The organism is Plantactinospora sp. A48 (assembly GCF_055793945.1).
On sequence record NZ_JBTIXF010000038.1, the window covers coordinates 1 to 56,323 of the forward strand.

At 70.7% G+C, this 56,323-nt stretch carries 57 protein-coding genes, 1 tRNA gene and 1 pseudogene (1 of these 59 cut by a window edge); 19 read left to right on the forward strand and 40 right to left on the reverse strand.

Going from position 1 to position 56,323, the window contains the following annotated elements:
- Positions 1 to 156 precede the first annotated feature (156 nt).
- The 9 genes from ACXN5W_RS19370 to ACXN5W_RS19410 form a co-directional block, all read right to left on the reverse strand.
- Positions 157 to 801, reverse strand: coding sequence for a hypothetical protein (locus ACXN5W_RS19370; protein ID WP_473159791.1), 645 nt, complete (start codon positions 799 to 801; stop codon positions 157 to 159).
- 210 nt (positions 802 to 1,011) lie between these two features.
- Positions 1,012 to 1,404, reverse strand: coding sequence for a hypothetical protein (locus ACXN5W_RS19375; RefSeq protein ID WP_473159738.1), 393 nt, complete (start codon positions 1,402 to 1,404; stop codon positions 1,012 to 1,014).
- Positions 1,401 to 2,066: a hypothetical protein gene (locus ACXN5W_RS19380; protein ID WP_473159739.1), complete on the reverse strand. Its 666-nt coding sequence runs from the start codon at positions 2,064 to 2,066 to the stop codon at positions 1,401 to 1,403. Before ACXN5W_RS19380 ends, ACXN5W_RS19375 begins: the two co-directional genes overlap by 4 nt.
- Positions 2,066 to 2,482 (reverse strand): hypothetical protein, encoded by a 417-nt coding sequence (locus ACXN5W_RS19385; RefSeq protein WP_473159740.1) that lies wholly within the window; start codon positions 2,480 to 2,482, stop codon positions 2,066 to 2,068. Before ACXN5W_RS19385 ends, ACXN5W_RS19380 begins: the two co-directional genes overlap by 1 nt.
- Positions 2,483 to 2,510: 28 nt before the next feature.
- Complete coding sequence (locus ACXN5W_RS19390) at positions 2,511 to 2,837, reverse strand: hypothetical protein (RefSeq protein WP_473159741.1); 327 nt, start codon at positions 2,835 to 2,837, stop codon at positions 2,511 to 2,513.
- Positions 2,834 to 3,301: a hypothetical protein gene (locus ACXN5W_RS19395; RefSeq protein WP_473159742.1), complete on the reverse strand. Its 468-nt coding sequence runs from the start codon at positions 3,299 to 3,301 to the stop codon at positions 2,834 to 2,836. Before ACXN5W_RS19395 ends, ACXN5W_RS19390 begins: the two co-directional genes overlap by 4 nt.
- 245 nt (positions 3,302 to 3,546) lie before the next feature.
- On the reverse strand, positions 3,547 to 4,023 hold the full coding sequence (locus ACXN5W_RS19400; protein ID WP_473159743.1) for a hypothetical protein: 477 nt from the start codon (positions 4,021 to 4,023) through the stop codon (positions 3,547 to 3,549).
- A 142-nt stretch (positions 4,024 to 4,165) separates the two neighbouring features.
- Positions 4,166 to 5,152, reverse strand: a complete 987-nt coding sequence (locus ACXN5W_RS19405; protein WP_473159744.1) for a DUF932 domain-containing protein — start codon at positions 5,150 to 5,152, stop codon at positions 4,166 to 4,168.
- Positions 5,153 to 5,325: 173 nt separating this feature from the next.
- Positions 5,326 to 5,628: a hypothetical protein gene (locus ACXN5W_RS19410; protein ID WP_473159745.1), complete on the reverse strand. Its 303-nt coding sequence runs from the start codon at positions 5,626 to 5,628 to the stop codon at positions 5,326 to 5,328.
- A 90-nt stretch (positions 5,629 to 5,718) separates the two neighbouring features.
- Between ACXN5W_RS19410 and ACXN5W_RS19415 the strand changes: the two genes are divergently transcribed.
- Genes ACXN5W_RS19415 through ACXN5W_RS19425 form a run of 3 tightly spaced genes read left to right on the forward strand, consistent with a single transcriptional unit; the run spans position 5,719 to position 7,406 of the window.
- On the forward strand, positions 5,719 to 6,300 hold the full coding sequence (locus ACXN5W_RS19415) for a hypothetical protein (RefSeq protein WP_473159746.1): 582 nt from the start codon (positions 5,719 to 5,721) through the stop codon (positions 6,298 to 6,300).
- 6 nt (positions 6,301 to 6,306) lie between these two features.
- The gene (locus tag ACXN5W_RS19420) at positions 6,307 to 6,810 is read left to right on the forward strand and encodes a hypothetical protein (RefSeq protein ID WP_473159747.1); all 504 of its coding nucleotides are present in this window, start codon (positions 6,307 to 6,309) and stop codon (positions 6,808 to 6,810) included.
- Complete coding sequence (locus ACXN5W_RS19425; protein ID WP_473159748.1) at positions 6,807 to 7,406, forward strand: DUF3885 domain-containing protein; 600 nt, start codon at positions 6,807 to 6,809, stop codon at positions 7,404 to 7,406. The genes ACXN5W_RS19420 and ACXN5W_RS19425 overlap by 4 nt, the downstream gene beginning before the upstream one ends.
- 43 nt (positions 7,407 to 7,449) lie before the next feature.
- On the opposite strand, the gene ACXN5W_RS19430 is transcribed toward ACXN5W_RS19425, so the two are convergent.
- The 12 genes from ACXN5W_RS19430 to ACXN5W_RS19485 form a co-directional block, all read right to left on the reverse strand.
- Positions 7,450 to 7,980 carry a hypothetical protein gene (locus ACXN5W_RS19430; protein WP_473159749.1) on the reverse strand — a complete coding sequence of 177 codons (531 nt, stop codon included), beginning with the start codon at positions 7,978 to 7,980 and terminating at the stop codon, positions 7,450 to 7,452.
- Positions 7,981 to 8,230: 250 nt separating this feature from the next.
- Entirely contained in the window at positions 8,231 to 8,695 is a 465-nt protein-coding gene (locus ACXN5W_RS19435) for a hypothetical protein (RefSeq protein ID WP_473159750.1), read from the reverse strand.
- 277 nt (positions 8,696 to 8,972) lie between these two features.
- Complete coding sequence (locus tag ACXN5W_RS19440) at positions 8,973 to 10,160, reverse strand: MarR family transcriptional regulator (protein WP_473159751.1); 1,188 nt, start codon at positions 10,158 to 10,160, stop codon at positions 8,973 to 8,975.
- A 431-nt stretch (positions 10,161 to 10,591) separates the two neighbouring features.
- Positions 10,592 to 11,644, reverse strand: coding sequence for a M23 family metallopeptidase (locus ACXN5W_RS19445; protein WP_473159752.1), 1,053 nt, complete (start codon positions 11,642 to 11,644; stop codon positions 10,592 to 10,594).
- On the reverse strand, positions 11,632 to 12,462 hold the full coding sequence (locus ACXN5W_RS19450) for a replication-relaxation family protein (protein ID WP_473159792.1): 831 nt from the start codon (positions 12,460 to 12,462) through the stop codon (positions 11,632 to 11,634). Before ACXN5W_RS19450 ends, ACXN5W_RS19445 begins: the two co-directional genes overlap by 13 nt.
- 53 nt (positions 12,463 to 12,515) lie before the next feature.
- Positions 12,516 to 14,060 carry a type IV secretory system conjugative DNA transfer family protein gene (locus ACXN5W_RS19455; protein ID WP_473159753.1) on the reverse strand — a complete coding sequence of 515 codons (1,545 nt, stop codon included), beginning with the start codon at positions 14,058 to 14,060 and terminating at the stop codon, positions 12,516 to 12,518.
- A gap of 62 nt (positions 14,061 to 14,122) precedes the next feature.
- On the reverse strand, positions 14,123 to 15,403 hold the full coding sequence (locus ACXN5W_RS19460) for a hypothetical protein (protein WP_473159754.1): 1,281 nt from the start codon (positions 15,401 to 15,403) through the stop codon (positions 14,123 to 14,125).
- A 117-nt stretch (positions 15,404 to 15,520) separates the two neighbouring features.
- Positions 15,521 to 17,317 carry a VirB4 family type IV secretion system protein gene (locus ACXN5W_RS19465; RefSeq protein ID WP_473159755.1) on the reverse strand — a complete coding sequence of 599 codons (1,797 nt, stop codon included), beginning with the start codon at positions 17,315 to 17,317 and terminating at the stop codon, positions 15,521 to 15,523.
- A complete protein-coding gene (locus ACXN5W_RS19470; protein WP_473159756.1) occupies positions 17,314 to 18,240 on the reverse strand; it encodes a PrgI family protein in 927 nt (308 codons plus the stop codon). Before ACXN5W_RS19470 ends, ACXN5W_RS19465 begins: the two co-directional genes overlap by 4 nt.
- On the reverse strand, positions 18,237 to 20,216 hold the full coding sequence (locus ACXN5W_RS19475) for a TrbL/VirB6 family protein (protein WP_473159757.1): 1,980 nt from the start codon (positions 20,214 to 20,216) through the stop codon (positions 18,237 to 18,239). Before ACXN5W_RS19475 ends, ACXN5W_RS19470 begins: the two co-directional genes overlap by 4 nt.
- Positions 20,216 to 20,656, reverse strand: a complete 441-nt coding sequence (locus ACXN5W_RS19480) for a pilin (protein ID WP_473159758.1) — start codon at positions 20,654 to 20,656, stop codon at positions 20,216 to 20,218. The genes ACXN5W_RS19475 and ACXN5W_RS19480 overlap by 1 nt, the downstream gene beginning before the upstream one ends.
- A gap of 284 nt (positions 20,657 to 20,940) precedes the next feature.
- Entirely contained in the window at positions 20,941 to 21,762 is an 822-nt protein-coding gene (locus tag ACXN5W_RS19485; RefSeq protein WP_473159759.1) for a hypothetical protein, read from the reverse strand.
- A gap of 472 nt (positions 21,763 to 22,234) precedes the next feature.
- On the opposite strand from ACXN5W_RS19485, the gene ACXN5W_RS19490 reads away from it, so the two are divergent.
- From ACXN5W_RS19490 to ACXN5W_RS19510, 5 genes are all read left to right on the forward strand, one after another.
- Positions 22,235 to 22,564, forward strand: a complete 330-nt coding sequence (locus ACXN5W_RS19490; RefSeq protein ID WP_473159760.1) for a hypothetical protein — start codon at positions 22,235 to 22,237, stop codon at positions 22,562 to 22,564.
- Positions 22,565 to 22,963: 399 nt separating this feature from the next.
- A complete protein-coding gene (locus ACXN5W_RS19495) occupies positions 22,964 to 23,692 on the forward strand; it encodes a hypothetical protein (protein WP_473159761.1) in 729 nt (242 codons plus the stop codon).
- A gap of 67 nt (positions 23,693 to 23,759) precedes the next feature.
- Complete coding sequence (locus ACXN5W_RS19500; protein WP_473159793.1) at positions 23,760 to 24,926, forward strand: TRM11 family SAM-dependent methyltransferase; 1,167 nt, start codon at positions 23,760 to 23,762, stop codon at positions 24,924 to 24,926.
- On the forward strand, positions 24,923 to 25,132 hold the full coding sequence (locus ACXN5W_RS19505; RefSeq protein ID WP_473159762.1) for a helix-turn-helix transcriptional regulator: 210 nt from the start codon (positions 24,923 to 24,925) through the stop codon (positions 25,130 to 25,132). The genes ACXN5W_RS19500 and ACXN5W_RS19505 overlap by 4 nt, the downstream gene beginning before the upstream one ends.
- Positions 25,133 to 25,135: 3 nt before the next feature.
- On the forward strand, positions 25,136 to 26,353 hold the full coding sequence (locus ACXN5W_RS19510) for a tyrosine-type recombinase/integrase (protein WP_473159763.1): 1,218 nt from the start codon (positions 25,136 to 25,138) through the stop codon (positions 26,351 to 26,353).
- Between the two features lie 141 nt (positions 26,354 to 26,494).
- Here the strand turns inward: ACXN5W_RS19510 and ACXN5W_RS19515 are convergent, their stop codons facing one another.
- From ACXN5W_RS19515 to ACXN5W_RS19530, 4 genes are all read right to left on the reverse strand, one after another.
- Positions 26,495 to 27,607, reverse strand: coding sequence for a pentapeptide repeat-containing protein (locus tag ACXN5W_RS19515; RefSeq protein ID WP_473159764.1), 1,113 nt, complete (start codon positions 27,605 to 27,607; stop codon positions 26,495 to 26,497).
- A 736-nt stretch (positions 27,608 to 28,343) separates the two neighbouring features.
- Positions 28,344 to 28,419 (reverse strand) — tRNA-Arg (locus tag ACXN5W_RS19520).
- Positions 28,420 to 28,667: 248 nt separating this feature from the next.
- Positions 28,668 to 31,322, reverse strand: a complete 2,655-nt coding sequence (locus ACXN5W_RS19525; RefSeq protein WP_473159765.1) for a S8 family serine peptidase — start codon at positions 31,320 to 31,322, stop codon at positions 28,668 to 28,670.
- A gap of 137 nt (positions 31,323 to 31,459) precedes the next feature.
- A complete protein-coding gene (locus ACXN5W_RS19530; RefSeq protein ID WP_473159766.1) occupies positions 31,460 to 32,428 on the reverse strand; it encodes a helix-turn-helix domain-containing protein in 969 nt (322 codons plus the stop codon).
- A gap of 385 nt (positions 32,429 to 32,813) precedes the next feature.
- Here ACXN5W_RS19530 and ACXN5W_RS19535 point away from each other — a divergent pair, with 385 nt between their 5' ends.
- Positions 32,814 to 33,380 carry a hypothetical protein gene (locus ACXN5W_RS19535; protein WP_473159767.1) on the forward strand — a complete coding sequence of 189 codons (567 nt, stop codon included), beginning with the start codon at positions 32,814 to 32,816 and terminating at the stop codon, positions 33,378 to 33,380.
- 11 nt (positions 33,381 to 33,391) lie between these two features.
- Positions 33,392 to 33,721, forward strand: a pseudogene (locus tag ACXN5W_RS19540) (nucleotidyl transferase AbiEii/AbiGii toxin family protein); the annotation flags it as partial.
- A gap of 840 nt (positions 33,722 to 34,561) precedes the next feature.
- On the opposite strand, the gene cspE reads toward ACXN5W_RS19540, so the two are convergent.
- Positions 34,562 to 34,765 carry a transcription antiterminator/RNA stability regulator CspE gene (cspE, locus tag ACXN5W_RS19545; protein ID WP_013283833.1) on the reverse strand — a complete coding sequence of 68 codons (204 nt, stop codon included), beginning with the start codon at positions 34,763 to 34,765 and terminating at the stop codon, positions 34,562 to 34,564.
- 431 nt (positions 34,766 to 35,196) lie between these two features.
- Here cspE and ACXN5W_RS19550 point away from each other — a divergent pair, with 431 nt between their 5' ends.
- The 4 genes from ACXN5W_RS19550 (at position 35,197) to ACXN5W_RS19565 (ending at position 38,833) form a co-directional block, all read left to right on the forward strand.
- On the forward strand, positions 35,197 to 35,922 hold the full coding sequence (locus ACXN5W_RS19550; RefSeq protein WP_473159768.1) for an ABC transporter ATP-binding protein: 726 nt from the start codon (positions 35,197 to 35,199) through the stop codon (positions 35,920 to 35,922).
- The gene (locus ACXN5W_RS19555; RefSeq protein ID WP_473159769.1) at positions 35,919 to 36,689 is read left to right on the forward strand and encodes an ABC-2 transporter permease; all 771 of its coding nucleotides are present in this window, start codon (positions 35,919 to 35,921) and stop codon (positions 36,687 to 36,689) included. Before ACXN5W_RS19550 ends, ACXN5W_RS19555 begins: the two co-directional genes overlap by 4 nt.
- 159 nt (positions 36,690 to 36,848) lie before the next feature.
- Complete coding sequence (locus ACXN5W_RS19560; protein WP_473159770.1) at positions 36,849 to 38,174, forward strand: sensor histidine kinase; 1,326 nt, start codon at positions 36,849 to 36,851, stop codon at positions 38,172 to 38,174.
- Positions 38,175 to 38,188: 14 nt separating this feature from the next.
- Positions 38,189 to 38,833, forward strand: coding sequence for a LuxR C-terminal-related transcriptional regulator (locus ACXN5W_RS19565; protein WP_473159794.1), 645 nt, complete (start codon positions 38,189 to 38,191; stop codon positions 38,831 to 38,833).
- 83 nt (positions 38,834 to 38,916) lie between these two features.
- Here ACXN5W_RS19565 and ACXN5W_RS19570 read toward each other — a convergent pair whose 3' ends face one another.
- The 3 genes from ACXN5W_RS19570 to ACXN5W_RS19580 form a co-directional block, all read right to left on the reverse strand.
- Positions 38,917 to 40,170 carry an alpha/beta hydrolase family protein gene (locus tag ACXN5W_RS19570; protein WP_473159795.1) on the reverse strand — a complete coding sequence of 418 codons (1,254 nt, stop codon included), beginning with the start codon at positions 40,168 to 40,170 and terminating at the stop codon, positions 38,917 to 38,919.
- Between the two features lie 220 nt (positions 40,171 to 40,390).
- Complete coding sequence (locus tag ACXN5W_RS19575) at positions 40,391 to 40,843, reverse strand: hypothetical protein (RefSeq protein ID WP_473159771.1); 453 nt, start codon at positions 40,841 to 40,843, stop codon at positions 40,391 to 40,393.
- Positions 40,844 to 40,875: 32 nt separating this feature from the next.
- Positions 40,876 to 41,601 (reverse strand): GAF and ANTAR domain-containing protein, encoded by a 726-nt coding sequence (locus ACXN5W_RS19580; protein WP_473159772.1) that lies wholly within the window; start codon positions 41,599 to 41,601, stop codon positions 40,876 to 40,878.
- 297 nt (positions 41,602 to 41,898) lie between these two features.
- Between ACXN5W_RS19580 and ACXN5W_RS19585 the strand changes: the two genes are divergently transcribed.
- From ACXN5W_RS19585 to ACXN5W_RS19595, 3 genes are read left to right on the forward strand one after another with little or no spacing between them, the layout of a single operon-like run.
- Complete coding sequence (locus tag ACXN5W_RS19585) at positions 41,899 to 42,615, forward strand: GAF and ANTAR domain-containing protein (protein WP_473159773.1); 717 nt, start codon at positions 41,899 to 41,901, stop codon at positions 42,613 to 42,615.
- Positions 42,608 to 45,043, forward strand: coding sequence for a molybdopterin oxidoreductase family protein (locus ACXN5W_RS19590; protein WP_473159774.1), 2,436 nt, complete (start codon positions 42,608 to 42,610; stop codon positions 45,041 to 45,043). Before ACXN5W_RS19585 ends, ACXN5W_RS19590 begins: the two co-directional genes overlap by 8 nt.
- A gap of 3 nt (positions 45,044 to 45,046) precedes the next feature.
- Entirely contained in the window at positions 45,047 to 45,505 is a 459-nt protein-coding gene (locus ACXN5W_RS19595; protein WP_473159775.1) for a hypothetical protein, read from the forward strand.
- Positions 45,506 to 45,577: 72 nt separating this feature from the next.
- On the opposite strand, the gene ACXN5W_RS19600 is transcribed toward ACXN5W_RS19595, so the two are convergent.
- The 10 genes from ACXN5W_RS19600 to ACXN5W_RS19645 all read right to left on the reverse strand — a co-directional run bounded on the left by ACXN5W_RS19600 (position 45,578) and on the right by ACXN5W_RS19645 (position 54,438).
- Positions 45,578 to 46,252 (reverse strand): DUF6766 family protein, encoded by a 675-nt coding sequence (locus ACXN5W_RS19600; protein WP_473159776.1) that lies wholly within the window; start codon positions 46,250 to 46,252, stop codon positions 45,578 to 45,580.
- Positions 46,253 to 46,335: 83 nt separating this feature from the next.
- The gene (locus ACXN5W_RS19605) at positions 46,336 to 46,674 is read right to left on the reverse strand and encodes a hypothetical protein (protein WP_473159777.1); all 339 of its coding nucleotides are present in this window, start codon (positions 46,672 to 46,674) and stop codon (positions 46,336 to 46,338) included.
- A gap of 237 nt (positions 46,675 to 46,911) precedes the next feature.
- Positions 46,912 to 48,399: a glycoside hydrolase family 130 protein gene (locus ACXN5W_RS19610; protein WP_473159778.1), complete on the reverse strand. Its 1,488-nt coding sequence runs from the start codon at positions 48,397 to 48,399 to the stop codon at positions 46,912 to 46,914.
- Complete coding sequence (locus ACXN5W_RS19615; protein WP_473159779.1) at positions 48,396 to 49,484, reverse strand: glycosyltransferase; 1,089 nt, start codon at positions 49,482 to 49,484, stop codon at positions 48,396 to 48,398. The genes ACXN5W_RS19610 and ACXN5W_RS19615 overlap by 4 nt, the downstream gene beginning before the upstream one ends.
- 40 nt (positions 49,485 to 49,524) lie before the next feature.
- Positions 49,525 to 50,661, reverse strand: a complete 1,137-nt coding sequence (locus ACXN5W_RS19620) for a glycosyltransferase (protein ID WP_473159780.1) — start codon at positions 50,659 to 50,661, stop codon at positions 49,525 to 49,527.
- 103 nt (positions 50,662 to 50,764) lie between these two features.
- Complete coding sequence (locus ACXN5W_RS19625) at positions 50,765 to 51,778, reverse strand: glycosyltransferase family 4 protein (protein WP_473159781.1); 1,014 nt, start codon at positions 51,776 to 51,778, stop codon at positions 50,765 to 50,767.
- The gene (locus ACXN5W_RS19630; RefSeq protein WP_473159782.1) at positions 51,775 to 51,948 is read right to left on the reverse strand and encodes a hypothetical protein; all 174 of its coding nucleotides are present in this window, start codon (positions 51,946 to 51,948) and stop codon (positions 51,775 to 51,777) included. Before ACXN5W_RS19630 ends, ACXN5W_RS19625 begins: the two co-directional genes overlap by 4 nt.
- Before the next feature lie 159 nt (positions 51,949 to 52,107).
- The gene (locus ACXN5W_RS19635) at positions 52,108 to 52,863 is read right to left on the reverse strand and encodes a SigB/SigF/SigG family RNA polymerase sigma factor (RefSeq protein ID WP_473159783.1); all 756 of its coding nucleotides are present in this window, start codon (positions 52,861 to 52,863) and stop codon (positions 52,108 to 52,110) included.
- A 190-nt stretch (positions 52,864 to 53,053) separates the two neighbouring features.
- Positions 53,054 to 53,785: a GAF and ANTAR domain-containing protein gene (locus tag ACXN5W_RS19640; RefSeq protein WP_473159784.1), complete on the reverse strand. Its 732-nt coding sequence runs from the start codon at positions 53,783 to 53,785 to the stop codon at positions 53,054 to 53,056.
- Positions 53,786 to 53,868: 83 nt separating this feature from the next.
- Entirely contained in the window at positions 53,869 to 54,438 is a 570-nt protein-coding gene (locus ACXN5W_RS19645) for a GAF and ANTAR domain-containing protein (RefSeq protein WP_473159785.1), read from the reverse strand.
- Positions 54,439 to 55,054: 616 nt separating this feature from the next.
- Between ACXN5W_RS19645 and ACXN5W_RS19650 the strand changes: the two genes are divergently transcribed.
- Complete coding sequence (locus ACXN5W_RS19650) at positions 55,055 to 55,489, forward strand: LapA family protein (RefSeq protein WP_473159786.1); 435 nt, start codon at positions 55,055 to 55,057, stop codon at positions 55,487 to 55,489.
- A gap of 3 nt (positions 55,490 to 55,492) precedes the next feature.
- Positions 55,493 to 56,011, forward strand: a complete 519-nt coding sequence (locus ACXN5W_RS19655; RefSeq protein WP_473159787.1) for a DUF5994 family protein — start codon at positions 55,493 to 55,495, stop codon at positions 56,009 to 56,011.
- 32 nt (positions 56,012 to 56,043) lie between these two features.
- On the opposite strand, the gene ACXN5W_RS19660 is transcribed toward ACXN5W_RS19655, so the two are convergent.
- Positions 56,044 to 56,323, reverse strand: partial view of a GlxA family transcriptional regulator gene (locus tag ACXN5W_RS19660; protein WP_473159788.1) — the 3' portion only. The gene runs 698 nt beyond the window's last position; only the last 280 of its 978 coding nucleotides appear in the window; its start codon lies off the right edge, out of view — the gene reads right to left on this strand; the stop codon is at positions 56,044 to 56,046.

Below are 56,323 nucleotides of genomic sequence, written 5' to 3' on the forward strand. Positions count from 1 at the left end.
CCCCCCCCCCCCCCCCCCCCCCCCCCCCCCCCCCCCCCCCCCCCCCCCCCCCACCCCCCCCCCCCCCCCCCCCCCCCCGCCCCCCCACCCCCCCCCCCCCCCCCCCCCCCCCCCCCCCCCCCCCCCCCCCCCCCCCCCCCCCCCCACCTGTCGTACTCAGGCCGTTTGCCAGGAAGAGGTATCGCTCGCCGCGTACGCGGCGGCAAGCAGTCGTTGCGCGGTGCGTTGCGTGATGCCCAGCTGCTGAGCGAGCGCGACACCGAGACCACGCCGGTCACGCCCGGTGCGGTCAGCCTCGGCCAGGAGCGCGATGGCGGCGGGAAGCCGAGGGTCGTCGGCGTACGGGTGCGGCTTGCGGGCACCGGTCGTGCCGGGGGTACGGCCGGTGGACTGCCGGCCGGTGCGGGCGTCGGCCACGGCCCACACGGTGCGCCGAAACCACAGACGGCGCACCCGCCCGTCCGGCAGCACCTCAACGCGGTCAGGGTGGTCGTACAGGGTGTCGGGGAGGTTGCGGTAGGAGGCGTAGCCGAGGACCCTGGCCGCTGCGCCGGAGCCGATGAGGTCTTCGGGGTCGCCGCGGCGGTCGACCTTCGTCAGCTCGGCGCGTTTCGCGGCTTGGTGCGCGGCGTGGAATGTCTCGATGTCGTCGAGCCAGAACCACTCGCGGCCGTCGTGCGGGAAGCCTGGAGGGAAGCCGAATCGGGCGCGGTGGCGGTGCCAGTGGTTGACCGTGGAGTAGGCCGCACCGGTGAACGCGGCGACTCCGGCCCGGTCGAGGGCGGTCCGTCCGCCGATCATGAGTCGTCCCACGCCCCCATCCTCCCTCCGGTGGTGGCTCGCTGCCGGCGCCGTGCCGTCGAGGCGGGTACGGCTCGCCGTAGGATCGGCGGCACGCCCCGGCTCGGGTAGAAGCGGCCGTGTGTCCGCAGGCGGCCCGGAGTGGGCGAGGTGGCCGGTCGGGATCGCAACGCGCCCTCGGGCGTGCTCGCCGGCCACCGACCCGCCCGGCTACACCTTCGGGCGCAGCAGTCGCCACGCTACGTCCGCCATCCGGTGCAGTGGCAGAGCAGCGAGCTTCGCCCGGGTAGCGGGTTTCAGCGCGTCGTACACGGTCAGGATCGCGGCGGCGGTCGTCGCGTCCACCACCACCCCGTCGATCTTGCGGAACGCGCCCTTCTTCACCTCGCGCAGCAACTCGATCACGCGGGGGTCACCTGCTGTCGCGTCGTCCGGAAGCGCGTCGATCTCGGCCAGTCCTTCGCAGTCCGGACAGGTCACGAGGTGCGGGTCCTCGGTAATACGGGTCAGCGGCCCGTCGTCGGCTCCGCACACCGGTCCGAGGCGGCGGCGAGCCTTGGCGTGGGTGAAGGCGGGCCGCTCGTGTCGCGACGTGGCGGTCATGGTGCCCCTCCCTCGGTGTCGGGCCAGATGCCGAGCGGGTGGCCGGGGGTGATCTGGCCTCGGCCGGGTGCGAGGGTGTCGAACACCGCGGAGAACCTGTCGTGCAGCTCACCCCGGGTCCGCATCAGGTGTTTGCCTCGGCTGAGCTTCGCGGGCAGGGCGTCGACCACGCGGCGGATCAGCCCGTACAGGTCGCGGGCCTCGATGAGGTCGGCGCACCCCTGACAGGCCGTCCAGCGCTCGCCCCACGCCTGGGTGAGGGCGTGCTCGGTGTCAGTACGGCGCACCCTGGCCGCGTGGTGTCGGGATCGGTAGTCGTTGACGGACACCACTTGCCCGGTGATCCGGCGCGCGTCGGTGACCTGGTTGGCGCATTGGTAGATCCAGGCGGCCTCGGGCGTGGAGCAGAAGTCGCACTCGATGATCGGATCGGGGACGTCGGTGATGGGTGCGGGCTCGGGGCGGTGGTCGCTGTGCTGGCCGCGTTGTTCGGCCGCGTGGAGGTACCCGACGATGAGGCCGAGGTCGTTGTATCGGATGTTGAGTCCTCGACGGCAGCGGCGGCAGTAGAGCGGCTCCTGCCCCGGCGCCATGCTCGTATCGAGCGCTGCCGCCTCGGGCGGACGGGCGAATTCCTCGGGGTGCGGGAAGTGCGGTGGCATTACTGGTCGCCTCCGTCCTGAGTAGTGGTGTGCGGCCGGGCGGGATCGGCGGGGTCGAGGGTCAGCCCGAGGCGCAGGCGGGCGAGGTCGACGAGCCGCCGCAGCAGGCTCGCTGTTCCGCTGCTGAGGTCGGCGTCGAAGTCGTGGGCGATGCGGCAGGCGTCCCGCAGGCCCACGCACGCGGTGGTGAACGCGGCCTCCAGAGCGGCCCGGTCGTCGGCACGGGTGCACCACACGACGTGATCGGCCGGGTAGGTGCGCTCGGTCCCGTCCGGGAATCGCAGGGTGTAGCGGAGGGCGTAGGTGGTGTGCGGGGTGGAGTAAGCAACGTCGGTGACGGTGCCGAGGCGGTACTCGGTGGCGTTGGACGGCGTGATCACTCGGGCGGTGTCGCCGACCTCCATGGATCGGTACATCGGTACTCCGTTCATCAGAGTTGAGGGGCTAGCGGGTGGGGTGGTCGGTCTCGCCGCCGCCATTGATCTCGAACGCGATGAGGCGGTCGTCGGTCTCGGTGGTGTCGGCGTGCAGGTAGAGGTCGGCGGTGCGGCGTTTGACGCCGATGGAGACTCCGTGCACGTCGAGCACCACGTACGCGGTGCGATCCCCGGCGATGGCGTCGCCGGGGTAGACGCGCAGGTTGAGAAGGGTCAGCACCTCGGCGCACACGGGGTCGACCAGGCCGAGCGCGGCGAGCGCGCCCGCGAGCTGCGGGCCACCGAGGGTGTGTTGCCCGTCGCCGATGCCGTCGGTGTTCTCCGAGGTCGTCATGCCGGCGTCCCTCCGCCGCTGGCCGGCTCGTCGCCGGCGGCCGGATTGGGCGGGAAGACGCCGAGGATGCTGCTGAGGGTGCTGCCGGCCTGCTCGTCAGTGATGGCGGCGCAGGCGATCAGGGCGACTCCGGCGGCGAGGGCCTGGGCCGGGGTGTATCGGACGCGTACGGTGCGGGTGCTGCCGGTGGTGGTGGCGCGGACCTCGACGCAACCTCGCTGCCAGGTGGCGACGGGCAGCTCGGCGTCCGGTACAGCCGTGACGGTCCCGCGAAGTGCCTCGCGCAACGCGGCGCGTAGGTACTCGCGTCGGCGGGCGGCGATGGCCTCCCACTCCGACGCCTTCCTCGTGTGTGTGGTCTGGTCGTCGCCCGTGGTGGAGGCGGCGCGGGCGTGGAAGCGTTCGGCGTTGCCGGTCGCGTGGGCGAACTCGGCCGCGAGGTCGAACAGTCGTTCTGGATTCATGCGGATACTCCGTGGCGAGTCAGAGAGGCGTCGCCGGGTGTGGGGGGGGGGGGGGGGGGGGGGGGAGGGGGTGGGAGAGGGAGGGAGGGGGGGGGGGGGGGGGGGGGGGGGGGGGGGGGGGGGGGGGGGGGGGGGGGGGGCGTGTGGGTGTTGTTGGGGGTCATTTGGGGGGGGGGGAGGTGGTCATTGCTTTTTTTGTCTGGTTGCGCTGATCCCCCGCCCCCCCCCCCGCCACGTCGCGGCGGTCAGGGATGGTCGGCGGGCGGTCCGGCGGCATCGGGCGGGTTCGCCGGTTGCCGAACGGTGCCGTTGGGGGCGAACGGCGGTGCGGCCTTCACGTGCGGTAGTCCGGAATCCAGCTGACCGGTCCGGTCGAGCACGACCGCCCCGGTGGCGGTCAGGTGCGCGCCCACGGCGAGGGCCTGCTCGGCGGTGAGTAGCACGACGAGGCGGCGGGCCGAGGGGTCATGCACGTGCAGCTCGACCTGACCGTCAGGCAGTGGTCGGACCGGTTGGAAGCGCTCGACCTGCGCCGCGCCGGGCAGTCCCACACGGAGGGCTTTGACCAGCGCCCACCACTGCTCGTTGACGAGCGTCTCCCACCACTGGGCGCGGCTGGTCAGGATGGAATGCTCGTCCTTGCTGGTCGAGTGTTCGGCCATCGCGCGGGCGACCTCGGCCTGCGCGAAGTTGGCGCACACCTGGTTGACCAGGGAGATCATTGCCTCCACGGTGGGCGCCGGTGCGGGCGGTGACACCACGACGGGCTCAGCCTGGACCTTCGCGGTACCGGTGGCGCAGTGCGCGCCAGTGCCCGAGCCAGCCGAGGTCTTCTTCCGACCCCGGAACCAATGCCGGCCCACCTCAGACCGCCAACAGTTCGAACGCGCGGGCCTTCAGGTCCGCACCGGCACCGGTCAGCGCCCGCGTCGCGCGGACGAGGTCGGTCTTGGCGGGGGCGAAGTGGTCCACGTACTCGGTGATGGCCTGGTACCCGGCCCACCGGGTGCCCTTGATCGCCTTCTGCGTGTCCGCGTCCCGGATCAGGTACCGAAGCGTGTTCGTACGCTGTTTGGCGTTGCTGCGCGCGGTGTCGGAGGCGTCGTCGGCGAGGGGCCACACCTGCGCGACGACCTTCTCGAACTCGCCCATGGTCAACGACTCGTTGATCATCTTCTCGGCTTCGGTTTCGAAGTCGCGGAACGCCTTCCACATCAGCCCGAGGGCCTGCCGCGCCTCGGAAATCTTGCTGGTCACGTTCGAGGTGTGCCGGAACGTGTAGGAACTGACCGACCGCCGATACGCGAGGGCCTGCGTGTTCGCGCACACGATCCGCACCGGCGTGGCATCCAGGCGCAGCGAGGCGGTCCCGTCGTGGGAGGTGGTGGCCGCGAGATAGAGATCCAGGTCGTCCACTCCGGCGATCTGCATGGCCGTGGGCAGCTTCATGGTCACGAACACCGACCGGCCCTTGCGCATCGAGCCGGCGGTTTCGAAGTGCGCACCGGAGGCGTCGACCAGGAGGTTGAGCGTCTCGGCTACCTGCTCGTTCTGGACCACGCTGTAGTCCTCGCCGACCACCCCGAGGTACTCGGTGACGCCCGTGGCGGGGTTGGTGCGGACGGTCATGTACTTGTCGGGGCAGTCGACCTTCGTCACGCCCCGCTCGGTGATCTCGATGCCCTGAAGGGCGATCTTGCGGACCTCCCAGCCGCCGAGCCACGCCTTGCTCATGACCTCCTGCGCGGTCATGCACGCCTCGGCGACGGTGCCGAGCTGATGCCAGGCGGACAGCCGCGCGGAGGCGAACGCGGTCTGCCCGTTCGCGAGAGTTTCGAGTTCGTGTGCCACGGTGGCACCCCTTCCGGATCGTGGTGTCTTGGCGGGCGGCGTGGCCGGGGGTCGCAATCCCCCGGCCGCGCCGTCACAAACAATCTTTCCTACCTCCACCGGCCGATCAAGACGATCGGTTCGAGTCGATCGAGGTTTCTGCGGCGAATCTGGCGCCCGCCGCCGGGCGTGGCCTACCGGGTGACGGTGGCTGACCGTAGGCGCCCGTCCGGGCCGTACGCGTACGCGCGGACGGTTTTGAACGGGGCCGGCAGGTACACGGCGAACCCGTGTTCGGGGATGAACCGGGTGCGGTAGTCGCGGGTGATCCCCAACAGGTACCGGTCGGGTTTGTCGCCGTGCGACCCCGGCGGGATGATGCCCGCCCCCGGACGGTCGGCACGGGCGCGGCGGTGCCGACCGAGCGCCAGATGCGGACACAACGACAGGGCGGCGCTCATGCACTCGGGATGCCCCGGCGGGTCCGCGTAGCGCATCAACTCAGCGGCCCGAGGCCCACCGAGGAACGCTACTGGGGGTAGGAAATATCAGCAGCGTGCACTATTCGTGGCCGGTAGCCTGGCTCGGTGATCGACAGCGAGGGGATGTTCCTCGGCGCGGAGGCGGCGAGGCGGCTTGCTGAGCAACGCCGCGTTGAGTTGGAGCCTGGTTTGACGGCAACGGAACTTGGCCGTGTAGAGGAGCGGTTCGGGTTCGAGTTCGCCGATGATCACCGGGCGTTCCTCTCGGCCGGTCTGCCGGTGGGCCGAGGCTGGCCGGACTGGCGTGACGGCGAGGTCGAGCAACTCCGTGATCGTCTCGCCTGGCCGGTAGAGGGCGTGTTGTTCGATGTCGAACACAACGCGTTCTGGCATGAGGAGTGGGGAGTCCGGCCAGCCGATCGTGGTGAGGCGCTCGCAGTGGCGGGCAAGCGGCTACTCTCTGTGCCGCAGATGATCCCGGTGTATTCGCATCGCTATTTGCCGGCCGGGCGCGGAACGTTCGACCATCCTGTCTTGTCTATGTATCAGACGGACATCATCTTCTACGGCGTCAACCTGGTGGACTACATCCATCAGGAGTTCGGCGCCGGCGAGGGCCTCGATCGAAACGATCCGCGCTGGCAGCCGCACGCGACGGTACCGTTCTGGCGGGAGCTGGTCGGGTGAAGGTCGATGGTTGAGTTCCGCGGTGACGCCGATGACCCCCGGTATGACGGATGGTCGTACCTCGGCGACAGGTACCGCTGTCCGCTGGCCGACGACGAGCTGACCTGTCATCACCGCGCTGACCAATTGCTGACCGAGCTGCGTGAAGCAGAGTTGCGGCAGATGGTGGACGAGGGACACCGGTGTGCGTTTGTCCGGTTGATGGAGCTGCTGGTCGAGGCCGGACGGGTGGCGGATCTGCGTGAGATGGCGCTGGCCGGTGATGACCGCGCCGGGGTGACGTTGGCGGAGTACTGGGTGCGTCGGGGTGACGAGGCGGCGCTGCGTCTGGAGACAGTTGTCCTGCCTCGCACCGGGCTGTGGCTGGCCGACTTGCTGAAGGAGCGCGACAGGAAGTGTGAGGCCGTGGAGGTGTTGACCGCGCTGGCCGCCGACGTCGGCGCGGACGAGGGTCACCGCCAGGAGGCTCGGGGCATGCTGCGACGCTGGTCGAGGCAGGATGAGGCGTGATGCCCGCGTCAGCGCTGGCCAACACCGTCCGCGCGGCGTGGCAGCGGCGGTGGCCGCAGTGTCCTGCGCTCGCGCACCAGCTACGGGGATGCTATCCCGAGCGGTGGGTGCGCTTCCACAGCCTCCCCGGGTCGAAGCGGTATGCCGACGACGCCGACGAGTACGGGATCATTCTCGATCGCCACAACACGGTGTTGACCGAGCTGTCACCCGGCGACTCGCTGATCGTCATCACCTGCGACTGGACCGGCAAGAACGACCCTCCGGCGCAGCGCTCCCCGTTGCTGGCGCGGCTCGACCCGGATGGCGTGTACTGGGCCACGGTCCAGCCGGATCCGGACGATGAACCCGACTTCCAGGTGTATTGGCATCTGTTCGCCAGTCGTCGGACTTGGCAGCCGGGCGTCCTGGACGATTTGCTTCGCGCGGTGGCGGACGACGAGCTGAGCAATGTGATCATCGGCCCGTCGGACCTGCGGTGGCTCTATCACCCGTACGACGGTGGTGCCGACGTGGTCCTTCCAAGCCCGGCCGACCGAGATGAGCTGCGGAGGCGGCATCCTCAGTGGCTGTCCGGGCATCCGGCCGGACTGTGACGCCCGACCTTGCGGGTTGAGGAGTAACGACTCGGGTCTGCCGTCAACCGGCCCACGGGCTCGGTCCTTGCCTGATCACCACCAGATCTACTCGCTCGGGCGCTGGCCACATTTCCACGCAGTAGCGGAAGTAATCACCGGGCTCGTCCGGATTCCCGTCTACCTCTGGCGGGTCAGACGGTACGTATGACACACGCACGCGATATCGGCCGGCCGAGATATTGACGCGATGCTCGGGTCCGGGGTCTTCGAAGCAGCCGTGAACGGATAATGCCCCCGTGGGGATCTGCAGGTCCGCCTCGACGATGTGTTCTGCTTGTGGCAGCTCCGGTGGGGGCGCCTCATGCAGTTGAAGGCTTGTCTCGACGAAGTCGCTGCGAGCCGTGCCGACCGAGATCGAGTGCGGCTCCACACCAATGCGGTGTAGTTGGACCGCTTCGTGGGTCCATCCTGCCGGGGCGCGATCCGGATCCATCGCGCCACCGGAGCGCATCTCCTGGTCGTGGGCTTCGACATCCTGCAGATAGAACTGCCCGTGGTCAGCGAATACCACGGCAAGCCTCGTTTCGGACACCGCCGAAGCCTACGACAGGCTGCGGCTGCCGTGCTTCGCCCGCCGGTCGATGTCCTGCGGCGACAGCCTCTCATCGTTCCGGCGAGGCGGGTTGAGGTGGTGGTGTTGATCGTGGTGAAGTCTACGTGCGACTCGCCGCCGGTCGGGTTGGGGTGGATGTTGACCGGCGGGATGGGTAGGCCGCACCGCCCGTCGTACGGGCGCGCGGCCAGCGAGGGCGGGATGTCTGGCACGTCGGCGGGCGGACGGGTCATGCCGGGTCGCCCGGGTGGCCGGGGCGCGTGTCGTTGATGACGCGGCCGGGGTTGCCCACCCGCACCAGGTACGCCATGCGTTCCCATTCCGTCGCGCTCAGCGTGTAGACCTGTGCGGCGAGCCCCGCGGTTTCCATCACGGCGTGATGGAGGCCGGCGCTGTCGGGGTTGTCGAACAGGGTCACCATGTCGGCTCCGGCGACCACGTACACGCGGGGATCATCAGCAGGTAGGGACAGCGGGGCGGTACGGCGGTGTTCGGCCAGCCATCGGCCGACCACCTCAGCCGGGTCGCCGGTCAGGGTGCCGATGTCATAGCCCTCGCCATCGAGCCAATCGAGGTGATCGATGACAGTCCAATCAGGATGGACGAGCCACGATTGCCGTACGGCCTGCCACATGGTCAGGCGTGCCGGAACACCGACCGGGTTGGCCGGTTGTGAGCCGTTCGGGCCGGGCACCGGGCATAGCGGGGTGCCGTCGTGGTGGGACGCGGCCGGACGCGGGACGAATCCGTTCAGGGGCCAGTCACGCGGCGGCATGGGTCGGGCCGGTTCCTTGCATTCGGGGCAACGTAGCGACCCCGGCACGGGCGTCGGGCCGTGGGCGTCGTGGTCGGGGTGGCCGTGGTCGGGGTGGCCGTGGGGGGCGGTCATTGTCCGTTCCTTCCGTGTGCTTGTGGGTGGGCGTGCGGGTGCCGGGGCCGGGCGTGGTGCCCGGCCCCGGCGGGACGGTCGGTCAGACCGCTACCGGCGCGGTGCCGGCCTCGTCGGCGGTGGCCTCGTCGGTGCCGGCGTCGTCACCGGCGGACGGGGCGGTGTCGGTGAGCCGCGGGGTCATGAACGCGCGGACCTCGGCAGTCGGGGCGGGCGGGTTGTCCGCGAGGGCGTAGGTTTCCGGGGCCTCGCGGGTCATGATCAGCACGCCGAATCCGGCGAGCTTTTCCATGGCGTTGCGGACCGCGCCGGGGCTCCGTCCGCCGATCTCACGCGCGACGGTGCCGGGGGTCACGTCGTGGCCGGTGCCGAGGTTGCGCATGAACGCCTCGACCCGGTGCCGCAACTCGTTCTTAGCCAGCTTCACCGATCCGTCGCTGTTGATCTCACCGGTGGTGCGGCCGGTGCCGGTGGTGCGCCGGGCCGAGGGGCGGCGGATCTTGCGGACGTGTCCGCACGTCGGGCACGTGGTGTGCGTCGGGGCGTTGGCCGGGTCCACCGTGGCGAGGTCACCGTCCCCGATGATCCACAACTCGTTACCGTCCTCGTCAACCGGCAGTCGCCGGGCGGCCCCGGCAACCTCCATCGCGGCGAGGATCGTGTCACCCATCGCGACCGACAGACCGCTCTCGTTGATCGCCGCGTCTGCGGTGATGCCGTCCGGGTGCCCGCCCAACACACCGGCCATGATCAGCACCTTCAGGTCAGGCTGACGCGGGCCCACCGGCACCCCCGACACCGGCGCACCGGACACGGGGGCCTCCGGCAGCGCGGACTCGTCCGCCCCGCCGCCCCCGTTCGCCTCGTCGGCGGGGGTCGCCTCGTCGGTCGCGTCCGGGGTCGCGTCGGCGTCGTCATCGGAGGTCGCCTCGTCGGTGGTGGCCGGGGTCGCGTCGGTGGCGTCGTGGGCCGGGGTCGCCTCGTCGGTGGTGGCCGGGGTCGCGTCGGCGGCGTCGTCGCCCGGGGTCGCCTCGTCGGTGGTGGCGGGGTGCCAGATGTCGGCGCTCTTGCGGTTGCCGTTGGTCGGGCCGGGGGTGCGGGTGGCGGTGCCGTCGGCCTCCATCGCGGCGAGGGCCTTGGAGGCGGTGGACTGACCCACCCCGGCCTCGGCGGCGAGGTCCCGGACGGTGATGCCGTCGGGGTGGTTGGCGAGGGTTCGGGCGACGGTGGCGGCGGTCGTGGTCGGGGCGGTGGTGGCGTTGGTGGACATGGCGAATAAACCTCCGTGCAATAGGGGTCGGCAATAGCGATTCCGCGTGCGCGGGGTGCGCATTGTTTGCGGTTTCGCCGGGGCGGTTTTTGTTGCCCACGTCCATGGACCCTCTGCACGCGACGATTGTCAACCCCGTTGCCCAAGACTCTTTACGGGGACCACCCCAGCGCCGCTTCCGGTCTCGATTCAGGAACCGCTACCGCCGCCCGAAACGCCATTTGACGACCCCACGTCCGACGCTGCGACACGTTCGACGCGGCTCCCTGGTTGCTGCATAGGGTCGGCGGTACGGGGGCCGCTCACACCGTCTTACGGGGTCACGGTTTCCGGGTCGAAACGACTACGCCGCGCCCGGCGGACCGGACGCGCGGCGCTCACGGTAACCCCTTGCGGACTTCTTGGAATGTGCGGGAAATCACTTCACGAATTTACAGGGATACACCTTTCCCGCGCATGAAAGGAACGGGGTCGACGGCATTGTTCTCCGTGGCGGGAAAGCCTTCGTGGATCTCGTAGTGCAAATGGGGGCCGGAGGAGTTTCCGGAACTGCCGACGTAGCCGATAGGCTGCCCCGCTATCACCGTCTGCCCTACTCGGACCATCGGTTGTCGCACCATGTGGCAGTACCGCGAAACGATGTCGCCCGCGTGGCGGATCTCGAGGTACCAGCCGCAGCCGCCGAGGCCGGGGTAGCCGTCACGGTCGCAGGGCATCGGCCCGCCGGTAGCGTCCCATGACTCACCGCCGATGTTGCACCGCACGCGCACCACCACACCGCCGGACGCGGCCCGGATGACGGTGCCTCTCCCGGCCATGATGTCGACCCCATCGTGGCCCGGCCGGTCGCCGGTGCGGAAGCCGGAACCGGCCGTGCCCGCCACCGGGCGGGTCCACCCGGAGGCACTGATCGGCGCCCCGTCACACATGGGCAGTGTTCCGCCGGTGTACGCCGCGACGATCTCGGTAGCTCGTGCCTCGTGTCGGGCGTAGGTGTCCGGATACGCCGACCGTTGCACCCGCTGTGCCGCGTCGGTGAGCGGTAGCCGTTCCCACCCGGGGACCCGCAACAGTGCCTCGTAGAATTTCCCGGCGGTGTAGTCGGGGTTCATGATCTGTTCCGGGGTGCCCCATCCTTGCGACGGTCGCTGTTGGAACAGTCCCAACGAGTCATGATCGTTGTTCGGGCCGAGGTCACCGTGGTTGATCAACGAGGATTCCTGCAGGGCAGTGGCGACCGCGACCACCCACCCGCGCACCGGTACCCGCATCCGCTCACCCACGGCCACGATCACCGAGGCGTTACGGGCCTGCTCCGCCGACAACCCCGCCGGGGTGGCACCCGGCACGGTGACCGCGCCGACGCAACTACCCCCGCCACCGCCACCGCCGAATACCGAGGAGACGACCCCGGCGGTAGCGGCGGTGAGCAACAGCAGCAATCCGACGGCCCCGGCCGTGACCCAGACCGCTACTCGTCCCACGGCGCGCCACCGTTCCCGCCCGGTGCGGGTAGGTCGGCCAGACTCACCCGGTCGCGGTGCCCGACGATGCGCCACACCGGGCCCGCCGGGCCGCCGTGCGCGGCGGCATGGTCGGCGGCGGCGGTTGCCACGGTGACCCCGTCCGGCAGCCCGCCCCGCCGGAGGTGGGCGTGCAGGTTGGCCTCCCGGGCGGCGGTGGGTAGCCAGAACAGCACCGGATACGCCCGGTGGGGCGGTAGTGCGGCGTAGCCGGCCAGCTTCCCGACCACGCGGGACAGGGTTTCGGTACCGAGGTCGGCCTCCAGCCAGAACGGCACCGCCCGCCCGTGGTCGGCCCACACACCGTGACCGTCGGGCCGCACGATGGCGCCGACTGCTTCCCGGCAGCGGGCCTCGTTCCACCACCGCGCCAACCGGCCGCCGTGAGTGCGGGCGTGTCCGGTCAGCGCAGCGAAGAATCCGTTCACGGTCAGCAGGTGCGCCAGGGTCGGGGACATGGCGAGTCGGGCCGTGGCGTCGCGTACGGCGGCGGGGCGGGGCAGCGTGTCACCGCGTCCGGCCGCCACGATGGCCGCGCCGACCGGGCCGAGGGTCCACCGCCACGCTTGCGAGCCGGGGCGTTGGTAGTGGCGGAACCGGTCGAGGATGTCGCGGGACAGCAGGGTGTTGAGCCGGGCGCGGGCGCGGCCGACGGAGCCGAACGTGAGGTCGACGAGCTGGTCGGTGGTGAAGGTCTTGTGTTGGTCGAGCAGGTCGAGCAGGAGCCGGTCACGGGGGGTGAGCCGGGTGAGTTCGCCGGCTACGACGGATGCCGTCAGGCGGGCACCGAACGGGGCGGATCGTGAAGTGCTGGTAGGAGTGATATTTCTTATCAGTCGGTTCCGGTCCACCAGTCCTCCTCAACGTGCGTGACGTGCGCGTATGACGTGTTCAAGGGGGCAGGTTCTAACGAGCGTTCGGATTCGTTAGATCGCTCGTTAGATCGCTCGTTTGACGGCTCGTTAGACGCCTCGTTAGACCGCTCGCCCTGCATCGCGAAGGTGTTGCGGAAGACCAGCTCCGGAACCGGGCCCTCGGTCGACGTGTCCTCGTCGGTGCTGGCGGCAGCGGTCACCGCGGTGCCGAGCAGCTTCCTGCGCTCGGCATGGGACAGGCCGGTGTGCTCCCGTGCCGCCTCACGCAGTTCGGTGGACCTGTGCTTGATCGGGGGTGGGGGTGGTTCGGTGTCGGCGGTGACTGGTGGTACCACCCGGCCGTGGGCGACCGGCCGGAGGACGATTTCGTAGCCGCCGAGGCGGATCAGGTCCCCGTCGTCCAGGTACGGGCGTAGGTGGCGGGCTTGGTCGATGGCGTCGCGGGGTGCGAGGGCGGCATACACCTTGTTGCGGGCGTTGGCGTCGATCGCCTCCACCATCTCCCCGGACAACTGGCCCAGGTACTGATGGGCTAGGACGAACGAGGTGCGCAGGCCGCGGGCTTCGGCGAGGGCGTCATCGATACCGATGGGCAGGTGCAGGAAGTTGTGGCACTCGTCGAGGACGATCATGGCGTCCGGCCGCTGGTTCTCCGGGATGCGGGCGCGGGCGGTGGTGGCCTGCCACAACCCGGCCAGCAGCAGCGACCCGATCAGCCGAGTGCCGTCCTCGCCAATGACTCCTTTGGGGAGCCGGGCCAGGAGCACGCCGCCGTCGAGGATGTCGGCGAAGGAGAACGTCGTGGCGGGCACGCCGAACAGTGAGTTCGCCATCGGATGCGCGAGTACCAGCCGCAGCCGCGACAGCAGCGGCGCGATCAGGCCAGCACGTTGCCCGGCGGGTAGGCCGTCGAAGCCTTCCCAGAACTCGGCCAGGGTGGTGCCCTCCCACGCGTTCAAACCCCGGACGACGGCCGTGACCCGCTCAGCGCGCCACTTCGCGTCGGACAACAGCCGCGGCAACTGGGCAAGGGTCGAACCTTCCAGATGGGCGAGGGTGAGTAGGGCGTGGTAGCAGATGTCGGCCGAGCGGTGGCCCCACCAGCGCGCCCACACCTTCGACATCACCGCGGTCACGTTGGCCGCTACGTCGTGTGGGGTGCCGCCGTGCACAGCTGGGTCAAGCAGGTTGATCGCCGGTGGCGCGTGCCGCTCGTCCGGGTCGATCAGCACGAGGCGGTCCCCGGCCGCGGTGGGCATCCGGTCCAGCAGGTCTCGGATGAGGTCGCCCTTGGCCGGGTCGAACGCGGCCACACCCCGGCCCGCCTCGACGTCATCGAGGATGATGTTCATCAGCAGGGTGGTCTTGCCGGTGCCGGTCGGCCCCAGACAGTGGACGTGGTACCGGCAGTCCGGCAGTGAGATCCCGACGCGCATCTTCGGGCCGGCGTTGGCGACGCCGATGACCTTGCCGCCCAGGCCATGCCGCTGATCGAGCGGCACCAGGTTGAGCCTGCGGCCCTCCGGACGGGATTTCGACATGACAGCCCTGGATTCGATCTTGTTCACGGTGTGCTCCAGATGGTCGGCGGTTCGTCGTGCTCGTCGCGCCACTGCGACAGGGCTCGTGGGTCGGCGAGCGGCCGGCGGCGCGGTGCCGGGGCGGCGCGGAAGATCTCGCGGGTGGCAGGCCGACGCCGTGACGCCGCGCCGGGTAGGCCGTAGGCGGCAGGTTCGGCGGGTAGCCCGGCGAGGGCTGCGGCTTCCGCGACGGAGACAAGGCACATCCGGCCCTCGGGCACCCACCGGTCGGCCGCCGCGACCGCGCCGGAACGTAGCCGGCGGCGGGTGAAGTGCGCCGACAGCAGCCCGAACCCGGAGCTGACGTCGGCCGCCGCCGCGACGGCGGCGGCCTTCGTGGGGCCAGCGGCCACCGCGTGTACGGCGACGAGCAGGTGTGGTGCGTCGGCGTACTTCGCCCGCGCTTGCCGGGCCAACTCGGCGGTGTACGGGTCGGTCGGGTTGGTGCGTCGCCTCGTGCTGGATGGGCCGGGGGCGACGATGTTCAGGACGCCGAGGATCAGCGCTCGCAGCCCATCGGCGAGCAGCCCGGCGGCGCGGGCGGTCCCTCGGGTGCGGCGGGCGCGTTGTGGGTTGGTCATCGCGCGGCGTAGCAGCCGCAGGCGGTGCGCTGGTGCCCGGCCGAGGTGGACTTGCAGGAGCGCGCCGCCGGTGCGCCCGGCCGAGGCGAGCCCGCCGTAGACGGCGCGTAGCTGGTCGTCCTCGGGGGCGCCCGCGTCTACGCCCCGGCGCGCTGGTGGGGACGCGTCTTCGACCAGGGGCAGCCATTCCGGGTGGGTGGGCCAGACCGCGAGGGCGGCCACGGCCCCGGTCGTCGGGACGGCCGGTGGGGTGGTCTGTTCGGCGCGGACGCCGGGCCAGCCGCGTTGCAGCAGCCGTACGACGGCGGTCGGGTTGACCCCTGGTGGCAGCCACAGCCCGCAGCGCATCCCGTCCGGGTCGGCGGCGACCTCCCAGACGAGGCGGGGCGGGCGCAGCGCCCAGCGGCGCGGCGCGGGCAACACCGTGGCCAACAGCCGCCACACGCCGATGGTCGCGCCTGGAGTGGCGGTCACCGGTGGGGTGATCTCCAGCCACCGTGCTCCGGCGGCGTGCCGCCGCCACACCCGCCGACGCCACACCATCCACCCGAGCCGCAAGATGACGAGCGCCGCCAGGGCGGCGAGGAGCATCGGCCACCTGTCACGGACGAAATGCCACACGGCGTCGGTGGCGTCGTCGCCCCAAGAACCACACAGCAGCTCGCCCACAACCGAGTCGGGCACGCCGCCCTGACCAGGCACACACCCGGTGGGCTCCGGAGGCGGGGATGGGGACAGGGCAGGGATGGGAACCATCGGGGACTCCGATCGGCGGTGGTGGAGGGAGGCTCGTGGGCCGGGTCAGCGGCGGCGGGCAGGCTGGCCGGCGACCGGGCCGGTGATGATCAACTCGTGCTCGGTGGCGGCGGCGTGGCTGTGGAAGGCCACCCGCGCCGACCCGGCCGTGAGGAGCGCGTCTCCGCGTTGGCAGGACAGCAGGAATGCCCGTTCGCCGTCGGTGAGCCCGAACGCCTCGGTCACGGCGTCGATGGCCTGCGGTGCCTGCCGTAGTAGCACTTGGGTGGCGGCGTTGGAGACGACGGCGCGGCCGGTTTTGGTGGCGAGCACGTCGGCGGCGTCTTGGGTGACGACGGTCAGGCCGACGCCGTACTTGCGGGCGGACTTGGCGAGGGTTTCCAGGAACACGCCGCCGCGTCCGCCGGAGAGCAGTTTCCACGCCTCGTCGACCAGCACCATCCGCAGCACATCTGGGCGAGCGCCGGAGGCGGTCGCGCCGCGTACGGTGCGCCAGATCGTGTCCAGGGTGAGCAGCGTGCCGACTGGATGGAGTTGCTCGGGGAGGTCTTTGATGGCGAATACCACGAGGTGCCCTCGGGCGGCGGTGGTGGTGGGTCCGTCGAACAGGCCCTTCATGCTGCCGGCGACGTAGGGGTGCAGGCGGGCGGCGACTCGGCGGCCGGCGTCGTCGGTCGCCTCCAGGGCGGCCATCACGTCGGCCAGCAGCGGCGGCGGTCGCCTCCAGGTGCGCGGGTCGGTGGTGATGCCCTTGGCCCGGTACGCCGCGAGCACTGCCACATCGAGGGAGCGGGCCTCGTCGCCGGGCAGGGGTGCGCTGACGGCGGTGTCACCGCTGCCCATCACGGTCATGAGCGTGTGTATGAATCGTGCCCGGTCGTTGAGGGCGTCGTCGTCACCGGGCGGCAGGTCGAGGGGGTTAATCTTCACCCCTGGTGTGCCGGGGCGGATGACGGTGCCGCCGACGGCGTCGGCCAGTCGCAGGTATTCGTCTTCGGGGTCGATGACGAACGCCTCCGCCCCGAGGCACAGGTTGCGTAGCAGGTCGAGTTTGGCCAGGTACGACTTGCCCTCGCCGGAGCGGGCGAGGATGACGGCGTTGTAGTTGGACTGCGCCCATCTGTCCCAGACGACGACTCCGGCCGAGTGCAGGTTGAGTCCGAACAGCACGCCCATGCCGCTGTCTGCGGCGGTGTCGGGTAGGTCGGGGCTGGTGAACGGAAAGCTCGCGGCGAGGGCGTCGGTGTCGAAGACCCGCCGCTTCATCCCGAGCGCGTCGTAGGCGAGGGGTAGGCCGCTGATCCAGCCCTGCAACTGCCGCCAGGTGACCGGTGCGGTGTCCAGCAGCAGCGAGGATGCGAGGGACCGCACCTCGGCCACTCGCTGGGTGAGGTCGTCGGGGCTGGTGCCGTGGACGGTCAGATACAGGCCGAGGCGGAACAGCCGAGCTTCGCCTCGGGCGACCCGCCCAGCCAGGTCGGCGGCGTCGGCCGCGGCGGCGTCGAGTTCGGGATCGTCGAGGCGGCCCTTGGCCGCGTCCTGCCGGCGGGAGGACTCGAACCGGCCGCGCTGCGTACGCAGCCGGTCGGAGGCCACCGCCGGCGGGACCGGTTCGATGTGGAAGGCGACGTCGACCAGCCCCGGGTAGGACAGGAGCGGCTCAGCCCACCCCGGGCCGACCTCGGCCGGGTAGCCGACAACGGCGAGCGTGGCGCTGTAGCCGTCCCCGACGCGCACGTGTCGGCCGTCGACCTCCACGGCGTCCGGGGAACCGGGCAGGATTGTGGCCGACTCGGGCGCGGGACGCTGCCGTGTCGGTAGCAGTGTGGAGAACAGATTCACAGGTCGTCACCTCCAGCGGGTGTGGCGTAGGGCGTGAGGGGCGGGGCGGTGGGGTCGAGGCTGGCCGCAAGCCGCACCGTGGCCTCGGGGCCATCAAGAACCCGGGCAGGTACCTCGCAGCCGCCGAGGGCGCGCACCGCCTCGGCCGCGTGGCGCGCGGTGTGGTGCGGTCCGCGTCGGCTGCGCACGGCGACGGTGACCTGCCGGTGCAGCAGCTCGCGCCGCGCGGCCAGGTCATCGAGGAACTGGACGTGCGCGCGGGCTGCTTCTTCCAGCGCGGGGTGCGGCAGGCCGGGGGCGGCGGTGAGGAACCGGTCGGCGAGGTAGGTCAGGTCGACGCGCTGCGCCCGTACCACGATCTGCGTCGGGCCGTCGAGGCTGTGCAGCCAGCGGGCGAACCCGGCCACCAGACCGTTCTGCTCCCCGGGGGTTCGTAGCCCGAAGGCCACTGTCGAGGCGGTGACCAGGCCGGTGGTGCCGTCCGCACCGAGATCGATCAACCCCTCCGGAGTGATGTCTTTCGCGGGCAGCCGCAAGGGTGCGGGCAGGGGGAACCGGTCACCTGGCCCGGTGGTGGTGGCGACCCACGCCGGGGCTGGAATGATCGGTCCGTCGGCCGGCACGAGTCGGCGTGGATTGCGGCGGTGCCGCAGGGCCGCCAAGACCCAGGCGTCGAGGCTGATGCCGTCGCGGCGGCCGACCGCGAGTAGGAACGCCCCGGCGGCGACCGGCGTCGCCCCCGCGAGGAACACCAGCGGATGCACGAGTGTCGCCACCGCCGTCCACGCCGCGTACAGCAGCAGGCCCGTGACGGCCAGGATCACTAACTGCCGACCGGACATGCCGAACGCGATCCGATCAGGGCGCTCGATGTCGGCGGGCACCCGAGCCCGCATCGGAGCCTCGTCGCTGTGGCGGCTCATCGTTGATCACCCTTGCGTGTGGACGGCTGACGCCGGGTGGGGATGGACGGCCGAGCCGACGGCGTGGACGGTGGGGACGGCTCGGTGCGGACGGCGGACGAATCCGCCGAGGTCGCGCCAGCAGCCGGGGATGGGCGCGGCGGGGCTGCCGCCGGTCGACCGTCCGGAGACGGCGGGACGGACGGGGCTGGTGGACGGGGCCAGGGCGCGCTGGTGGACGGGGTCCGCCGGGCGGCGGACGGGTTGGTGGTGGGTTGTCCGGTCGGGGTGGCGCGGCGCGCTGCCGTAGGCCGTGATGCCGGGGTCGAGGCTCGTCGTGACCCCCCGACTACCGGCGTGGCCGGTGCTGCGGAGAACACCGGCGTGACCGGGGCAGGTGGCCGGCGCGGAGCGCTCTGTGGCGCCGGTGCGGCGGAGAACGTCACCGCCGGTGCCCCAGCGCCCGGCGTTGCCCTCGGCGTCGTGGTCACCGCGTCGCTGAAGGCGACCCGTGCCGGTGGGATGGTCGAAGCCGGTAGACTCGGCTGGGAAGGGGCTGGGTGGGAGAACTGTACGGCCGGGGCGCCGCCGGACGGTGCTGGCGGTGGGGTGGACGGGGTCGTCGGGTGGCTGAAGGTGGGGGCGGTGTTCGTCCCGGACGGTGCGGGTAGCGGTGTGTGGGTGATCGGGGCGTGGCTGAAGGCCACCGGTCCCGGCGGGGACGGCGGGACGGTAGCCGGCCCCGGATGGGGCGGAAGAGGTGGACGGGGCGGACGGGGACGGGGGCCGCCCGTGGACGGGCGGGGGCCGGGTGGACGAGGTGTCGTGGGTCCGGCGGTCCGGGCCGCACCCGCGCCGCGGAGCAGTCCGGTGGCCGCGCCGAGGGTTTTGATGGTCAGGTAGGTGTGCATGAGCTGGCCGAGCAGTCCTCGGCCGTTGCGTTGTCCGAGGGGGCCGAGGACGAACTGCCGCATCCAGCCGGGCAGTTTGATCAGCAGCCACAGCATGGTCAGGCACACCACGACGCCGAGGAGCCCATCCCCGGTGGAGGGGATACCGAGGACGGTGGGTCCGTCCGGGGTGAGGAACACCTTCACGGTGGCCATCACGACGATGGCCTGACCGAGTTGCAGGCCGAGGCAGGCCACGAACGCCCGCCACCACAGGTGGGCGATGCCTTCGGTGAGGGGGCTGGCGTGGCAGATCAGCGCCGCTGGGGCGATACCGAGCAGGATGACCAGCGCGGCCAGCCGCAGGACGAACGTGAACAGCAGGACCAGGCACATCACGATCACGGCGACGGCCAACAACACCATCAGGAATCCGTTGCCGTGCAGGGCGTTGTCTGCGATCTGCCGGATCGCGGTGGCGGCGGTCGGGCCGTCGACGGTGTCACCGGCGATGGCCACGGTCAGCGCGTTGGCCAGCTCGATGGCCTTCTGCCCGATGATCAGGCTGGCGTTGGCCGCCACCACACCCACCGCGATGCGGGGTAGCAGCTGTTTGAGGCCGTACTGGGTTTGCAGGGTTTCCCGGGCGGTGACCAGGAACCCACCGGCGACGATGAACAGCACCAGGACGCCGTTGGCGGTGACCAGACTGGTCGTCCAGATCGCGGTGACATGCTCGTTACTCGTCAGGTCCGGTGTGGACAGCCACGATGCGCCGAGGGCGTCCATCACCGGCTGCAACGCCTGCTCGGCGGTCCACACAACCAGGTCCACGACGGCTTTGCGGATCTGCCCGCCGACGTCGTACCAGGCCGGGTCATCGACTGTCTGCGGCGAAGCTCCCGACGGCGGGCCGGGCGTCGGCGGCGGCCCAGGTTCGGCGGAGGGCGTGCCGGGTGCGGTGGAGGGCGGCCCGGGTGCCGGGCTCGGCTCGGCGTGCGCCGGCCCGGCCACGGCAAGGACCAGCCCAACGAGGACTACAACGCCGAGCAGCAGCAAGGCCGCGCGGCAAGCCGTACGGCGGGATCGGATCACGAGAAGGTTCATCAGGCCACCCACTCGCCGACGATGGTCACGAACAGCGGCGCCAGCAGGGCGAGGGCGTAGCCGATCGCGGCGGACCGCAGGGCGAGTTTGGCCTTCTCGACCTCACCGGGGTCACCGTTGGCGGCCAGATAGCGCAGCCCGCCGACGGTCAGGAACAGTGTGGCGACGGTGACGAGGATGCCGATCAGCCAGGCCCGGATGTTGTTGGCGACCTCCTCGATCGACTCGGCGGCCAGCACTACCGGGGCAGGCTCGGCCGCCCACGCCGGATGTGGCACGGTGACGAGGACTGCGGTCACCGCGGCGGCACCGAGCAGCATCAGCGCGACGCGGACAGTCCGAGGACGGTATCGGAGCAGGCAGCGGATCAATGGCCGTCCGCGCCTGCCGGCCCCGAGGCGGCGGACCGCCTCGGGGCGCGGAGACGGATGGTGATTCATAGGGTTGGGCACCTCCAGTGCGCACGCCGACGCAGCCCCGCGGCGGGGCGCAGGTGTGCGAGTGGGTTTGGGTGAAGGCGGGACCGGGCGATGCGGGGTGACCTGTGGTGCCGACCGGCGCGGCCGTCCTCCTCACCAGCGATGGCGGTGGGCCGGGGACCGTGCGGGGTGTCAGCGCCGTCAACGGGTCCGGTCGGAACAAGGTCACCTACGCGGAAGAATCCCGCACTAGGGGATTACAAATCCGGGCCCCGGATTGGAAATCCGCAGCCCAGGAAAGCCGCTTACGGACGCTTCCGGGCGGTGGGCGCGTCGAGGGCCACGGTCGCGGTGGCCTCGGTGATGACATCGGCATACGGGTCGGACAGCTCGCCGGACTCGATCGCGGCCGTGAGCCGGGCGACGGCAGCCGTGCGCCGCTTGTAGAGGGTCCAGCGGGCCTGGCCGGTGCGTTCGGCGTAGTCGGTGAGGCTGGCCTCCTCCAGGTAAGTCACGCCGATCAGCTCCGCCTCCTGCACGGTGATGACCCCGGCGGCCACCGCGCGGGCGAGAACGAGATCCGGATGGCCGTACGGGGCCGGTGGCAACACCGAACCCGGCGCGTGGTTCGGCGATCCGGACGAGGCCGGCTCCAGGTCACGCAGCTCGGCGCGGGCCTTCGAAAACGCCGCCGACAGCAGGTTCCCGACCACACCTGGCCTGGTCACATCGATGGTGCCGAGAACGCGGAGGAAATGCTCGACGATGGCGGCCTGCACATCGCCGGTGAACAGCTTCGCCAGCAGGTACGCCTTGAACCGCAATCCCGGCAACGCGACCCCGACCGCACCAGCACGCCACGCCGGATCACCGGTCCGGGCCCGCTGCACCAGCAGCCGCCACACCGCGTCCCGGGCGGCGTAACCGCAGGACGGGTGCATGAGGATCGCCGACAGTTCGGGCAGGGCAATGGCCCGGCGGGGCAAACCGTGGCCGAGGCTGCGGCCGTCCACCGACAGCGGGCTCGGTCCCTGCCCCAACAGGCGGAATCGGTACTCGATGTCGTCGAGCAACGTCTCACCGCGCCGGGAAACGGCCAGGGCGGTGACAGGGGTAGGACGGTCCATGGTGGGGCTCCCTCGTGATGACCGTGTGCCGTCCGGCGGGAGTGCCGGTCGGCGCTGTGCCACCACGCCACCAGGGCCTTTGAACAGATCATGAACACGCATGATCTTGTTCAAGGTGTCTCGACGCGTGTTCAACCCGGCTGCCACCGATGCCCGCCGATGCGCCTCGACGGGAGCCCGCCGACATCCCGGAGCGGGGTGTTCAATCCGTGGTCAGGCTGTTCAAGCGCTCCGCGCCGACCGTGGCCGCTTTCGAGGCAGCAGGTTTGAACACGCCCGCGACGAATCCACCTATTCGGCTCGAGCCGGCGGGCCAAGAGAGGCCACAGGACGTGCCCGGGGCGATCTTGTTCAAAGGGCCGTGGCGTGCTGGGTGGCAGCGGCGACAACCGGCTGAGCCGGCGACCATCGCTGGCGGGCTGGTGTCCGCTTCCTACCCTCGGACGTCCGAGGGCAGGAAGCGTGGGAACCCATGATCGAAAATCGACAGTTGACGGACGGGCAGCGCAGCCGCCTCCGCGGGATGGCGCTGTATCCGTGGGCGCTGTGGAGCTGCCGTGCGTTTCTTGCCGCCCTCGCCTTCGTGGCTGTCGGCGGATCGATGTCAGACGCGGTGCTGGTGCCCGGACTCCTGCTGGTCTTCCTGATCGCCCTGATCCGCGGCGTCGCGGTGAGGCTCGTGTTCAGTCAACTGAGGCAGAGCCTGGGCGTTCATGGATTCGGCGACCAGGTACGCCTCAGCACCGCGATCAACTCGGTCATCTATCGTGACGCGCTGCTGGGCCGTCCCGAGGAAGACTGATCACGGGCCCGCCGCCTGCGCTCCACGCCTCGCCAGACGGGGCAGGGACGGCCGGTGGACCCGCGTCCACCAGGCAGATCGGCCGCATGCGCTTCGTTCCGCCCCTACCCCCGAGGCGGTGAGCCCGGTCCTGTCCAAACACGCGAGGATCTTGTTCCGCCCGGTTAACGATCTTGTTTAACCAGTCCTGGCTCCGTCGCGGTCCTCTACCGGTCAGATGAGGTGAGCGGTAGCACCTCGACGGCCCTGACCTGCGTGTTCAACCCATCGAGGATCTTGTTCAACCGGGCGGCGTCGCGCGACGCACCCGGCTCGGCAGCGAGCCGCGTTTCCAATCCGAGGCCCGGATTTGTAATCCCCTAGTGTCAGCGCTCGTCGGCGGACGTGGCCCACACGCCCATGCCAAAGCCCCGCTCCACCGCCCCCGGTGACCGGCCTCAGCCGGTACCAGTCGGGCTACTCCTGCCCCGCACCCGCGTCCCGCGCACGCCCGATCCGGGAGTCCCGGACTGGCACGGGCTATCCCCGAGCCACCTCGCCTACCTCATCCGCCGCTACACCCACGCCGGTGACGTGGTGCTCGACCTCGACGCGCACCCCGCCGCCATCGCCGCGACCACCTACCTCGACCGGGTACCAGCCCGACTGGTCAACGGCCGTGATGGTCTGCGCGTGCGGCTCCTACCGCCCACGCCCGGACGCCGGAACCACCGCGTGGCGCGCCGGCCCGGTGTGCGCGTCGACCTGATCCTGGCCACGCTCCCGGATGGGGGACAGCGCCTCGCACCAGACGACGCAGCCACAGCGATGACCGCCTGGCGGCCTCTGTTGCGCCCCGGCGGCTTCCTGCTTGTCGCCCTTACCACCACACAGCCTCGGACGGGCGAGTCCAGCCGGCGAGCCACGGTCATCGCCGCCGCCCGCGCCGCCGGCTTCTTCTACCACCAGCACATCCCCGCCGTCCTCGTCCCGCTGCCCGAACACGATCCCCGCACCGCCCCGCAACCTCCCGGCGAGGCCGACGACAGGAGGCGTCTGCTCGCCGGCCGGCATCTTCCGACGTTCCGGGACTTGGTCGTGTTCGGCACCACCGCCACCGCCACAGGTGAGGAGAACGCCCGTGTCTGAGTCCCGTCCGCCGTTCCACACCGGCGACCCCCACGAGTCCGCACCGCCGTACCCCAACAGGTCCAAGCTGGCCGCCCTGCTCGCCGAGGGCTACCTCAGCGCGGTCTGGCTCACCGGCCAACACCCCTCCCGGGACCTACGGCGCGGCCGATACACCCCCGAATCGTTGACCCACCCCGGCAAGATGCTGCCCACCATCGCCCGATACGCCATCCGCACCTACACCCACCCCGGCGAGATCGTGCTCGACCCGATGGCCGGCATCGGCACCACCATCATCGAAGCCATGCACCTCGGTCGACACGGCATCGGCGTCGAGTACGAAGCCGACTGGGTCGCCAAAGCCGCCGGCAACATCCGCCACACCGAACGCGCCGGGGCGCCGGGTCGGGGCGAGATCTACCACGGCGACTCCACCACACTGCCGGCGCTGCTGCCGGCGAGCCTGCACGGGCAGGTTTCCCTGGTGATCACCTCACCGCCGTACGGGTCGTCCACCCACGGCCACGTCCGCACCCCCGGCCCGAGACGCGGCAAAGTCCGCAAGATCCACCACAAATACGGCCGAGCCGACAACCTCGCCTACCGCAGCCCCGCAGAACTGGCAGACGGGTTCACCGCGATCCTCACCGGCTGCCGCCAACTCCTACGACCCGGCGGGCACATCGTCGTCACCGCCCGCCCCTACCGCCGCCACGGCGAACTCATCGACATCCCCGGCATGGTCATCGCCGCCGGCATCAACGCCGGCCTCGAACTCGTCGAGGAATGCATCGCCCTCATCTGCGGCGTCCGCGATGGCGTGATCATCCCGCGGGCCTCGTTCTTCCAGCAGAAGAACACCCGAGACGCCATCGCCGAAGGCGACCCCCAATGGCTCTTGCAGCATGAAGACGTGGTGGTCCTCCGCGCCCCACTGCCACCCCGGCACGACTTCATCCCGAGCGGATCAGCCCACGCGCGTGCGCACGCTGATCGGCTTGACGTCTTCACCCCGTCCCGCGTGGATCGACGTGCGTACCCGGCGCACCCCGCAAACACCAGTCCTAGCGGCGGCGCCATCGATCCCCAGCCCGACCCAGGCCGGGACGTGGAAAGGACATCCGAACCGTGCCCGCCCTACTCACACCCCAGCCCGAGGGACGTACGGCCCGACACCACCGCCGACGGACCGTCCAACCCCCACAGGCCGCACCCGCAACCGGGTTCACCTGTCACGCCGGATCAGCGATGACTACCTCGACCGCCGCCGAATGGCGGCCCGACCCTCTCTTGACCATCGATGATGTTGCGCTCTGGCTGGGCAAGCCGAAGAACACCCTCTACGCCTGGCACAGCCGAGGCAAGGGACCCCGCGCCATCCGGGTCGGCAACACCCTGCGCTACCGGCGCAGCGAGGTCGAACACTGGCTCGACGTCCACACCGACCCGGAGCGGTGACCCATGGCCCGGCCACCCTTGCCTATTGGCACGTTGGGCACCATCCGCACAGAGAAGCTCGGCCCCAACCGGTACTGTGCCCGAGCCCGATACCGCGACCACGACGGCAGAACCCGCGACATCGAGGCGACCGACACCAGCGGCCCCGCCGCCATTCGAGCACTCAAGGTCAAAGCCCGCGACCGTGTCGCTCCCAACGACGACGAGATCACCCGGGAGACCCACGTCAGCGTGCTCGCCGCCCTGTGGCTCGCCGAGATCACCGCAGAGGAACGTCTAACGCCTCAAACCATCGGCAAATACGAAATCAGCGTGCGCGTCTCGATCGTGCCCGCCTTAGGCAACCTCCGCATTCGAGAAGCCGGCGTCGGTCGCCTCGACAAGTTCCTCCGAAAGGTTGCCGAGGACCGACCGACAGCAGCCAGGCTCGCGAAGGTCGCTCTCGCCCAGATGTTCGCCCTGGCCGTACGACGCGGTGCGCTGACAACCAACCCCGTACGCGAAACCAGCCGACTCCGCACGTCGCGCCGCGAGGTGGTCGCGCTGGAAGTCGGGCAACTAGAAGACGTCCGCTCAGCCATCCAGAGGTGGCAGCAGCCCACCCCGGGCAAACCCGGACCTCGGCACACCGGCGATCTGGCCGACATCGTTGACCTCATGCTCGCCACCGGCGCCCGCATCGGCGAAATCCTGGCGCTGCGCTGGGAAGACCTGGACCTCGCAGCCGAACACCCGACGCTCACCATCTGCGGCACGATCATCTACCTGAAGGGCAAAGGCTTCTTCCGGCAGGAGTGGACCAAGTCCGACGCCGGCTTCCGAAAGGTCGTTCTGCCTCGGTTCGCCGTCGGAATGCTGATAGCACGCAAGCTCAACGCCGCCGACAACCCCCACGATGCGATCTTCGCCTCCCGGCGCGGCACCTGGCTGTCCCCACAGAACGTCCGCCGCCAGTGGCGGCAAGCCCGCTCCGACGCCGGCCTCGAATGGGTCACCCCGCACACTTTCCGCAAGACCGTGGCCACCCTCATCGACAAGGAAGCTGACGCCAAGCGTGCCGCAGCCCAGCTCGGACACGCCACCGAGCAGGTCACCAACAGGCACTACATCGTCAAGCCAGCGCTCGCCCCAGACAGCTCCAGCATCCTCGAACAGCTCGGCGCCGGTCAGACGCGGATCGACCCTGAGCGCCGCCACAACGACCCAGGCATGGCCGGATAGACGGGCGGGGACGCCAGCGGGCGCACCTATGAGGCGGGCTGGTCGCAATCCGGTCGCCCAAGGGTGCTACCGGAAGAATCTCGGAGGACGATTCCTAATCACATAGATAGATTCTGACGTCCATGGCAGTCTTTCTGCTGGTCAGATCGGTGTGTCAGTACCTCGGCGGCGGGGACCGAATCTGCCGACAAGTGTTCGGCGAAGGCGTAATCGATCGCGTAGACGGGACGGCGACGCCATCATTGGCACGGCGCAGGCCAGGTTACCCCCCCTGGGTAGCGCCCCCTCCTTGTCCACTATCGCGCACCGCAACGACTCACTGGTCACACCCTTTGCAGTTATCAGGTCCACGTCGCTCAGGGTTGCGTGGGTCAGGTCCGCCTCGGTCAGGTCCGCCTCGGTCAAATTTGTGCCGCCCAGGTATGCGTAGGTCAGATCCGCGTCGGTCAGGCTCGCGTGGGTTAGGTCCGTGTAGTCCAGGGTCGCCTTGGTCAGGGTCGCGTTGGTCAGGGTCGCGTGGATCAGGGTCGTGCCGATCAGATCCGCGCGGGTCAGGTTCGCGTTGACTAGATCCGCGCGGGTCAGGTTCGCGTGGGTCAGGTTCACCCCGGTCAAGTCCGCGTGCTCCAGGTTTGTGTAGGTCAGGGTCGCGTTGGTCAGGGTCGTATTCGTCAGGTTCGCATTCGTTAAGGTCGCATTGGTTAGGTCCGTTTTGTCTAGGTTCGCGGAGGTCAGGTCCGAGCCGGTCAGGTTAGTGTCGGATAGGTCTGCGCCGATCAAATCCACACCGGTCAGATCGCTGTGGCTGAGATTGAGGTGCGGATGGCGTCGATCAGCGCTGTCGTGGGTGACGTCGCGGCGGCCTAACACGGTCACGGCTGCCTGGATATCGACTGGCGGACGAGGCAGGGCCGTAGGGGCACGGTTGGCTGCCGAGACGGGGATGACCCGCCTCGGTGCGGGGGAGTGAACCCGGACGAACGCGGCGAGGATATCGAGGACGGCGGGCTGGTCCCCGGCGGAGTCGCGCATGATGCGTTCCAAGGCCAAGATCGCCCCAAGACGAACATCCACCCTATCCGCGCCAGGCTGGCCGAGCTGCTCGATCGCCTTAGTGAACCGGTCGGTGATCTGCCCTTGAGCGGTAAGCCGCTGCTGCTCCCGGTTGGCCTCGTTCGTCTTCCGGTTGGCCTCGTTCGTAATGTACAGACCGATGGCCACGAAGAGCACCGACAGGATGCTGCCGATCGCCACGAGACGCTGCCATGGGTCGGGCTTGACCTCGATCGGACCCGCTGGGATCAACTCCACCCGAGCCGTAGCCAGTTGCGAGGAACGTAGCGCCCGAGACCGGGCCGGAAGCTGGCCTGCGGCTCTCCACTGCCCCCTTCCAGCAGATACACCTTGACGGGTTCCGGCATCCCGCCGGTCACGAAAGGTCGACACAGTCCTATTGCAGCCGATCACGACAAGGGACCAAGTATTGGATTGGCGATTCGACAGCTCGGCGGCCAGATCGAAGGATCAACCCGTTCTGTCGCTGTAAGTCCCTTGTAGGCGAAATTACCAGCGCCGGAAAAGTCTGTTTGGTGTTTCTCAGCCTCACGGGTGGCGATAGCGGGTCACGGCTGTGGTCGCGCACCAGCGGCCACCCTCATCGACAAGGAGGCTGACGCCAGGCGAACCACAGCCCAGCTCGCAGACGCCACCGAGCAGGTCGCCAACGGGAACTACGCCGTCAAGTCCGCCTGTACCCCGGATAGCTCCAGGTTCCTCGAACGGCTCGACGCTGGCCGTCAACGGCTGGGCCTACGCGCCCAGACCCATGTCAGACCGGATGGGCCCACGGGACGTCAGCCGACGGCCCACGATGCGCCGATCAGAACCTGATCGCCCAGACCGTTATTGGGGGGTTTTCGGGGGGCGATTCAAAACCGCATAGATAAACTTCGATGATCTGACCGTATTTCTGCTGGTCAGGACCTCGTACTGGTGCCCCCGGCAGGATTCGAACCTGCGACACACGGTTTAGGAAACCGATGCTCTATCCCCTGAGCTACGAGGGCGCGAGGGCCTAGTCTAGCGACCCGCGGGTGACCCGCGTTGGCAGGGAGTGACCCACGTTGACCTGCGCCGACCCAGGCATCCGCCGCCGCTGCCGACCACACACCGACCACACCGGGTAGGGCGACCACCAAGATCATTAACTTTCATCCGGCAGGAGAACCCGGACCGCGAGGACGGCCGACCTCCCCCGGTCGCGCGCAGGCCCGGATCGACGGTGTCGACCCGGGCCTGCGCGGCGTTCAGCGCGTCACTGGGTGACGGACGCCGTCAGCTGGAAGGGATTCGCCAGCAGCGGGCTGGTGCGGCGCGCCTCGACCACGAACTCCCAGACGCCCGGCTTCGGCTTGGCATAGCTGCGGGTGAACGGGTCACAGCCGTTGCCGTCCTGGTAGTTGGCGTAGCAGTAGATGGTGCCGGCGCTGGACTTCTCCGCCTCGAGACCGTCCGGCCCGAACGCCCACCAGCGGGTCTGGCTGTCGCCTGCCAGGCCGGCGAGGTGCACGGTCAGGTCGGTGGCGCCGGCCGGGACGGCGACGCTGTAGATGATCGTGTCATTCCGGTCGACGGTGCCCGTCACGGACCAGGTGGCGCCCGGCGTCAGCGGAGCGGCGGCCTCGACGGCCAGCATGGCGGACTGCTCGACGGCCTGCGTGGCGGCGTTATCGATGGTCAGCACGGCGCTGTGGATGCCCTGGCTGCCCGGGGCGGCGGTCACCTTGACCACGGTCGGGACGCCCTTCGCCAGGCTGACCTTGGCAGGCGCGGTGAACGTGCCGTCGTTGCCCCGCAGGTCGAGGACGTAGTCGTGCGCGCCGTCCGGGCCGCTGGTGCGGGTCAGGGTGACGTCATAGGTGCGGGACTCGCCCACGCCCTGGCCACCCTCGCCGGGCACGCAGCTGTTGTAGAGGCCGCTGCCGGTGTTCGGCGTGACGAGCGTGGCGGAGAGGCTGGTGCAGACCGGCGCGGAGACGGTCACCTCGTCGGTGCCGGCGACGCCCTTGGCCAGGTGCTGCCAGGCGTGCCCGACGTGGAACTCGCCGCGGCCCTGGGCGATGGCCGGCTCGTCCTTGTTGTAGTCGGCGGTCGAGTAGATGGCCCGGCGCAGCTCGACCGGGGTGGCGCTGACGCCGTTCTGGCGGGCGGCGGAGATCAGCAGCGCGGCAGCGCCGGTGGCCTGCGGGGAGGCCATCGAGGTGCCCTGCAGCATCGAGTACCCGGCCGGCAGGGTGTAGCCGGCGTCGGCAACGACGCTGTTGGCGATCCAGCTCGGGGTCGGAGCGATCGCCGCGCCGGGCGCGGTGATGTCCGGCTTGAAGCCACCGTCCTCCCGGGGGCCGCGCGAGGAGAACGGGAAGACCGCCCGCGACTGGGTCACGAAGGACCCGTAGTTGGCCCACCAGGTCTGCTTGGAGACCGAGGCGCCCACGCTGACCACCGTGTCGGCGGACGACGGGTCGCCCACGCTGTTGGTGCCGGCACCGGAGTTGCCGGCCGAGGAGAAGATCTGCACGCCGGTGGTGGCGATCAACCGGTCGTACAGCAGCGCCATGGCGCTCTGCCCGTCGTTGAGGGCCGGGCTGGAGCCGATGGAGAGGTTGATGACGTCGACGTGGTGGTTGGTGGCCAGGTCCACCATGCCGTCGGTGAGGGCGGCACTGGAGCAGCCGCTGTGCGTGCAGGCCCGCATGGAGACCAGCTTGGCACCGGGCGCCTGGCCGTTCATCTTCCCACTGAGGATCCCGTTCGCCGCGGCGATGCCGGCCACGTGGGTGCCGTGGGCCTCATCGAGCGTGTTGATGTTGACACCCAGGAGCCCCTTGCTGACCCGCCGCCCCTCGACCGTGAAGGGCTGGCGCTCGTTGGCCTCGGTGGCCGGGTTGTCGGTGCCGATGTAGCCGATCTGGTGGTTCTCCCGGTACGGCCGGTGGAGCTCGTCGGCGGTGAAGACGTAGTCCTGGTTGAGGTCCAGCCAGATCGCGCCGTCGGACTCGCGGAAGACGACGCCCAGGTAGCCGGTGAGGGTGGGGTCGGCGTAGCCGGCGATGGCGAGGTTTCTAGCCGAGAGGTACATGTCGTCGCCACCACCGTCGGGCATCGTCCAGGTGATGCCCTGCCTGTCGGCCGTCGGGCCGGTGACCTTGTTGCTGGCGTTGAGCAGCATCCAGGTGCGGTCGAAGAGCAGGTCGATGAAGTTGGTCGGGTTGGTGCCCACGACCGTGTCGACGAGTTTGCGCTCACCGGTCGTGGTGGTGGCCAGCGCCGGGTGGGTCGGGTCGACGCCGGTGTCCATGATGCCGATGGTCACGCCGCGGCCGTCGTAGCTGGGGTGCTCGGTCTTGAACGCCACCGAGCCGGTCTCCCGGGTCGGCATGTACGGGTTGTCGTCCGGGGTCGCCGCGGACGGCGCGGACGGCGCGGACGGCAGGTTGCCGGGCTGGCCGACGACGCCGGCGCCGGCGCCGGCCGTGGTCTCCTCCAACTTGAGCAACTCGTCGACGTCCACCCGGAGCACGGAGTCGAGGGCGACGGCCTGGTCCACCAGGGCGAACGGCACGTTCGTCTTGACGTAGCCGATCTCCGCATCGGTCCGGGTAACCTCGGCGCCGAGCTCGGTGAGCTGCCGGGCCACCTCGTCGGTGCGGCCCGACTTCACCGCGAGCATCAGGGTGACGAAGTCGGGGACCGGCTGGTCGGCGTCAGCCGGGACGCTGCGGGTCCGGGACTGGGCGGCGTACCTGGCGATCAGGGCCCGGTCGTGGCTGCCGAGCTTGTCGGCGACGCTGCCCGGCAGCGCGGCAGGGTCGGCGTGGGCGGGAACGGAGGACAGGGACAATCCGCCCACAACGAGTGTGGTGGCCAGCGCCGCGACGGCGCGACGGGTGCGTTTGACAGAGGAAGTCACTCGACATCCTTCAGAGGCAGGGATGGGCTGACGCGCACACACTGCCATCGGGAGACACCGGGCCATCAGGGCTCTGAGCTGGCACTTCATTGCCATGGCGTAAAAGCGTCAGTGGTCCGGCGGGGCCGGCCCGTCGGCTAGATCCAGTTGCGGCGCGCGGCCTGCCAGCCCAGTTGGATCCTGCTCTGCACCCCGGCGACGGTGAGCAGCCGCTGCACCCGGCGCTGGACCGTCCGCATGCTGATGCCCAACTGCGAGGCGATCGCCTGGTCGGTATAGCCGGCCAGGAGCAGGGCCAGCAGGCAGCGGTCGTCGGCTACCAGCGGACCGTCGGAGACCTCGGAGAGGGCGGCGGGCACCGGCAACGCCGACTCCCAGATCCGGTCCACGATCCAGGCGAGGCAGTCCACCACCGGACGAGCGCGCAGCACGAAGAGCACGGGCTGCTGCTCGGGAGGCAGATCGGGCGGCACGAGCGCTGCCTGCCGCCCGTCGATGACCATCAACTTGAACGGGACGATGGCCACCCGCGATTCCTCGCCGAGCGCGGCCCACTCCTCGAGCAACAGCGGGACCTGCAGGCTCTCCGGATCCAACAGGTCACGGTCGTACACGACCCGGTAGCGGACGCCGGCCCGCAGCGCCTCCCGCTGGGCGGCGTTCTCGGCGGCCGGCACGGCGACAGCCGGCCGCCGGCTCAGCGAGCAGATCTCCCGCGTCGCCTCACGCTGCAACATGGCGTACCGCTCGGCGATGGCCCGAGCACCCCGGACCACCTCGACCGCCTCGGTGCCGCCCCGCGCCTCCCGCGCGTGGAACCGCTCGGTCAGCTCCGCGATGACGGCCTGCGCCTTGCGCAGTTCGTCCATCCGGCGCAACGCCAGGAGCTTCAGGGTGGGGTCGGGCGGCGCGGCCCGGACCGCACCCATCGGGTCGGCCGGGATGTCCACCAACCCCTTGGCCTCCAGACCCGCCAGCGCCCGCCGGATCTCCGCACCGGACAATCCAGTCTGTTCGGATAACTCTTCCGGATCGGATGCTTGCCCGGCGGCAAGCGCCAGGTAGACCTTCTCCTCGCCGGGCTCGACGCCGACCGCCTCCAGCACCTGAACCTCCGCCCGGTGAACCCCGACAGCCCGCTTGAGCTGCGATTCTGCAGCAGTGTAAACAGCCCGTCGCGGATGCCAAGGCCCCTTCCGCTGGGCGGGATCCAGGCCCGATCCGCCTCGGTGACCGACCGCGGTGGGTACTCATCCGGGTGAGGACGAGTTCCCGGCGTACGGCCGGTGGAGCCGCCGGGGCTGGTCACGATGGCTTCGCCGACTCGGGACAAGCTGGCGTTGTTCGCCGACCGGTTCCGGGCCCGGGCCGACGTATACGCCGTGCGGTGGGACAACGTCCGTACCGGCGCCACCCCCATCCCCGTCCTCCGGCTACAAGGATGCGACCGAAAGCCAAGCGCGCTGGGCCTAGCCTGGTAGGCTAGCGGCCGTGGGCGGGTTTTCCGAGGATGAGCTACACGCGGTTGTCTCCCGGTACGAGGCGACGCGGGCGGCTGCGTTGACCGAGCGGGACGAGCAGCTGCGGGCGTTTCACGCCGCCGGCTGGCGGCCGGTGGATCTGCAGCGGGTCACCGGGTACAGCCGGGAGACGATCCGCCAGGCGCTACGACCGGAAGTCCGACGGGCGACCAACATCAACCGGCGCAGGACATCCCCCCGCCCGCCGACGGACTACCGGCCCTACGGCGAACGGAAGCCCTACGTGGTGGCCGAAACCCTCGCCGCGCTGCAGGGCCCGACCGACGGCACGGTGATGCTTCCGCGTCACCTCGACTGGTCCGGGCACGCCGAGTACGACCTGAACCGGCCCGCACGCCTGGCCAGCATGTACAAGGTGGTGCTCACCGAAGCCAGTACCGTCGAGGATCTGCACACCTGGCTCGACGCCGACCTCCTCCGGCGGCTCTGGCCCACCCTGTGGCTGCCACTCCAGCTCCGCCAACGCTGGGAAGAAGCCTTCCCCGAACTCGCCGCCACCCGCAATAACGCGGCATAGCGGTGGACCCCAAGGTCGAGCTTGGCGTGGACTGGCGTGCCAACGAACCGATCCTCATGGCGATCGGACCGGTACTGCACCCCGACGACGCGGTCGCGAACAAGATGGGCGCCCTCTACGGGCGGGCGTTCGCCCGCGACTTCATCGACATCGACGCCACGCTCCGATCCGGCCGCGACACCCGCGACGCCCTTCTCGCCCTCGCCGAGCGCGCCGACCGTGGCTTCGACCCGCGCATCTTCGCCGAAGCTCTCGGACAAGCCACCCACCTCGATCCCGACAACCGTCGGACCCGAAGACTTCCGCGGGCTACGCCGGCTCGCCGAGCGCCTCGGCAGTGACTTCGTCGCCGGCATCGTCCTCCATACCGGAACCTCCACGCTGCCGTTCGGCGACAGGCTCCGCGCCATGCCGGTCAGTGCCCTGTGGCAGACTTCAGCCCCGACAGCAGACTGACCTCGTCCGCAGGTCGCTCCTCGGCCGGTCAGGGCCGCCGAGGACGGAAGGGCGTGGTCTGCTGATCTTCAGCAAGCGATCACAACCGGACCGTGCAGCGGCCGGCACACAAGGCCAAGAAGCGAAGAGTCGCAGGTCATCGGCCTACGGACACCGGCGGAGCGGCGGGTTGGAAACCGATGCTCCATCCCCTGAGCTACGAGGGCGCGAGTGCCCAGTCTCGCGACCTGCGGGTTCAGCCGGGGTGGCACCGAGTGGCCCAGGCTCACCCGCGTCACCCGGACCTCGTTCTCCCAGACCAGGACCACAGCCCGAACACACGTCCCCCGGTTCGCGACCGACGGTCGGCGGCGGTGACCCGCGTTGGCACCGGTTCACCCCGGTTGGCATCCGTTGGAGAGCACGCACCGCAAGACCCGAATCGCAACGAGTCCGGCACGTGAAAGGAGGACGGCTCAGCGTCCAACGGACGGCTGGACGCGGCGCAGGAGACGCTGACGCCACTGTGGTCCGCGCCGGCCGAGTGGGGACCTGGTGGGGACGGCTGGATCGAATGCGAGTTGCTGACCACGGCCCCGTGACGGCAGGTGCCCCACGCGCGCCAGTTCGCTGAACGAGCAGGTTCCTTCGTCGCCGGCCCGGCCACGACTCCCGCCCTACGAAGTGGCTGAAACGCCGAACGGCGGCCCGCTGAGCCAGCCGGGCCGCCGTTCGTAGAGCGTGGATCAGAGCGGGCGGATGTTCTCCGCCTGCGGGCCCTTCTGGCCCTGGGTGATGTCGAACTCCACCTTCTGGTTCTCGTCGAGGCTGCGGAAGCCGCTCGCCGAGATCGCGGAGAAGTGGGCGAAGACGTCGGCGCCGCCGTCGTCCGGGCTGATGAAGCCGAAGCCCTTGTCGGCGTTGAACCACTTCACGGTACCTGTAGTCATGTCTGCTCCTTCGCAGGCTGTTGGAGACCGCACTGTGCGGACTCTTGTGCCACCGCGTTGATCACCCGCGTCGAAACGACACGACAAACGAAAGGCGCCTGGGTGGGTTTCGGATGCCCCATCAGGCGCCGGAAAACGTCTACGGAAATCAAAACTGCAACCTGGACACCCTAGCACGTGATCCCGTGGCGCCGCGAAGTCACCCCTGCCGCGGGCCTCGGCGAGCCGCCCCAGCGCGTCGTTGCTGCCATCCTGACGCCTGCCCGCACCGCAGCTGATCCCGCGCCGCGCCGCCGGGCCCTGCCGGTGAGCGCCGGGCCCTGCCGGTGAGCGCCCGGCCGTGATGTCGAATCCGACGGGGGAAAACCGCCAGGTGAAGGTGGGTGGTTGCCGGCTTCTGAGCGCGGACGGCGTTGCCTAACGTCGATCTTGTGATCGAACTACGGGAGTTGACCAAACGCTACGGGGCCCAGGTCGCCGTGGCCGGGCTGAGCGTCCGGGTCCAACCAGGGGTGGTGACCGGATTCCTCGGCCCGAACGGGTCCGGCAAGTCGACGACGATGCGAATGATCCTCGGTCTGGACGCCCCGGACCGGGGCGAGGCGCTGATCGGCGGCGTCCGGTACGCGGACCTGAACTGGCCGTTGAAGACCGTCGGCGCGCTCCTCGACGCCGGGGCGTTCCACCCCGGCCGCAGCGGTCGCGCGCACCTGGCCGCGCTGGCCGCGAGCAACGACATTCCCGGTTCCCGAGTCGAACAGGTGCTCCGGATGGTCGGTCTGGCCGACGCGGCGTCGCGCCGGGTCGGAACGTACTCGCTCGGCATGCGCCAGCGGCTCGGCGTCGCGGTGGCGCTGCTGGGCGACCCGGGCGTCCTGCTGCTCGACGAGCCGGTCAACGGGCTCGATCCGGAGGGTATCCGGTGGATCCGGGACCTGCTGCGGGGGCTTGCCGCCGAGGGCCGGACGGTGTTCGTGTCGAGCCATCTGATCGCCGAGATGGCCCTGACCGCGGACCGGCTCGTGGTCATCGGCCGGGGTCGGCTGCTGGCCGAGACCACCGTCGCCGAGCTGGTGGCCGGCCACGACAACCTGGAGGACGCGTTCTTCCGGCTCACCTCGCAGACCACCGACTACCGCGGAACGGAAGTGTCATGAACGGCTACGGATTCCGGCAGGTGACCCGGATGGAGTGGATCAAGCTGCGCAGCGTCCGGTCGACGTGGTGGCTGACGACGGCGACGGTGGCCTCGATGGCCGTGGTCGGGACCGGGGTGGGACTCGGCTACCGCTCGCACACCCCGGTCGCCACGGCGGCCCAGATCCTGAACAACAGCCTCAGCGGCGCCATTCTGGCCCAGTTGCTGCTCGGCACGCTCGGCGTACTGCTGGTGACCGGTGAGTACGGCACCGGGCAGATCCGTTCGACGTTCGCCGCCGTACCGCGACGTCGGACCGTCCTGGCCGCGAAGGCCGCGGTGTGCTGCGGTACGGCTCTCGCCGTCGGCCTGGTCGCGAGCTTCGCCGGCTATCTCGGCGGGCAGCTCGCCATCCGCGGTACCGCCATCCCGGCCGCCGCGCTGGGAGACCCGGCGAACTTACGTGCCGTCCTGCTGACCGGCGGGTATCTGGCCGCCACGGCGCTGATCGGGGTCGGCATCGGAGCGGTCCTGCGGCACTCGGGCGCCGCGATCGGCACGCTGTTCGGCCTGATGTTCGTCCCCATGATCGCGGTCGGCCTGTTCGGCGAGAGTGGTATCGCGGTCGGACGCTTCGTCCCGGTGCTGATGCTGCTCAACTCGATCGCGGTGACCTCACCCATACCCGGACTGTTCCCCGGGTGGATCAGCATGATGGTGATGTCCGGATACGCGGCCGTGGCGATCCTCTGCGGCGGCGTTCTGCTCCGCCATCGCGACGCGTGACCGATGATGACGCGTGACCGACGACAGCGCATGACCGACGATGGCGCGTGACGGACGATGGCACGTGACCGACGATGGCGCGTGACCGACGATGGCGCGTGACGGATGGCAATGGACCGATGACGACAGGTGACAACGGTGGCCGTTGACAGTGGGCCGATGACGGCGCTGCGCGCGCCGTTCACCGTACGGGCCCTGCGCCAGACCGCGTTCTGCCTGGCCGGTGTGGTCAGCGCGGTCGCCGTCCTGGCCGTACCGGCGCTTGTGCCCGCCCTGAGCGTCCTCATCCTCTGGGCGACCGGGGGCATGTCCCAGCAACCCGCACCGGCGGTCGCGCCGCTGTTTCTGATCCTCTTCCCGCTCGGCGTCGCGCTCCTGGTGGTGCTGGCCGCCCCGCTCGGGCGTGCGCTGGGAGCCGTGCACCGCCGGCTCGCGGACCGGTTGCTCGACGTGCGCGTGACCGCTCCGCCGCCCCGGCCATCGAGGCGGATCGGCGCCCTGGTGGCCGACGGGCCGGGGTGGCGTGCCGTCGGGTACGCCCTGCTCAAGGTGCCACTGGCCGTCCCCCAGGGCTACGGCGTGTTCTGCTACGTGTTCGGAGTGGTCAACCTCAGCTACCCGGTGTGGTGGCCGCTGTTCCGCAATCATCCGCCCGGCACTCGCCTCGGGCCGGTGTGGGCGCTGACTCCGTTCGGCACCATCGGCGCCCGGACGTTCGCCGGCACGTTCCTCATCGCCGCGGCCGGTCTCGCCATGCTGCTGGTCTCGCCCTGGTTGATGCGGGCCGGCACGACACCGGACGTCGCCGCGCTGCGGCGGCTGCTCGGCCCACGCCGGCTCGCCGAGCGGGTACGCGAACTGCAGGCCAGCCGGGCGCGCGCGATCGACGATGCGGCCACGATGATGCGCAGGCTGGAACGGGATCTGCACGACGGCGCGCAGGTCCGGCTGGCCACGCTGGCGATGAACCTCGGCATGGCGACTGAGAAGCTGGGTGTCGACGGCCCACCGCCCGATCTCGCGCAGGCCCGCGAACTGGTCGCGCTCGCCCACCGCGGCGCGAAGGATGCCCTGGCCGATCTGCGCGACCTGGTCCGTGGGATCCATCCGCCGGTGCTCGACAGCGGTCTCGGCGACGCGTTGGCGACGCTCGCCACCAGCAGCGCGGTCCCCGTCGCGGTGACGGTCGAGTTGCCCGACCGTCCGGCACCTGCCATCGAGACCATCGCCTACTTCTGCGCCGCCGAACTGCTCGCGAACGCGGCGAAGCACAGCCGGGCGACCCGGATCGGGCTCGGCGTCGTCGGCGCGGGCAAGCGTCTGACGCTGATCGTCACGGACGACGGCACCGGTGGGGCGAACCCGGACGGCCCCGGCCTGACCGGCCTGGCCAGCCGCATCGCGGTGGTGGACGGTCGGATGCGCGTGCACAGCCCGGCCGGCGGTCCGACCCGGATCGAGATCGAACTACCCACACAGGTGTGAACGGAGGCGACGGTATGCGGGTGGTGATCGCGGAGGACGCCGCGATGATGCGCGAAGGGCTGACCCGGTTGCTCACCGACCGCGGTTTCGACGTGTGTGCGGCGGTGGCCGACGCGGACACGTTGCGCTCCGCCGTCGCCGCCGTCATGCCGGACGTGTGCGTCGTCGACATCCGGATGCCGCCGACGCACACCGATGAGGGGCTGCGCGCCGCGATCGACATCCGACGCGACCATCCCACGGTCGGTGTGCTGGTGTTCTCGCAGTACGTCGAGACCCGTTACGCGACCCGCCTGCTCGCCGACCGGCCCAGCGGCGTCGGCTACCTGCTCAAGGACCGCGTCGCCGACGTCGCCGACTTCGTGGACGCGCTGACCCGGGTGGCGTCCGGCGGCACCGCGCTGGATCCGGAGGTGGTCGGCCACCTGATGCGGGCCGGGCGGGACACGGTCGGGCTGATGTCGCTGACCCCACGGGAGCGTGAGGTGCTCTCGTTGATGGCCGAGGGCCGGTCCAACGCCGGGATCGCCGCGGCGCTCGTCATCACCCCCGGGGTGGTGGAGAAACACGTCGCGAACATCTTCGCGAAGCTCGGCCTGCCGTCTTCGGACGGCGACAACCGCCGGGTGTTGGCCGTCCTGCGCCACCTCGGCGGTTGACCGCACCGCCCGGAATCCACCGTGACACGTACCCGCCGGCTGGCAACCGAGGCGGCGGCCAGCCGGCGGGGACAGTTCGTGGGTCAGGGGACGAAGGTGACGTCGCACAGTCGTGGCGACGGACCGTCCAGAACGTGCCCGTCCCGGCCGCGTAGCCACCTGTCGAAGAAGGCGGTGACCAGGGTCTCCTCGGTGTGGACGGCCCGGGTCGGCTCGATGTCGCCGATGGCCTCGGTGACGAAGCTGTGGGGAAGGCCGAGCTGCCGGGCGATCTGCGGGAGCAGCGGCACGGTGTCCTTGTAGGAGTCCTCGCTCTTCGCGCCGTCGAGCCGCAGGTCGACGTGCCAGCCGGTGCTGTTGTCCCACAGCATCCGCCAGGACGGCGTCTGATGGTGGTCGGTGCCGGGGTCGCCCACGAACATGAACGGCCCGTCCAGGCCGCGCCGAGCCACCGGCCACAGCTGGAGGGGATCCGGGATGACCGGTGACTCGATGCTGCCGCCCATGTCGATCGCGGCCCTGATGCGGGAGTCCGCACTCATTGCCTGCAAGGCGGTCAGCCCGCCCGCGGAGACGCCGAACATGCCTGTCCGGTCGAGATCCAGGGCGCCGGCGATGCCACCGGGAAGCGGCCCACCCTCCGCGTCCGGGTTCGTACCCCGGTCGAGGGCCACCAGTTGATCGAGCACGAAGCGGGTGTCCTCGACCCGCGTGTCGAACACCCTGGCCCCCAGCCTCTGGAACTCGTCGGGCTGCTGTGCCTGCCCGAACGCCTCCGGCAGCACGGTGCCGACGACGCGGCCGTCCGGGAACTCCACCTCGGAAGCGTCGTAGGTGTGATCGATGGTTACCACCACGTACCCGCGGCTGGCCAGGTCCTGCACCAGGGTGGTGCCCCAGGTCCGTGGGTCGCCGGCACCGGCGGAGTACAACACCACCGGGAACGGCCGCTCGTGCCGGGCCACCGGCGCGCCCTGGTGGCCGCTGGTCCGGGTCGCGGCGAAATCCACCGAGTCCGCCGGTATGCCGTACAGGCTGGTGCCACCGCCGGCCGCGCTGCCGAAGTGGGCCGCCGCGCCGGGCAGCATGTGGGGTGCCCGCGGGAAGCGGCCCACGTCCGTGGCCGGATACCAGAGGCTGACCATCAGCTCGCGGTGGACCGGGGTTGCCGACCACGGGTCGGTGCGGGAGCGGTCGACCAGGTGCAGGTCGACCGTACCCACCGGATGGGGCCCCGTCGGCGCCGGCAGTCGCAGTCGAACGGGCCCGTCGGCTCGCCGCTGAGCCTGCGGTGTGACGTTGCCGGCGGCGGAGGAAGGCGCCGCGGACGCGACCATGACCAGGCCGACAGTCAACGAGGCGAATATGGTTGTGCGGAATCTCCGTACCACGAACGGCTCCTAAGAAGACCAGGGCTGCGCCTGCGGCTGCCCTTCATCGGTCTCACGCTATGAGCGCGACGCAGATCGACAGAAGGCAGCTTCCGCCCATATTCGTGCCGGGGATAACCCCCGCAACCCCGCAACCAAGTGACATTCGGTCCGCCATTGTCAGGCGTCAGGAGCTGACGACCTTGCCGGAATTACACACGTAGTCGACGCCGCCCTTTTCGATGCAGGCAGCCATGACGTAGGTGTTGTCCTCGGGAAGATTGCCCGTTACCCAACCACTCTGGTAAGGCGAGGCGTGGCCGGCGGTCGTCGCCGCACGGCCGGTGCTCAAATAGGCGCTGATGCCGTACCCGTCCGCCAACGTGTCTCCCGCCGCCAGAGCGTCACCCGGGTTGTCTCCACAGGGATCCCTGCTCCACACGGCATACCCCGCGCGTTCGCCGGTGCTCCAGTAGACGTCGCTGTAGACGAACGGGCAGCCCGCGATGAAAACCTGGCGGCTGACCATCGTCAGCGTCGGAGGTGGGGCCGCCACCGCCGCTCCGCCGGTGGTGAGCAGGCCGGCGAGCGCAACTCCCAGGGTCGTCAGCACCGCCACCGGCCGGTGTGTCACACGCATGGATACCTCTTTCCGTTGGCGCCGAGGAAAAATCAGGCCAAGTGCCGGCGGAGCAGGGCGGTGGCGGTGTCGATCAACGTCCGGCCGGGTGGGGTGGCCTCGACCAGTTGCCCGTAGGCCGAGCGGGCCTCGACGTGGTGCCGGTCCATGAGCACCCCGATCGCCCGCTGGATGAGGTCACGGCGGTGCAGCGCACCGGCGAGCCCGGCGAGCAGTTGCTCACTGCCGACGTCCAGCCGGGCCTGCGGCAGCCCGCCTTCACCGTGGTAGCAGGATTCCACCCGCTGGATCAGCGCACGCATCCCGGCGGCGTCCCGGGCGTACAGGTTCAGCGCGGCGACCGGTTCGCCGCTACCGGCGTGGAGCGGGACCGACAACGACGCCCGGACCCCGTAGCGCCAGGCCGTGTCGCGGAAGCCGGGCCACACCACCACGCCCGCCACATCGGATACGCCGACCGTCTCGTCGTTGTGCAGAGCGGCCAGGCAGGGACCGGCGTCCTCGGCGTACTGGGCCAGGTCGACGGCCACCGCCGCCTCGTCGCTGGCGAAGCGGGTCCGGTCTCCCTCCGGGGTGTGCACGGTGACCGAGGCGAAATCCACCGGGTCTACCGTCTCCGCGCACAACCGGACGATCCTGCGCAGGTGCTCCGGCACCGCTGGAGCGTCATCGGGCAGTCCGGCGAGGCTGAGCAGCGTACCGGTCAGAGTGGTCTCGTCCGGCCCGGCGGCGGCGGGATCCCTGTTCGGCTTCGGCATGGGGGCGATCCTTGTCGGCCGGCTCATGCCGGCAGGTGAAAGACGTGGCGGCGGGGTGCCCGTCGGGTGCCGGAACATCGCCCCGGATTCTGCCGGAACATCGCCCCGGATTCCGATGGGTCATGACTGTCGCCCTACCCACCCGGGGCCCAGCCAATCGCATCAGCCGGGGTGTGTGTGGCGGACGGATGTGGGTAGGACAGGCGGCAACCGCCGGTGCCTACCCCCCGGTATCCGGCGGTGACGGCCTGTTCGTCCCCGACCTGCCGGCCACGCCGGCTGACAAGGACTGTTCCGATGACGCAGCCGACCGCGGGCTCCGCCGACGCCTTCGCCGAACTCGGTCGAATCAGGTTGGACGAGACCAGCCTGGACAACATGCTGCGCCGGGTCGCCGAGTTGGCCCACCGGAGCATCCCCGGAACGAGGGATGTCTCGGTGACGCTGATCCGGGGTCGGCAGAGGCAGACCATGGCCGCCACCGGCAAGCTGGCCCAGGAACTCGACGAGTGGCAGTACGAGCACAACCGGGGGCCCTGCCTGGACGCCTCCGTCAGCGGCGACAGCGTCTCGGTGCCGGACATGGCCGCGGAGGAGCGCTGGCCGGCGTGGGCGGCCGCGGCCCGCTCCGCCGGGGTCGAGAGTTCGCTGTCGATCGGGTTGCCGATCCAGGAGTCGGTGGTGGGCGCGCTGAACGTCTACGGCGGGGTGGCGTACACCTTCGACCCGCCGGCCATCGCCGTCGCGCGGGAGTTCGCGGCGTACGCGGCGGTGGCGCTGGCCAACGCCCACCTCTACGAGGATGCCGCCACGCTGGCGCAGCAGATGCAGGAGGCGATGCGCGGCCGGGCGACGATCGAGCAGGCGAAGGGGATCATCATGGGGGAGCGGCGCTGCTCTCCCGAGGAGGCGTTCGGGCTGCTGTCGAAGATCTCCCAGGACACCAACCGCAAGGTCCGGGACGTGGCCGGGGCGCTCGTGGCCAGAGCCGTCGAGGGAGGGACTCGTGGTTGACCGGATCGCCGACCCGTGGGGTGAGCGGACCCCGTACGGGCCAGGGCAGGACTGGCCGGTACGGGTGGACCGGTTCCTCGACGGCGACCGCACCGAGGCGGACGTGGACCGGTGGGTGCAGTCGGCGTCGGTGCTGCACTCCAACGGGGACGCGCTGGACATCGCGGTCGCCGACGGGCGGATCGTCGGGGTACGCGGCCGGGCTGTGGACCGGATCAACCGGGGCCGCGTCGACCCGAAGGACCTGTACGGCTGGCAGGCCAACCACAGCCCGGACCGGCTGACCCGCCCGCTCGTCCGCGACGGTGACCGCCTGGTCGAGACGGACTGGGACACCGCGATGGGCCGCGTCGTGGCCCGGTCGAAGGAACTCCTCGACGGCCCGGGCGGCTGGGGACATTTCGGCTTCTACACCAGCGGGCAGTTGTTCCTGGAGGAGTACTACACGCTCGGGGTGATCGGTAAGGCCGGCCTGGGCACCCCGCACATGGACGGCAACACCCGGTTGTGCACCGCGACGGCGGCGGCGGCGCTGAAGGCGAGCTTCGGCACCGACGGGCAGCCCGGTTCGTACACCGATGTGGATCACTGCGACGCGATAGCGCTGTGGGGCCACAACGTCGCCGAGACGCAGACGGTGCTGTGGATGCGGATGCTCGACCGGCGGCGCGGCCCGAATCCGCCGGCGATGCTGGCGGTGGACCCCCGGGCCACCCCGGTCGCCAGGGAGGCCGACCTGCACCTCGCCGTGCGCAACGGTACCAACATCGCACTGGTGAACGGTCTGCTGAGGGAGATCATCCGGCGGGGCTGGTACGACCGCGACCACGTCGACGCGCACACCCTGGGCTTCGAGGAGCTGCGCCGGATCGTCGACGGCTACCCACCGCGCCGGGTCGCCGACATCTGCGACGTGCCGGCGGCCGACGTGGAGCGCGCCGCCGAGCTGCTGGGCGCCTCGCAGCGGTTGCTGTCGACCGTGTTGCAGGGCTTCTACCAGTCCAACCAGGCGACCGCGGCCGCCTGCGGCGTCAACAACCTGCACCTGATCCGGGGCATGATCGGCCGCCCCGGTGCCGGGATCTACCAGATGAACGGCCAACCCACCGCGCAGAACACCCGGGAGACCGGCGCCGACGGCGACCTGCCCGGCCTGCGCAACTGGGAGAACACCGCCCACATCGAGGAGTTGGCGCGGCTGTGGAACGTCGAGGCGGACACCATCCCGCACTGGGCGCCGCCGACGCACGCCATGCAGATCTTCCGGTACGCGGAGCAGGGCTCGATCAAACTGCTGTGGATCACCGCCACCAACCCGGCCGTCTCGTTGCCGGAGCTGTCCCGGATCCGGCGCATCCTCAGGCAGCCGGACCTGTTCGTGGTCGTCCAGGATCTCTTCCTGACCGAGACCGCCGAACTGGCCGACGTGGTGCTGCCGGGCGCCACGTGGGGAGAGAAGACCGGCACGTTCACCAGCGTCGACCGCACCGTGCACATCTCCGACAAGGCGGTCGACCCACCCGGCGAGGCAAGACCCGACCTGGACATCTTCCTCGACTACGCCCGCCGGATGGACTTCCGGGACAAGGACGGCCACCCCCTGATCCGGTGGACCGGGCCGGAGGAGGTGTTCGATGCCTGGCGAGAGTGCTCGCGCGGCCGACCCTGCGACTACACCGGCATCACCTACGGGAAGCTGCGCGGCGGCTCCGGCATCCAGTGGCCCTGCACCGACGAGCACCCCGACGGCACCGAGCGGCTCTACCCCGACGGGCACTTCAACACCGACCCCGACTACTGCGAGACCTACGGCCACGACCTCGCCACGGGCGCCGAGTTCACCGAATCCGAGTACCGGGCGAAGGAGCCGGGTGGGCGGGCGTTCCTGCACGCCGTCGACTACCAACCCTCACCGGAGGTGCCCGACGACGAGCGCCCGCTGATGCTCACCACCGGCCGCACCGTCTACCACTTCCACACCCGTACCAAGACCGGCCGCGCCCCACAGTTGAACGCCGCCGCCCCGGACGTGTGGGCCGAACTCCACCCGGGCGACGCCGAACGCCTCGGTATCGGCGAGGGCGACCTCGTCGGCATCTCCTCCGGCCGGGGCGGCATCGAGGCCCGTGCCCGGATCAGCGGCATCCGCCCCGGCGTGGTCTTCGTGCCGTTCCACTACGGCTGGTTCGACCAGGACCCGCACGACCGCACCCCCCGCGCCGCCAACGAGCTGACCATCACCGCCTGGGACCCGGTGTCCAAGCAGCCGCTGTTCAAGGTTGCCGCCGTCGCGGTGACGAAACTCGCCGACAGCGGCGGCGTACCGTCACCGGCGCCGACGGTCGGCGGCAGCGCGCCGCTGCCGGACGCCGGCCTACCACCCACGGTCGGCGGGCCGGCCGCCCAGGCCACCAGCGGGAAGGAGTGAGCCGTGCATCTCGCCCACTACCTCGGCCTGCTGCACCGCGCCCAGGTCAACCTCGCCGAGGCGTTCCGGCAGGTCGCCGACGCGCACGCCGAGGAACCCGACATCCAGCACCTCTGTCAGCAGCAGGCGCAACGCTGCGACGCGCACGCCGGGCAACTGCGCCCGTTCGCCGCCCGTTACGCCGAGGACGCCCCCGCCGAACCCGACCGGCTGCACTCGCAGCTGTTCACCGGCACCCGTGCCGGTGGCATCGGCCTCCTGCGTGACCTTCAGGACCTGTACCTGATGGCCGCCGAATGCGACATCACCTGGACCGTCGTCGGTCAGGCTGCCTACGGCGCCCGCGACGAGGACCTGCTCGCGGTCGTGAAGCGCTGCGAGGGCGAGACGGCGATCCAGCTCAAGTGGCTGCGTACCCGGATGAAGGCCGCCGCGCCCCAGGCGCTCGTCGTCGCCGACTGACAGAGCCGCCGGGCGGGGCCGGTCAGCGCAGCAGGACCGGCCCCGCGTCTTGGCCAGCTCCGGCCGGCGGGCTCAGCCTTCCACGCCGGTGGCGGCGTGCGCGGCACCGACGGGCTTGGACTGCGACGATCCCCGCTGCCGCAGGTAGATCGCCAGGATCACCATCGACGTGACGGCCAGCAGTTCGGACTGCCAGTTCTGCAGGGTGCGGTTCCAGAAGTCGGGTAGCAGCAGGTACCGGCCCCAGGACACCGGATCCTGGAGGTTGCCGAGCTGGTCCTCGTTGTACGCGGCGACCCCGCTGATGGACTGGGCCAGCCACGACAGCACGAAGATCGCACCCATCACCAGGCCCAGCGAGTGGGAGAACAACGCCCGCCGCAGGCCGCCGACGCGCGCCCAGGCCGGTGACGTGTCGGTGGCGTACGGGCCGACCAGTTGATCCTGGTCCGATTCCTTGCCGGCCTTGTCCAGTTCCTTGGACTCCGGTGAACCCCTCTGCAGCAGCCACACCGTCAGGAAGATGTAGAGGAAGAACTGCAGGTACTCCGACTGCCAGTTCTCGGTGACATCCACGGCGAAGCTCGCCGACGTGAGGTACCGGCCGAACGGAATCGGCGGCAGGCCCTCGCTGAGTTGCCGTTGGTTGAAGTCGGCGTGCCCGGCGAATGCCTGGGCGACCAGCGCGACGAGAAACAGCAGACCGAAGACCAGCCCGAGGGAGTTCTGGCGCAGGAATCGCCTCACCGGTGCAGCACCCCCAACGCGGTGAAGTAGACGAGGCCGGTGGCGACCACGAGCAGCAGCAGCACGAATTGGAACCGCATGGCTCAACCTCCCTGCAACACGCAGTCGTAGGGCTTCTCGCCCCGGCTGGTGCAGCCCGCGGCCACCACGCGCCAACCCCCGGGGAAGATCGCGAGGAAGACGGTGTCGTCGCTGAGCCGCACCTGCGCCCGCTGGCCGTACACGTCACTGGCGGTCAACGTGCCCGGTTCGGGCAGGTCCTCGGCCAGGATCGCCTCCGGGCACGGCCGGTCGGCGGACTGCTCAAGCTCGGCGACGGTGTCGGGGGCCAACAGAGCGCAGGCCGCAGCCCCATCCTTGTCGGCGATGGCGCTCAGCATCCGTACCGCGATGGCGGCGGCCGCATCACCACGGTCGGTCACCGAACTGCAACCTGTCACCGTCACCACGGTCAGAGCTGCGCCCAGCACTGCACCTGCGAACCTCATGTGGGCCTGTCTTACCCCGTTCGCCGTCGCCCAATCGAGGATTGGATCACCGGTTGGCTGCCCAGGCCGGCGCAACAGCCCGGCACCCGGGCTGTCCTGCCGGGCCAGGCCCCAGGCTGCCCTGACGGGCCGCGCGATCCCGGACTGACCGGCCGGCATGGCGACCGGTGGTCAACCGTCCCGGCGGACCGGTGGGGACTCCACCATCGTGGCGACGAGATCGGCCACCGGCACGGTGGCGAACCCGACCCGGTTGTCGCCGGCACCGTACGGCAGCCAGAGGTCGCCGTCGTGGACGAGCGCGCCGCAGGAGTAGACGACGTTGGGAACGTATCCGTCCCGTTCGGCCTCGTCGGGTGCCAGGAGCGCGCCGGGGAGCCGGGCGATGACCCGTTCGGGCCGGTGCGGGTCGAGCAGGAGCGCACCGATGGCGTACCGGCGCATCGGACCGACGCCGTGGGTGAGCACGAGCCAGCCGGCGTCGGTCTCGACGGGGGACCCGCAGTTGCCCACCTGGATCAGTTCCCAGCTGTCCCGGGGGGCGTGCAGCGGCACCGGTTCCCGCCACCGGTTCTCGCTGTCCAAGAAGGTCAGGCCGATGGTTTCGCCGTCGGCGCGGCACAGGGCCAGGTGCCGGCCGGCGACGGTACGGGGGAACAGCGCGACGCCCTTGTTGCGGGCGCCCGGTCCGCGCATCGGAGTGCTCTCGAAGCGGCGCAGGTCCCGGCTGGTCAGCGCGCGGGTGGCGATGTGTCGGCCGTCGTAGGCGGTGTAGGTGGCCCGGTACACCGGTCCGGATTCATCGATGAACCGGACGAACCGGGCGTCCTCCATGCCGTTGCTCTCCGCCGGTACGGCCGGCCAGAGCACCCGTTGGGGCAGTGCGGTGTCGGCGGGGAAGGCCGTGGCGTAGCTGGCGGCGTTGGCCCGGCGGACGTGTTCCAAGGTGCCCGGTCCGGTGCTGCGGGAGAGCAGGTCCGCTGGCAGGTTGCCGAGCACCCGGTCGAAGGTGGCCCCGTCGTAGCGTTCGGGCAGGGCGTCCAGCACGGTGGCGGTGATCTCGTTGTCGCAGTCCAACTCGGCCAGGCCGGCGGCGAGCAGGTCCCGACGGTGCCGTACGCCATCCCGCTGCCCGACGACCAGCGGGCCGGACCGGTCGGCGACAGCGAGCCGGCGCCCGGGTCCGAGGACCGCGCTGGCGAACCCGATCGACGACAGGTGACCCTCGCCGATCTGACGCAGGCTGACCGCGACGCGTAGCTGCCCGGCGGTCAGGCCGGACTGGTCGGGGTGGGCCACCATCGACGGGTTGCACAGGGCGGCCGCTTCGACCGCGTACTCGTGGCTGAAGTAGGCGCCGATCAGGAGCCGGGTGGTGGGGGACAGGTCCCGCACCTGGGCGATGCGGTGCCGGACGAGATCGAAGTGATGCTGGAAGGTGCCGGCCAGGTCACGGTGTCGGGCGCCGAACCGGTCGAAGGTGTCCCGCAACAGCCTGCCGGTCTCCTCGTCGTCAAGGTGCGCGACGCGGTCGATCAACGCCATCGTGCGGCTGCGTACCACCGTGGCGTCCTCACCGGGGACGAAGAGCTTGACGATGACCCGGCGGGCGTCCGGGACGAGGCCGAGGCCCTGCCGGACGGCCCGGACGCCGGTCACGACCACCGCCGGGCGGCCGGGTCGAGGGGGTCGCGGGCCAGGCGTGGAACGTGTTGCAGGGTGGCGATGAGGGCGAGGGTGGATTCGGCGCCCTGGTTTCGGTTGGGCCCGTGCGGGGTGAGGCCGTCGTAGCCGCCGCCGGTCGCCGGGTCCCACATCGGGGTGTCGACGTCGTTGTCGCCGAGGAACCATCCGACCGCCTGGTGTATCCCGGTTTCCCAGCCGGGGTCACCGGTGACGGTGGCGGCGGTGGCGCAGGCGTCGGCGAAGGCGGCGACCTCGATCGGCTGCTGGTCGTGGCGCGACCGGGCCGCACCACGCTGCCAACCACCGGCGGGTACGACCGACAGGTGCCCGTCGTGGAGCTGGATGTCGCGTAGCCAGGCCAGCATCCGCAGGCCGTCGTCGAGGGGCGGACCGCCGTGCCGCAGTTGGCTGGCGGCGATGACGACCTCCGCGAGGGCCGCACTGGCGTACGTGAGTCGCTGTTGCGGCCAGGACCACCGTGGGTCGGATCCGGGGGCACCGATCACGGCCGCCGCATCCGTCAGCAGCGTGGCCGCGGCGGTGTGGGACGGGTGGCGGCGTAGCACCTCGGCGGCGCCGAGCCCGGCGAAGGCCATGGCGTGCGGGGCGGGGGAGCGCCGGTTGGCGCCTCGGTTGAAGGCGACGAGCGCCTCCTCCCGGATCCAGCCGGCGGGGCTGCGCGCGGCGGCGGTGCCCAGCCCCCACAGCGCCCGGCCCCACCAGTCGCCCAGCCTGGGCTCGTCGGTCCACCGCCGGTCGTGACCGAGCCGGTTGCGGAAGGCACCGCCGCTGTCCTGGGCGTGGGTCAGGAAGGCGAGGTAGCGCTCGGTGAGCCGGAACACCTCCTCGGTCGGCGCCGGCTCGCGGCTGGTGACGACCAGCCCGCGCGCGACGTCATCGGTGCAGTAGCCGTGCTCGCGACGGACGATGGCGTGTCGGGCGTGCTCGAACAGCCCGGTGTCGTCGCTCAGCCGGAGCAGGTGCGCGAAGTCCGGTCCGGGCGGGGTCGGTCGGGGTCCGTTGTCCGGCGCGCCGGGACGGCGGGCGGTGGCGGTCACGCGAACGCCGAACTGACCACGGGACGGCGGACGGTGGCGGTCACACCGACGCCGAACTGACCACGGGGAGGTGGGCGGCGACGAGCCGCTCGGCGAGCGTGCCGTAACTGGCCGCCACCGTCGACCAGCGCAGGTCCGCCGCCCGAGGCCGGGCCCGGCCGACCAGCCGGGCGGCCAGGCCGGGCTCGGTCAGGATCCGCCGGATCGCGACGGCCAGCGCCGTCGGGTCCTGATGGGGTACGACCAGGCCGGGACCGTCGGTGAGCAGTTCGACGGCGTGCGGGAACGCGGTGGCCGCGACGGGCACCCCGGCGGCCACCGCCTCGATGAGCACCCCGGAGGTGACCTGTTCCCGGGAGTCGTAGGGCAGCACGACCACGTCGGCGGAGCGGATCAGGCCGCCGAGGGTCCGTTGGTCGTGGTAGGCGTCCTGGTAGTCCACGGCGTGTCCGACGCCCAGCTGCGCGCCGAGCCGGTGCAGTTCCGCCCGGTACGCCTCCCCCTGCCGCTCGAGCACCTTCGGGTGGGTCCGGCCCGCGACGGTGTAGGTGGGGGTGGGGTCGAGGTCCTGCAACCGCGCGAGGGCCCGCAGCGACCACTCGACGCCCTTGCCCGGTCCGAGCAGTCCCCAGGTCAGCAGGTGCGGGCGGGTACGACGGTCGGTGGCCGCGCCCACGTGCTCGGCGGCGCCGTGCGGGATGACCGTGACCTTGGCCCGCCGTACGGTGTAGCCGACGAGCAACCGGGTACGAGCCGTGTCGGTCATCGTGACGACCGCTCCGGCGGCGGTGACGATCTGCTCCAACAGGGACCGCTGCCGGGCCGAGGGCTGGCGGAGCACGGTGTGCAGGACGACGATGCTCGGCACCGTGAGGCAGCGCAGCAGCGGCAGGATGTCCTCGCCGTCCGCACCGGGGTAGATGCCGTACTCGTGTTGCACGACGGCCACGTCGAAGGTGTTCAGGGCCGCCGCGGCGGCCTGCCAGCCGGCCTGGTCCCGCGTCGACCAGGTGTGCACGACCCCGGGTCCGGCCCGCAGGTCGTCGCCGTGGTCGGTGACCCGGACGATGCCGCCACGGGTGCCGTCGGCGGTCAGCTGGGCGGCGAGGGCCGCGTTGAAGGTGGCCAGGCCGCACCGGGTCGGCGGGTGCGTGCTGAGAAATCCGTAGCTGGGCATTGGCGTCGGGCCTTCCGGTTGTCGGCCGCCCGGGGTTCGGCGGCGGGCGCACGCCGGCCGTCGTGCGTGGCCGGCGGAACGGATTCGAGGACGGTTGCCGGGTTCAGCGGTACGGTCGGCGGGCGAGCTGGTCGTAGACGGCCAGATAGTCGGTGACCATCCGGTCCGCGCCGAAGCGCTGCCGGGCCCGGTGCCGGCAGTCGGCCCGGTCCAGCCCGGCGGCCCGGGCGACGGCGTCGACGGCCTGCTTGACGTTGTGTACGAGAAATCCCGTCACCCCTTCGTCGACGATCTCCGGCATCGACCCACGGGCGTACGCGACGACCGGTGTGCCGCAGGCCATCGACTCCACCACCGAGAGCCCGAACGGCTCGTCGAAGGCGATCGGGTGCAGCAGGGCGGTGCTGGCGCCCAGGATTTCCGCGCGTCGGCGGGGGCCGACCGAGCCGAGGAAGACGACCTGGGTGCCGTCGATGTGCGGGGCCACCCGCTCGGCGAAGTACCGCTCGTCCTGGACGATGCCGCAGATGGTCAGCGGCCGGCCGGCGCGATGGGCGATCTCGATGGCGGTGTGGGTGCCCTTGTCGGGGTGGATCCGGCCGAAGGCGACCAGCCCGGGGCCGGCGTCGCGGGTGAACGGCAGAGCGGTGAGGTCGATGCCGTGCCGGACGGTGGCGACGTAGTCGAGGTCGGCGCTCCGGTCGGCGTCGGAGATCGACACGTAGGACGAGCGGGCCCGGGCGTACGCGGGCAGGATTCCCGGGCCGGAGAAGCCGTGGACGGTGGTGAGCAGCGGGGCGCGGCAGTGTTCGGCGAAGGCCAGCGGCAGCCAGTCGAGATGGCTGTGGACCAGGTCGAACCGCCCGGAGCGGGCCATCGCGTGGGAGACGTGCATCGCCTCCCACACCCGGCCGTCCAGGTCCGGGTCGTCGGCGTACCCCCGGGGGCAGACGCCGTCGAGGGTCGCGGAGGTGACGGAGTCCAGCGTCGCGAAGAGCGTCACGTCCACGCCCCGGGTGACCAGCCCTTCGGCGAGCAGGCCGGTGACCTGTTCCCATGGACCGTAGTGGTGCGGGGGTGTGCGCCAGGCGACCGGTCCGAGCAGGGCAACCCTCACGGGGACGGCGCGTCGGCAAAATCCGCCGGGTCGAGACGCAGGGTGGCGAGGAGCCCCATGTGCTTGTTCGGGTCCACCCGCTCCGGCAGCTCGCGCTCGACCCAGTCGGCCCTGGCCTGCTGCCCGCGCTCACGCAGCGCGGCGACGATCCGGTACCTGGGGATCTTCATCGTCTCTCCCTTGCGAAGCCATTCGGAATGATCATGGTCACTGGCGGTGGTTTGACCGGTGAGGTGGACCCAGCGGCGGTGGACGGAGTGGCCATGACATCTCCGGGTGGCCTCGACGGCTCGGTGGGACTGCCTGAGCGGTCCCGACCGACGAGCCGGTCAGTGAAGTATCCCAGCTTTCAGCTGGGCCAGTGAGCTCTTCAACAGCCGGGAGACGTGCATCTGCGACACCCCGACCCGGGCGGCGATCTGCGCCTGGGTCAGCTCGCCGTAGAACCGCATGATCAGGATCCGCCGCTCACGTAGCGGAAGCGCCGCGAGGAGTAGTTGGAGGGTGAGGTGGTTGTCCACGGTCGCGTATCCCGCATCGGCGGCGCCGATGAGCGCGATGCGCTCGATGCTGTTGGCTCCGGGCCGTGGCTCGTTCAGCGACGGCAGGCGATAGAACTCGGAGGCGGCGACGGCGGCCACGAGTTGAGCCGTGGTCATCTCCAGGTGGTCGGCGAGCTCGCCGTCAGTCGGTTGGCGACCATTCTGCTGCCCCAGCTCGCCCTGGGCCGCGGGCACCTGGGCGTTCAGTTCCTGTACCGGGCGTGGTACCCGGATCGCCCAGGCCGTGTCGCGAAAGTGTCGACGGATGCCGCCCAGGATGGTCGGGATGGCGTAGCTGGCGAATGGCACGCCCCGGTTGGTGTCGTAGCCGTCGACGGCCTTGACCAGGCCGAGCGCGCCGACCTGCGCCAGGTCTTCGTAGGACTCACCACGACCGGTGTACCGACGGGCCAGCCGGCGGGACATCGGCAGGTTCGTCTCGATGATCCGGGTACGCAGCCGAGCGCGGTCGGGATCGTGGATGTCCAGGGCCGCACGTCGCAGGAACAGTCGTTCACTGTCCCCTATGGCCGGATTCGGCACCGGAGAGCGCGAAGTGACCGTAAGGGTCGAGGGTGGGCTGACCATTGTTTGCACGCCCCTAATGGACCGATGGCGGCGAGACTGGCGCCACCGGGGGCCCGGGCGACACCGTCACCGTACGCCCTCGGTTCCCGGACCGACAGCCCGGCACGCCGTATGCCGGGCAGCCGCCCGGGTGTTGAGCCGCTCGTCAGCCGGGCTGGTCGGCCCCCGATCCCGGCACGAACTGCTCGGAGCCGTCGACAATCGCCTGGGACAGTTCGGACAGTCGCCGGTTTCGGCTCCGCGCGCCGTCGCGCAGGATCGTGAAGGCCCGGCCCACGTCCACCTGGAGGCGTTCGGCCAGGACCCCCTTGGCCTGCTCGACCAGGACCCGGCTGTTCAGCGCGGTCTGCAACTGCTCGGTGAGGATGTCGCGCCGGTGGATGGCGCGCTGTTGCAGCAGCCCGATGGTGGCCACGTCGGCGAGCGCCTGACCGATGCGCAGCTTGTCCGGGTCGAAGGACCCCGGCCGGACCTCGAAGAGGTTCAGCGCACCGATGACCTCGGAGCGCAGCCGCATGGGCAGGGCGTGTACGGCGGCGAAGCCGACCTCGGCCGCGGCGGCGGTGAATCTAGGCCATCGGGCGGTGGTCAGGGTCAGGTCGGCGACCGACACCGGTTGGCCGGAACGGAAGCAGTCGAGGCAGGGCCCCTGGTCGGTCTGGAGCTGGAACAGCTCCAGCAGGCGGGTGCGTTCGGAGGAGGCGGCGACCACCTGCAGGGTGTCCCGCTGGTCGGTCAGGAGCAGCCCGGCCGCCGACACACCCAGCAGCTCGACGCACCTCTCGGTCAGCACCTGCAGGAACTCGATCACGTCGAAATCGTCAACGAGAGTGTCGGCCATCTCCACGAAAACGTCGGCCAGCGGGGTCTCGGCCATGTCAGTCACCTCGTCAATCAATGGTTCCACCGGTCGCCCGACGGGATGGTCCGCAACGCGCCTTCCTGGCGCCGATCCCCTGGTCACCCTCGCAACTCGCCACCCGTCCCAGCCGGGTCGAGACGCAGGCGCCGAGCGACGACGTCAGCCGCCACGTCCCGGAGCAACCGGTCCTGGGAGTACGCGTAGGCGCGCAACCGGACGAGCGCCACCGCCGCGGACACTCCGAGCTGCACCACGATCATCCCGGTCGCCTGGTGTACCTCGGGGTGTCGCAGCCCGGTCCCCCCGGGCCAGGGATCGCCCCGGTCCACCCCGCGCCGCGCCGCGTCATCCAGCAGCACCGCGCAGGCGGTGTCCGCCATGATCAGCACGTCGGCCAGCTGCTCCACCCCGAGGTCGCCGGCGCTGGCCCGGTAGAGGTCCAGGACACCGAGTCGGATCCCGCCGACCCGCAGGGGCAACGCGAACATCGCACCGGCCCCCGCGTCCAGCGCGGCCGGCGCGAACATCGGCCAGCGGTTCCGGCACTCCGGCTCCGTCAGATCGGCCACCAGGACGGGCCCACCGGTGGTCGCGTCCACGCCCGGCCCCTCACCGAGGGTGAGGGTCAGGTCCTCCAACTCCGATGCGGTCCGATCGGTGGCGTACACCACCTCGCGTGGCGTCGAGGACGACCGCGACGGCGGCGGAGTCGACGTCCGCGACCGACACCACCGTGGCGCAGACCTGATCGACCCCGACCGGGCCGCCCCGGGTGGCATCGGCGAGGACGGCCCACAGCCGCAGCCGGCGATCGGAGGTCATCGGATCGTCGGATCCCGGGCCGTCCTTGCCCACCGCTGGCTCCGACCCGGATCTTCGACGCGGACAGGTTCGCCGTACGGCGCTGGACACCGCCCGGGGCCCCGCTGATGGCCACACCGTACTCGCGCGTGGCCGCACCGCGCGACCGGCCGCCACCGCGCACCGCCCTGGCGGGCACCGGCCCGGTCGCGGAGGCGTAGGCTTGGGAGGTCGCTCGGGACCCCGGTGGCTGACGGTTCGCCGCTTGCGGACGCGCCCACCGATCGAAGTCACCCGCCGCCATCTCCAGGTCCCCGGATCTCCTCGGGTACTTCGCCAGGCACCTCCCCCCACGGAAACCGACACGTCGGACCGCGACAGCACGTCGGACCGCGACAGCACGTCGCCGCCCGTCACCCAGGCCCGCCAGCGCACCACAGCGCGCAGGCCCGCCAGATGCACCTCGGAAGGCGGCGGTTCGTGATGACCGCAGCTCGGAACGGCAGTGTCCGATTCTCCGCGATCGATGGCCACGACAGCGTGGACGCCGCTCGCCCGACTCCCGACCGGCCGGCGGTGCGGCGGTCACGGGTCGGCGGCGTGTGGGTCGCCGCCGTGGTGTTCGCGGTGGTGCTCCTGCTGCTGCTCATCTTCGTACTGCAGAACGGGCAACGCGCCGAGGTGTCGTTCCTCGGCGCGCACGGCACCCTGCCGATGGGAGTGGCGCTGCTGCTGGCCGCGGTCTGCGGAGTCCTGCTCGTCGCCCTGCCCGGCACCGCCCGGATCGTCCAACTCCGGATGCTGAGCCGCCGTCGCGGTACGCGGGAAGCCGACCCGCCCGCGCCCGGCTCGCCGCCGCCGCCACCCAACATCGCCAGCGTCCCGCTGCCGGTCCGCCCGAAGAACCAGGACGGATAAGCCATGTCCAGCACCGTACGAGTCAGCACGACCATCGCGCGACCAGCCGCGATCACCGGATCGGTGGCCGCCGAGTCGCGGCTCGCCCTCGCCCCCACCCACGATCGGACCGTGCTGGACGGCGGGTGGTGGCCGCGGTCCTGGGATGCCACGGTCGAACTCCCCGGCCTCGTCCGTGCCCTGTCCGAACGGCACGGCCGGATCCGGCACCTCATGCTCAACATCGCCACCTGGGAGAACCGGGTTCGCCGGTTGACCGTCGGACCGGACATGGTCCGGATCGGCTGGTTCCGTACCCTCGATCCCGCCCTGCTGGTCGCCACCACCGGCCGCGACCGCCAGGTCGACCTGCTGGTGGTGCCGCCCGGCATCCCGGCCCAGGCGGCCGAGTGGGCGATGGCGACCGCCGCCGACCCGACCAGCATCGGGCACGCGCCCGACATCCTGGCCAGCGCGTGGGCCCGGTCCCGGAGCACGGTCGGGTCCGACACGCACGCGGTACTGGGACAGCGAGGGCGGTAGCGTCGCGCCGATCGACGCGGATCCGCTCCGGGTCACGATTCCGCGCTGACCCGGCGGGCCGTGCCGAACCGGCGTTGGTAGGCGGCGGGGCTGATCGACAGCTTCCGGCCGAAAACCCGCCGCATGCTCTCGTAGCTGGGGAACCCGGCGAGGGCCGCGGCCCGCGTGGCGGTGTGTCCCTGGTCGAGCAGGGCCCTGGCCAGGTCGAATCGGATGTTCTCCACGTAGCGGGCCGGTGTCGTGGACAGTTCGTCGTGGAAGAGCCGGGTGAGCTGTCGGGTGCTCACGTTGAGGTGGCTGGCGAGTTCCCCG

Bases quoted from the DNA above. Each gene is read 5' to 3' on its own strand.
- ACXN5W_RS19370 (WP_473159791.1), bottom strand. From the start codon at position 801: ATGATCGGCGGACGGACCGCCCTCGACCGGGCCGGAGTCGCCGCGTTC.
- ACXN5W_RS19375 (WP_473159738.1), bottom strand. From the start codon at position 1,404: ATGACCGCCACGTCGCGACACGAGCGGCCCGCCTTCACCCACGCCAAG.
- ACXN5W_RS19380 (WP_473159739.1), bottom strand. From the start codon at position 2,066: ATGCCACCGCACTTCCCGCACCCCGAGGAATTCGCCCGTCCGCCCGAG.
- ACXN5W_RS19385 (WP_473159740.1), bottom strand. From the start codon at position 2,482: ATGTACCGATCCATGGAGGTCGGCGACACCGCCCGAGTGATCACGCCG.
- ACXN5W_RS19390 (WP_473159741.1), bottom strand. From the start codon at position 2,837: ATGACGACCTCGGAGAACACCGACGGCATCGGCGACGGGCAACACACC.
- ACXN5W_RS19395 (WP_473159742.1), bottom strand. From the start codon at position 3,301: ATGAATCCAGAACGACTGTTCGACCTCGCGGCCGAGTTCGCCCACGCG.
- ACXN5W_RS19400 (WP_473159743.1), bottom strand. From the start codon at position 4,023: ATGATCTCCCTGGTCAACCAGGTGTGCGCCAACTTCGCGCAGGCCGAG.
- ACXN5W_RS19410 (WP_473159745.1), bottom strand. From the start codon at position 5,628: ATGCGCTACGCGGACCCGCCGGGGCATCCCGAGTGCATGAGCGCCGCC.
- ACXN5W_RS19420 (WP_473159747.1), top strand. From the start codon at position 6,307: ATGGTTGAGTTCCGCGGTGACGCCGATGACCCCCGGTATGACGGATGG.
- ACXN5W_RS19440 (WP_473159751.1), bottom strand. From the start codon at position 10,160: ATGTCCACCAACGCCACCACCGCCCCGACCACGACCGCCGCCACCGTC.
- ACXN5W_RS19470 (WP_473159756.1), bottom strand. From the start codon at position 18,240: ATGAGCCGCCACAGCGACGAGGCTCCGATGCGGGCTCGGGTGCCCGCC.
- ACXN5W_RS19475 (WP_473159757.1), bottom strand. From the start codon at position 20,216: ATGAACCTTCTCGTGATCCGATCCCGCCGTACGGCTTGCCGCGCGGCC.
- ACXN5W_RS19480 (WP_473159758.1), bottom strand. From the start codon at position 20,656: ATGAATCACCATCCGTCTCCGCGCCCCGAGGCGGTCCGCCGCCTCGGG.
- ACXN5W_RS19485 (WP_473159759.1), bottom strand. From the start codon at position 21,762: ATGGACCGTCCTACCCCTGTCACCGCCCTGGCCGTTTCCCGGCGCGGT.
- ACXN5W_RS19490 (WP_473159760.1), top strand. From the start codon at position 22,235: ATGATCGAAAATCGACAGTTGACGGACGGGCAGCGCAGCCGCCTCCGC.
- ACXN5W_RS19495 (WP_473159761.1), top strand. From the start codon at position 22,964: ATGCCAAAGCCCCGCTCCACCGCCCCCGGTGACCGGCCTCAGCCGGTA.
- ACXN5W_RS19505 (WP_473159762.1), top strand. From the start codon at position 24,923: ATGACTACCTCGACCGCCGCCGAATGGCGGCCCGACCCTCTCTTGACC.
- ACXN5W_RS19510 (WP_473159763.1), top strand. From the start codon at position 25,136: ATGGCCCGGCCACCCTTGCCTATTGGCACGTTGGGCACCATCCGCACA.
- cspE (WP_013283833.1), bottom strand. From the start codon at position 34,765: ATGACTACAGGTACCGTGAAGTGGTTCAACGCCGACAAGGGCTTCGGC.
- ACXN5W_RS19555 (WP_473159769.1), top strand. From the start codon at position 35,919: ATGAACGGCTACGGATTCCGGCAGGTGACCCGGATGGAGTGGATCAAG.
- ACXN5W_RS19560 (WP_473159770.1), top strand. From the start codon at position 36,849: ATGACGGCGCTGCGCGCGCCGTTCACCGTACGGGCCCTGCGCCAGACC.
- ACXN5W_RS19565 (WP_473159794.1), top strand. From the start codon at position 38,189: ATGCGGGTGGTGATCGCGGAGGACGCCGCGATGATGCGCGAAGGGCTG.
- ACXN5W_RS19570 (WP_473159795.1), bottom strand. From the start codon at position 40,170: ATGGTCGCGTCCGCGGCGCCTTCCTCCGCCGCCGGCAACGTCACACCG.
- ACXN5W_RS19575 (WP_473159771.1), bottom strand. From the start codon at position 40,843: ATGCGTGTGACACACCGGCCGGTGGCGGTGCTGACGACCCTGGGAGTT.
- ACXN5W_RS19580 (WP_473159772.1), bottom strand. From the start codon at position 41,601: ATGCCGAAGCCGAACAGGGATCCCGCCGCCGCCGGGCCGGACGAGACC.
- ACXN5W_RS19585 (WP_473159773.1), top strand. From the start codon at position 41,899: ATGACGCAGCCGACCGCGGGCTCCGCCGACGCCTTCGCCGAACTCGGT.
- ACXN5W_RS19620 (WP_473159780.1), bottom strand. From the start codon at position 50,661: ATGCCCAGCTACGGATTTCTCAGCACGCACCCGCCGACCCGGTGCGGC.
- ACXN5W_RS19630 (WP_473159782.1), bottom strand. From the start codon at position 51,948: ATGAAGATCCCCAGGTACCGGATCGTCGCCGCGCTGCGTGAGCGCGGG.
- ACXN5W_RS19640 (WP_473159784.1), bottom strand. From the start codon at position 53,785: ATGGCCGAGACCCCGCTGGCCGACGTTTTCGTGGAGATGGCCGACACT.
- ACXN5W_RS19650 (WP_473159786.1), top strand. From the start codon at position 55,055: ATGACCGCAGCTCGGAACGGCAGTGTCCGATTCTCCGCGATCGATGGC.
- ACXN5W_RS19655 (WP_473159787.1), top strand. From the start codon at position 55,493: ATGTCCAGCACCGTACGAGTCAGCACGACCATCGCGCGACCAGCCGCG.